A 57,671-nucleotide genomic window follows, 5' to 3' on the forward strand; every position below is an offset into this window, starting at 1 on the left:
GGTGAATGGTTAAAGTTATTGTAGAAAATAAGAGGCTGTCGAAAGTTTCTCGACAGCCTGAGACGTGGACACTCCTGTGTTCACGTCTTTTTTCTAATTAAGGGTTTTATCTTTAAGTGCTCCGCATTGTTTTTCAATTTCTTGCTCAAATGCTTCTTGCAGACTTCGTGTAACAGTGCCTGGTAAACCATCCGCAACTCTCTTACCATCCACTTCAATAATCGGCATCACCTCTGAAGTAGTACTTGATAGGAATACTTCATCAGCATTGGCCAATTCATCAAGTGTAAATGTTCGTTCCTTCACCACAATATTATTACTAGTACAAATCTGCAATATTACATCCTTTGTAATCCCTTTTAAAATTAAATTATCCGACGGATGCGTAATAACAACACCATTTTTGACAATATAGATATTCGACGAACTTCCTTCCGTAACATTGCCGTTGCGATGTTGGACCGCCTCAAAGCAACCTTCAACAGCCGCTTTTTGTTTTGCTAATAGATTACCAAGCAAATTCAAACTTTTTATGTCACAACGCAGCCAACGAATATCTTCTGTTACGATTGTTTTTACTCCCTTCTTCAAGCTTTCCAAAGGTCTGAGCGCTTCCTTTGTATAAGCTACAAGGCTGGGAGTTATATTTTCCGCTGGAAACGCATGATTACGGGGTGCGACTCCTCTCGTAATTTGCATATATATGGTCCCTAACTGAAGATTATTTTTTGCAACAAGTTCTTCTAGCAATTTCGTTAATTGCTCCATAGTATAAGGAAGTACAATCCCAATACTATCCAAGCTTTTCGCAAAACGATTCATGTGTTCAGTTCCTGTGAACATTTTTCCGTTGTAGACACGGATAACTTCGTATACACCATCACCAAATTGATAACCGCGATCTTCCACATCAACCTTTGCTTCTGAACGCTCAATAATTTCCCCATTCAAGATTGCAAATTTCATTCTCCTATATCCCCTTTTTATTTGTTATTCATTCATGGCCAATTCAAAATAAATCCTGTGTGTCCGTAATCAGGGACTGATTTCTTTTTTCAACTTCACTCATCCAATCAATCTTCGTCAGATGTAAATCCCCCTATCGTTGATGAATTCACTTCCACCATAACAATATCATTATTGTAAATATTTTATCAATTTTGCTTTAATAAACGTTGTTTTTTTATTATACAAAAAATAAATCAACCGATTTAACTAAAAATTCAAAAAAATAGTCATAATCCATACATTATCGCCCATAACCTATAGTAAGAGTATGGTAAGGGAGGCCGATAATCCGAACAATTTTTGTAAATTTTAGATGTTTATTTTGTAAATTTAAGTATATTGGTGGAAATTTTTTGATTTTGTGGTTACAATAAAGTTAGATGTAAGACATCTAAGTATCCACATTAATCATCCACGAAAAGGAGATGTCTGCGCGGAAAAGAAAACTACATATTCTTGAAGAGGAATCTTCAAATAGGCTGTCGGTAGCAGGGTATTGCCATGGGTTTGAAAAAAGGATAGGGAGTGGTTCTTTGAAACCTTCAACTAACCGGATGTTAAACCGCATCAAATGTATCTACATGTTTATCCGCAATAACGGCACTGTTTCTACGCAAGAACTTGTAGAGGAATTTGGTATCACTCCTCGCACCATACAACGAGATTTAAATGTCTTAGCCTATAATGACTTGGTAATTAGCCCAAGCCGTGGAAAATGGACGACAACACAAAAGAGAGTAAAAATATCTTCTTAATAAAAAAATAAATTAGCATAATTTCATAAAAAAGCACGCGAGCCCATCTCGCGTGCTTTTTGTTTGTCTAAAATCAATGGTGCTCATGTACTTGGTTCGTGATTTTTTGATATTCCTGTTCACTTAGGATCCCTAGTTTTCTAAAAACATAGGAATAAATGAAAATCCTCCGTTGCAATCGAGGGGTTACGAACATATTAATCATCTCCTGCCTTAATTAATTATATTCGCCATTCCAAACAATGTTTCCTTCAACCAAAAAAAATTCTTATGGATAATATTTTAACCCCATAGCAAGAACACGCTGGGAGGGAGCTGAGCCACTATACTTGTGTAGAAACAGTAATATGGGTTGATCTAAAATCTTCAACACTAATTGACAGTTTTCAATAGTATGGTAGTATATTAATATCAAAAAATACTTTAGTGCTTAAAAGCGTCTAAGCAAAAAAGATAAGTGGGTAGGAATAACATGAAAAATAATCATCAGAACTTACAAAAAGGATTATTACCGAGGCATGTCCAGTTTATAGCCTTAGCTGGTATGATTGGTACGGGGATTTTTAAAGGGAGCTCTGACACTTTGGCGATTGCAGGACCGAGTGTTGTAATTGCCTATTTAATTGGCGGCCTTTTACTATTTATCATAATGGCTGCCTTTGGGGAAATGGCGCTTGCTTTTCCAAATTTAAATGTACAGCATTTAGTAAACAAAGCATTTGGATTCCAAGTTTCGTATATCGTGGGATGGCTTTACTGGATCAACTGGATTCTTGTTACGGTTGTTGAACTATTAGCAGCGGGAAGTTTCCTACAATTTTGGTTTCCTACAATACCATTATGGGTGTTAAGTTTCCTTTGCGCAGTTATAATCGTAGGAATTAATTTAACTCAAGTAAAAAATTATGGGGAACTTGAATTTTGGTTTGCTGGAATTAAAATCATAGCGCTGATAGCGTTTATCATTTTAGGCTTTTCACTTCTATTAGGAATTATTCCAAGCTCGATACAGGATCCGCTCGCTAACTACACAGCACACGGCGGATTTTTCCCGCACGGAATGGGTGGAACTTTCAGCGCCTTTTTAGTGGTCATGTTTTCGTATGGTGGTGCGGAGTTAATTGGGGTCGCTGTTACCGAGACAAAGGATGCTGAGCGAGTATTGCCAAAGATTATTAAAGGAGCAGTTTGGCGTGTTATTATTTTTTATATATTACCAATTCTAATCATTTGTGGACTCATGCCTTGGGACAAGGTTACGGGTGCAGACAGTCCCTTCGTTCAAGTCTTCAGTACAACAGGGTTGCCTGGAGCAGCACATATTATGAATTTTGTCCTGCTGACAGCCGTACTGTCCGCTGCAAATTCAGGTATTTATGCGACATCCAGAACGCTGTTTTCTATGGCACAAAGTGGCGTTGCGCCTAGGGGGTTAGCAAAACTCTCTGCAAAGGGAATTCCATTAACAGGAATAATGGTTACAAGTATATGTATACTAGCAGGTGTTTACCTAGCCTATCTAACACCTAGTGAGGTAATCGGCTATCTCATGACCATTCCTGGGTTTACAGTCATGCTAATCTGGATTAGTATTTGTGCAGCACAGTTAAAATTAAGACCACTTTACAAAAGGCAACCGGCATTTAACGTAAAATGGTTTCCATATACGACCATCTTCGCCATTGTAACTTTAAGTATTATCTTTATTGGATTTGTGTTTAATCCAAATAATCTAATTGGTACAACCGTTAGCTTGGTAACCATTGGCTTGTTAATCATCCTCTCATTTCTTGTTAGAAAAAATGGATTGAATGAAATTACCGCTTAATAGATACAGAAAAGGCTCTCAATTTACTTGTTGGCCTTTTTTGCTTTTTCAAAGAGAAAGCTTTGAAAAGTACTCGATCACATACTGACGAAATTCTTGTCCCGCCTCAGATAAATAACGCCTCTTTGACCAGCCTAACCCAATGGTCCTTTGGCATTTTGGTTCAATGATTCTCAGTTTGTTTGGAAAGGGATTCGTATGATGGAGCCACGAAATTTCTGGAATAAAAGCAATCCCTAAACCTTGTTTAACTAAATCCCCTATCACCCCCGGCTCATCTCCTTCAAAAGCAATGTTTGGAACAAATCCTGCCTTACGACAAAATTCATCTGTTAAGTTTCTAAATCCGAAACCAGCATTCATACCGATAATAGGCTCGTCCTTTACTTCATTAAGAAAAATTTCTTTTCTCCTTGATAAACGATGTTCTGGGGGAACAATTAAGTAGATTTCTTCAGTCATTAGCGGTTCCCAGACGATATCCGTCCCCTCAATAGGCACGGATGAAATACCAAAATCAATCTCCGCCTTTTCCAGCCGGCTTTTCATTGAGGAAGTTGACTCTAGGACTTGTTGAAATTTAATTTCGGGAAAAAGCTTTAAAAAAGAACTCAATAACTCAGGAAGGACCCTTGGAATACTGACCGCTAAAGTAATTTGCGTTTGCCTTTGATGAGCTCTTTCAGCAATTTCTCTTTTCCCTTCATTTAATTCTATAAATATCCGATTCACTCGATCTAAAAACAGTTTTCCGTTGTCGTTTAACCGGAGCTGTCGATTTTTTCGATCAAATAATGGAACACCCAAATCTTCCTCTAATCGTGCTATGGTCTTACTTAAAGAGGGTTGGGCAATTTGAAGTTCTTCTGCGGCTTTGGTCATATGCTCAAGTCTGGCAACTGTTTGAAAATACTGTAATTGTAAAAACTCCATCAATTAAGCCCCCTTAGCAATAGCTTGAAAGCTACTAAATGATAACTAATTATATATTATACAATATACGTAAAAGTATTTATCATTGTGGTTATGTAAAAAACTTAAATGTAAAGGGGTCATTATGAAAGGAATTCACTTAGTATTTAGGGATTTAAAGATGATGTGGCATCATAAGCACGGAAGGATCGCCTTAGTGTTCCTATTAATCGTTCCGTTAATTTATTCTGGTTTCTTTCTTGCTGGTTACTGGAATCCCTATGGACGGTTAGATCAACTTCCTGTCGCTGTCGTCAATCTAGATCATGGATCGATGATGGATAACAAGTCGATTGATGCAGGTCAAGAATTCGTCAAAAATTTAAAAGAAAACAAGGATCTCAAATTCTATTTCCTCTCTGCAAAGAACGCAAACCAAGGATTGAAAGACGGGAAATATTATATGGTTTTGACGATTCCAAAAGATTTTTCACAAAAAGTTAGTACATTAATGGATGAACATCCCGAGCAGGCAAAACTAAATTTTAAAATAAATCCAGGAAAAAACTTTGTTGCCTCACAAATTAGTACGACCGCAACGGAAGAAATGAAGACAAAAATAGCAGCTAGCATCACGAAATCCTACGCAGATGGCGTATTTTCAAAGTTTGTTGAATTAGCAGACGGCTTACGTGATGCCGGCGATGGTGCGTCAAAAATTAATCAAGGAACAATCGATGCTAAGAATGGAATGATCCAGCTGTCAGATGGTGTCGACCGCTTAAATGATGGTGCAAAAAAGTTAGAGGATGGGAGTCAGCGGCTTTCAAACGGTCAACAAAAATTGGCTCATGGGCTTGCCGGTTTAAAAGAGGGCTCACTAGCACTTTCTAATGGCATGGAAAAGCTTTCTGAAGGTCATGCAAGTGTAGAAGTTGGGATGGAACAATTAACGGAAGGCATGCAATCTTTGGCTTTGAATAGTGAAAGGTTATCTCAAGGTCAAGCAGAGGTGAAACACACGACAGATGAATTATCGAAAGCAGTAGAACTATTTTTACAAAATCACCCTGATATGAAAAATGATCCTACCTTCCAACAAATTGCTGCCATGTCAACCGGCCTATCAAAAGCAGCTGATTCATTGAGAAGTGGTCAAGTCCAACTTGCTCAAGGGGCAAACAAATTAGTTCAAGGACAAACAAAAGTTCAAGATGGTATGACAAAGCTTGGCGATAAAATAGATGATGCTGCCACCGGGGCAAACAAATTATCTGAGGGAACCGTACAATTTTCCAATGGCTTCGTTCAATGGAAAAATGGTTTTTCCTCTTTAAATAATGGAATAGTTGATTTAGCAAACGGTGGAAGTAAATTAAATAACGGCACCAATCAGTTAGTAGATGGTTTGGATCAATTGAGCGTTGGTTCAGACGAGTTAGCCACAAAATTAAATGATGCTGCTATGCAAACGTCTAGTATCCATAATAATAACCAATTAACCTCGATGTTCTCAGAACCAGTCAAATTAGTAGAATCGGATTTATCCGAGGTTCCGAATTATGGGACTGGAATTACCCCCTATTTTCTATCTTTAGCATTTTATGTAGGTGGAATAATGGCAGCTAACATCCTTCCATTAGGACGCAGACAAGATCTTAAGGTTAATGGAACAGAGCATTTTATTAATAAACTCGGACTTAAGTACTTAATCGCATTAATACAAGTGTTATTTGTCGATTTGGTAGTCCTTTTCGGATTCAAAGTACATGTGGAAAGTGTTCCCTTGTTTATTGTATCCAGTGTCATTGTCTCCTTAACCTTCATGACGGTCATCCTTATGTTAGTGACATTGTTTGGTGTTGCAGGGAAATTTATGGCTGTCACACTATTGGTTTTACAATTAGCTACATGTGGTGGAACATTACCGGGTGAATTGAGTAATCCTATCCTAAGCAAGATCGGTAATGTTTTACCAATGGCCCATTCATTACGGAGCTTTCAAGATGTTATCTCCCTAGGGGATTGGGCCCAACTACAACAGCAAATACTAATCTTACTTTTCTACCTAGTAATTGCGGGGGGGATTGGATGGGTGACAAGTCATCTGCAACATTCCAAGACTGCCGTGGAGACCTCTCATTAAAAACAAAAAAAGTGATACCCAATATTTACATGGGTATCACTTTTTTAATCTTTTTTGTCATCTGACTTTTCAATTGCCGGATTCTGACGATTTATTTCCTTCACATCCGACTCAACAAATAGCCGAAGTGCTGAGAGCTTATTTTCCCAAAATAACTCAAAATATTGGAGCCAATCCTTTAGTTCGTTTAAAGGCTCCGGCTCAAGTTTGTACCTTGTTTCCCTGCCGGCTTTCCGTTCCTTAACCAGCCCGGCATCAGCTAATACACGTAAATGCTTGGACACAGCGGTTCGGCTTATAGGAAAGTGTTCACTTATCGCCGTGACAGGCATCTCTTCCTTGCTAAGAAGTTTTAACAGCTTTCGCCTTGTTGGATCAGCGATGGCTTGAAAAACATCATGCTTTGCCGATGAAGCCGCCATTTATGCCTCAACATATGCTTGCAATTTTTTCACAAGACCTGCCCAGCCCTGATTCATGTTATCGCGGATCGGAGTATGCGGAGCACCGAATTCTGTAACTTTGTTAGCGTCCCAGCCACCATGGATAAGAGTTAACTCTGTTTTATCATCCAGTTCTTTTAATTCAAAAGTTAGTGTCCAATCTTTTCCCCAATTAAATGAAAGTTTGTTAGGCGGATCGACATGTGTTACCTTACATGGCGACATACCAAATTGCGCTGCATTTAAGTGAAATTCATGACCTTCAACTGGTTGAAGGTCATTAGGCATGAACCACGCACCCAGACCTTCTGCTGTAGCTACTGCATCCCATACTTTAGCAATTGGAGCATTGTAAACGACTGTATATTTTATATCTTCTAATGTTGCCTGTGACTCATTTCCCATTATAATTGCCTCCCCGAATTGTGCTGCGATTATTACTTCATTACGAAACCATTTGATTTCACATTAAGACTATATAACACCATTTGGTTGCACGTCAAGCATTTCTTTTTTAAAAGAAAAACGGTGACTTCACATTAAGTAAAGTCACCGTAATTTTCATTCAATATACTTTCATCCCATAATTATTACAAATCAATATATAGGATAAGCAGTAAAAATATGCTACTTTTAATATTAATCAATCTGCTAACTTTCCATATTAAAATAAAAATTGGGGTAATAAATATGATAAATACTCAATATTTACGAAGAATTAATCTGAAAAGAGATGAAATTCCTTCTTTTAATAAATATCCCTTTAACCTGCCCAGTTTGCGAGGCTTAGACGAACTAGCTTTTCATCCGAATGTTACTTTCCTGATTGGGGAGAATGGCATGGGTAAATCCACCCTGCTTGAATCGATTGCGGTTGCTCTTGGTTTTAATCCAGAAGGCGGCTCTTTTAATTTCAATTTTTCAACCTATGATTCACATTCTCCTCTTGCAGACTATCTCAAAGTAATAAAGGGTATCGAAAAACCTAAGGATGGATTTTTTCTGCGGGCAGAAAGTTTTTATAATGTTGCTTCAAATATTGAGGATCTGGATAAAGGAGGCGGCGGGAGAAGGGTCATTGAATCATTCGGCGGTGTTTCCCTGCATGAACAGTCGCATGGTGAGGCCTTCTTTGCCACGTTTCTTCATCGGTTTGGCGGTAATGGGATATATATTTTAGATGAACCAGAAGCAGCCCTCTCCCCACTGCGGCAGATGTCGATGCTGACACGGATTCATGATTTGGTGAAAGAGAACTCCCAATTTATTATTGCTACCCATTCGCCAATCATCATGGCTTATCCTAATGCAAAAATCTTTGAATTTACAGAAGAAGGAATTATTGAAAATACACTTGAGAAAACGAATCATTATCGGATTATGAAACAATTTTTTGATGATAAAAATAGAATGCTGCATCATCTGTTAGATGATTAAAAATTTGACTTTGAAAGGCTGGTTTCTCAATCACCATTCGTTTCGGTCACGTAGACACCTTCTACGTGACCCTATTCTTGCTTCAACCACTGTTTCGGTCACGTGGACACTCCTACGTGACCCATTATGGACTCTGTTCCAGTAACATAGATCCTTAATTAATGACTTTTCCTTCAGCTCCATTACTATTGGATAATATTTTTCCCATAAAAGATTTCATCCATCTCAATCTTTAATCGCTCCGTGATTTCAATATGTTCATCAGGTGAAAGCTTATCTTTTGTATATCCAAACAAATAGTTATTTAAATCGAATTCACGCAGCTTGCATTTTGTGTGAAAAATATGTTCCTGATAGACATTAACGTCAATCATATCGAATAATTCGCCGACATCTTCAGGGATGTAATTCTGAATCGAATTTATTTCATGATCAATAAAGAGCTTATGCCCTATCTTATCCCTTGTAAAGCCGCGGACCCGATAATCAATTGTCATCACATCTGTTTCAAATGATCGAATTAAATAATGAAGGGCCTTAAGGGGCGAAATTTCCCCGCATGTCGAAACATCAATATCTGCCCGAAATGTGCTTATTCCTTCATCAGGGTGGAATTCCGGATATGTATGAACCGTGATATGACTCTTATCTAACTGAATCACCACCGATTCCGGCAGCGGTCCAGGAGATTCCTCAAAGGATTCAGACGGGGCATTCGCAACTGGACCCTCTGATACCAATAGAGTCACGCTCGCCCCGGCTGGTTCAAAGTCCTGACTCGCCACATTTAACACATGGGCACCGATTATATCTGATACATGGGTTAAAATTTTTTGCAGCCTGTCTGCACTGTATTGTTCATCTATATACTTCAGATAGGCTTCACGTTCTTCCCTCGTTTTTGTAAAACAAATATCATACATATTAAAGCTTAACGATTTCGTCAAGTTATTAAAGCCGTGTAACTCAATAGCCTGCTCGTGTGTAAGTCTCATGACAGTTCCCCCTTAAAATTAAGGTATCCTTTGCAAGTAAATATTATTAAGATACCCAGAGTTCTACCTAGTTACTAATTTTTTAAAAAAGTTCCTCTTTCTTAATTATAATTATTATCATTTAATATTTACTTTTAAATAATATGTGATATAATTAATTCAGATAAGAAATTAGGAGGAATGCTAAAATGACCGTTGAACAAGTAATCAACCAACAAATTGCAAACTGGAATATACTATATACTAAATTACATCGTTTTCACTGGTATGTGAAAGGTCCTCACTTCTTTACCCTACATGCCAAATTTGAAGAATTATATGAGGAAGCAGCAGCGACAATTGATGAGTTTGCTGAGCAATTATTAACTATTGGCGGCAGTCCCATTTCTACCCTTAAAGAATATCTTCAACTTGCAACCATTGAAGAAACCAGTGAAACATTAACTGCTGAAGAAATGGTTCAGACAATTGTCCATGACTTTTCCTTAATCATTGATGAATTAAAAGCTGGGATGGAAGTTGCTGAACAAAACAATGACGAGGTAACCAGTGATATGTTTTTAGGCTTACTAGGTACACTCAATAAACATAACTGGATGTTACAATCTTTCCTACAGGCTTAATTGAAAATAAACGTTATATCTAGGACAGGCTGATTGCTTGTCTTTTTTTTCATGCGATTGAGTTTAATTTTTCCAAAATGGAAGGTCTTTGCTATTATTAAATCAAGTATAGATTAAATAAAATATGGGAAGTGAAACCCCTAATGAAGTTGTTAACACCTATCTTGACAGTCATTTTCTCTTTTTCTACACTATTAACTGCTTGTGATTCGGAACAGATTCATCCAAGTAATAATGTACAGCAAAAGCAAAATGGCCTACAGCCTAAGGAAATAAACCAATCCTATTTAAAAAAGCTCGATAATATTAAGGATTTGGCTCAAAAAGGAATGGTGAAGGATTGTCCATTTAATGCGCTTGATCGCACAATCGAACAAGTTCACTCTGAATGGGGTGAACCCGACAAGGTTGATCAGGCAGGTTCTGGCACCTATGCCACCTATGACAATAAAAACATCGTTTTAGGCTATAACAAGGCAGGAGAAATTTTCGACGTTCGTTCCTATGATGCTGACCTCAAAGAAATTACAGACAAGATGGTGATCAGATCATTCGGGCAGCCTACGGAAATACGAGACAATAATAATGAAAATATTTATGTTTATGAATTGAATCAGGAAATTCAGCTTAAGTTGATTTTTCCGAAAAGTAGTAATGTGATTGATCATATTTCTGTTTTTAACCCAAAAAGATCTACCATCACAGCATCAAATAAAGAATACATCCTTGATGTAAAAGGAAACTCCAATCAGTTATCAGAATCAGCTTGGGCTTCGATGCAAAAATGGCGGAAAGATATCGTCCTCTTTGCTAAAAACCAAGAGGGTGTTTATATTAATGGTCCTGATAAAAAACAGGTGGCCCTAACGTTTGATGATGGACCTGATGAAGTAATCACACCGGCAATCATTGAGATTTTGGCAAACCACCATGTAAAAGGAAACTTCTTTTTTATTGGCAGTAAGGTTAATAAGCATCCTGATGTTGTAAGGGATGCCTTTAAAAATGGAAACCTAGTCTTAAGCCATAGCTTTAATCATGTGGAATTAACCAAATTAGGCAAAAGCGCTACTAGACTCGAAATTGATCAAGCTGGGAAAGCAATTAAATCAGTTATTGGCAAGGAGCCGGCTATTCTTCGTACACCATATGGAGATACAAATGTACAGGTGGCAGAGGTTGCAAAACAAGAGGGCTATTCCATTGTCCTCTGGTCCATTGATACCCTGGATTGGTCCCAAATGGATTCAAAAAATATCATTCGCAATGTGATCGATAATCTTCGAAACGGTGACATTATCTTAATGCACTCCGATTCCGATAAGAGTGAGACCAAAAAAGCCTTACCACTCCTGATAGAAGAATTGCAAAAAAGAAATGTTGAAATTGTCGATTTAGAAACAATGTTGAATGTGAAGGCCTATCAATAATCAACCAATAAATGAGAATATGGATTCGCTGATTGAACTTATTAAAGGCAAGAAAATTCCATATTCACGCTTTAATAACGTTATTTCATAGCGAAATTTTTATTAAAAGGAAAAAGCAGCTATTTTTTTAGCTGCTTTTTCCTTTTTAAGATTATTTCACTTGATATTCTCGCAATAATTCTACTTCTTCGTCTGTCAGTTCCCGATATTCACCTAACTCCAGTGTCTCATCCAACGGCAAGGGGCCCATTGAAATCCGTTGGAGATAAACCACTCTTTTACCAACAGCTTCAAACATTCTTTTCACTTGATGAAATTTACCTTCCGTAATGGTTAGCTCAATGTCAGAACGGATACCGGATTTTATTATTTTCAACTCACCTGGCTTTGTTTCGTAGCCATCATCTAAGGTAACTCCATTAGCAAACGCCACCACATCTTCTTCCGTCACTTCACCATCGATGACAGCAAAATACGTTTTCGGAACATGCTTTTTCGGTGAAAGTAATCGATGTGCCAACTGACCGTCATTGGTGATCAGTAGTAAACCTTCTGTGTCCTTATCCAATCTGCCAACAGGAAACGGTTCATAGACCTGATCCTCAAGTTCTAATAAATCGATAACCGTTTCAGTAGAGCTATCTTCTGTCGCTGATAAAACCCCTTGAGGCTTGTTCATCATTAGATAGATAAATTCTTTATATTCAATAACCTCACCATTTAAAGTAACGGTTTGTTTGGTCGTATCCACATGCTGTTTTGCATCCTTGACTACCACATCATCAACCTTGACCGCACTACTTTTTAATAGCTGCTTCACTTCTTTCCGGCTGCCATAGCCAAGATTAGCTAGCATTTTATCAATTCTCAACTGTCCCATCTCCTTTTTAAGAAGATTTTTAAAATCTTAACCTTAGTTTTTGCTTGATTCGATCGACCCTGTCACCAAATAAACGGTTTACTAGTCCTGATTTCAGGCCCAAGTAAAAATAGATGACGGCGCCCACTCCGGCACTTATCACGATAAGCAAGACGGATTGACCCTTTGATGCAGGAGAAAGGAATAGTAATAGTAATTTATAAACTATTTCTGTTCCTGCCCACATCAATCCTGCGAAGATGATAATTAATAAACTCCTCCGCCATACCAGCCGGAAACGATATCCGGAGAATGTCTTAATCACAATTAAATTAATGACAATCGCTGCCGTATAACCAAGCGCGGTGGCGAGAACGGCCCCTCTTGTTTCAAACATTTTAATTAATGGTATGTTTAGCGCAAATTTTATTAATAAACCCACAAGCAAGCTTAAGATGGTAAAGCGCTGTTCGTTTATTCCCTGCAATATGGCTGCTGTGACAGAATAGAGTGAAAAAAGAATCGCAACAGGTGCATAAGCGCCTAATACTTGTGTCCCAAGATTATCATGCTCATAAAAAGCTGTGTAAACCGGTTCGGCCAATAACGAAAGACCGATAGCAGCCGGTAATGTTAAATAGAGCAAAACTTGAAAGGTTTGGTTTAATTGCCGGTCCATGTTTTTCTGATCATTCTCTACAAATGCCTTTGTAATACTCGGTATGAGTGTTAAAGAAAAGGCCGTTGCAAGTGATACAGGAATGATGACAATTTTATGTGACTCGAAATTTAATATACCAAAGGCCGCATCAGCCACCTGCTTTGCATTGCCCATTGCGGACATCGCCCGGTTGAAGGTAATTTGATCGATAAATTGAAATAACGGATTGGCAATCCCGACAAAAACAAAGGGCGCTGCGTATAAAAGAATTTCTTTATAGATTTCCTTTAAAGAAATTTGGCTGGTCCCTTTATCATGTACAAGTAACTCGTCCAAATAGGGTTTTCTTTTATACCAATACCAAAATAAAACAACTAATCCTCCGATAGCACCGACAAATGCTGCAAAGGTGGCAACGCTAACTGCCGAAACAATAGTGCCATGTAAAAATTTCAGAACAACATAGGCTCCTGCAAGTGTAAAAATAATTCGTACGATTTGTTCAACAACCTGTGAAACAGCCGAAGGTCCCATTGATTGATGTCCCTGAAAGTAACCTCTGATTAAGCTCATAATTGGCACAACGATCAATGCAAAACTAACAGCCCGAATAACCGTAGTAACATTGGCCAGTTGTCCTTTACCAGGATGACTTAATTCAGCTAACATAGGTGCAGCGGAATACATCACTAAGAATGCCACAACCCCAGTCAACAACATAACCACTAGTCCCGATTTAAACAGCTTTCGGCCAACGGCATACTCTTCAAGTGCATTATATTTTGCAATGAATTTTGAAACAGCCAGCGGTACACCCGCCGTTGCAATACTAATAAAAATGGTATATGGGACATATGAAAATGAATAAAGCTGCGTCCCGTGTTTCCCAACAATTTGATAAAACGGAATAACATAAATTAATCCGATAACCTTAGATAGTATTGTTCCAAACGTTAAAATAAATGTTCCTCTTAAAAGCTTTGACTGCATAGAATCCCTTCCTACCCGAAGAAATACGTGCGCTTCTTCACAAATAATTCGACTTTTTTTGCACACTATTAGTAGTTTACAACTTCTTTCTCTCAGACGCTACTAACTTCCAAGTTAAATTTATGAAAAAAGGTCACATTCGTTTTATTTTGATGATAAATGTTTATAATGGAGTGACGGATTAAAGTAAAGTTGGTGGAAATATGGATTATGATGTAATTGTCATCGGCGGCGGACCTTCTGGGTTAATGGCGGCCATTGCAGCTGGTGAAAAAGGCGCAAAAGTACTATTAATTGATAAAGGAGACAAACTCGGCAGAAAGTTGGCTATTTCTGGAGGTGGTCGCTGTAATGTGACCAATCGCCTGCCAATCGAGGAAATCATCAAGCACCTGCCGGGGAACGGTAAGTTTTTATATAGTGCTTTTTCAATCTTTAGTAATGAAGATATTATTAAGTTCTTTGAAAAATTAGGTATCGAATTAAAGGAAGAGGACCACGGGCGGATGTTCCCCGTTTCCAATAAGGCTCAATCTGTCGTTGACGCCCTATTAAATCAGTTAGAAAAGCTTCGTGTCAGGATTTTCAAAAATAGCCCTGTAGAGGACCTTTTCTATGAAAATGGAACCGTTTCTGCCCTCTTGTTGAAAGATGGTCAAAAATTATCAGCTAAATCGATCGTGATTGCCGTTGGGGGAAAATCAGTTCCACATACCGGTTCAACTGGTGATGGGTATGCCTGGGCGAAGAAAGCCGGTCATACGATTACGGATTTATTTCCAACTGAAGTCCCAGTCACCTCGAGCGAACCTTTTATTAAAAATAAAGCCCTACAAGGTTTATCACTAAGAGACATTGACTTAAGTGTTTTGAATCCGAAAGGTAAGCCGATTATCTCGCACCGCATGGATATGATTTTTACCCATTTTGGAATCAGCGGACCTGCCGTGCTGCGCTGCAGTCAGTTCGTAGTCAAAGCTATGAAAAAGTGGAATTTAAAAGAAGTAACCATGAGCCTTGATGCCTTACCAGACAAAAAAGAGGAAGAAGTTTTTCAAGAAATTCTTGCACTTGTTAAAAGTGAGCCTAAGAAAAGCATTAAAAATACACTAAAAGGGCTAGTCCCTGAACGATATCTTCTTTTTCTATTAGAACATAATGGGATTGACCCATCTGAGCAAGGCGGCACGATTTCCAATGAAAAAATTCGTAGTTTTTCAAAGAGCTGCAAGCAATTCCTGATAAAAGTAAATGGCACCTTGCCTCTTGAAAAAGCTTTTGTCACTGGCGGCGGTGTGTCTGTTAAAGAAATCGAGCCACAAACGATGGGCTCAAAATTAATGAACGGTTTATATTTTTGCGGTGAAATCCTTGATGTACATGGTTATACAGGCGGGTATAATATTACCTCTGCCCTTGTAACTGGAAGATTAGCTGGTACCAATGCAGCCCTGTCTGCAAAAAACAAAAAGGTCTGACTATTTGTCAGGCCTTGTAAATTATCATCGCGGAAAAACAATAAATCTGCTCCTCTTCTTCTTCCTCCGGCATCGCTGCCACATTATATTTAATATCGAGCAGGCTTGTTTCATCTATCCCTCTTAAAAACCGATTCATTTCCTTTTCTAAATCCTTCTCATGCTCCCGATCAAACAATTTAACTTGTATCACTTTTCTCTCTCCCTCTCTTTTTTACTATCATTATTAACAACTTATCTGAATTTTAAAAATAAGCAGACTGAAAAATTAAGGTTATTTTAAGATTCAACTTGTAAACTCCTTTTTAGAAAGACAGTTTCACCTATAGAAAGGAGCATTAAAAATGGATAAAAAACAAAAAATCTCTTGGGGCGTTAGTTTTGGGAGTTTGGCATTAGTAGCTGGAATGGTATCCTATCTTGGTCTATCAAATGGCGATCAAGCGAGCAATCAAGTCTCACTTACTCAAGGGCAATACTCAAATAATAATTCTAATCAGCAATCACAGGATAGCTTTAATACACAACAACGTCCTGTCCATGGCAGCGGTTTTGATCAATCCTTTGATGACAGTAACTCATCGCAATACAATCAAAATGATGATTCTAGTGATCAGTACTCGAATAATAATGATCAATTCAACGGAAACAGTAATCAACAGGATCAATTTTCAAATGGCGGCGGACCTGAAATGGGACATCAAGGCGGCTATGACACGACTACAGGTGGAACCTGATGTTTACCTACCAGTTCCCCTCCATGAGTACTATTGTGAAAATCTCTATTAATCATGAGTTATTTGCCAACGATATGTTGCCCATCTACAAGCTATTTGAATTGATAGAGGATACGTGCAGCCGTTTCCGCTCCGATAGTGAACTATCAGGATTAAATCAACAAGTTGAAAAAGAAGTCATCGTTAGCAAAGAGATGTTTTCAATCTTATCAGACGCTCTTCGATTTTTTGAAGAAACGGAAGGTATTTTTAATCCTAGCATTCTATCGACGCTTGAAAACCACGGCTATTCAAAATCGATTGAAATGATAAAGGGGAAAGAGTTAGCAGTAACTCCCACTTCATCAATGGCTGCGATAAGTTCGCAACCTTTTATACTAAATGAAAGTAAACGGTCCGTAACCCTATTATCAAAAATCGATCTTGGGGGAATGGCCAAAGGCTGGGTGATTGATCGTGCCGCACTGCTTTTAGATAGGTTGAGCTATGGCTTTATCAACGTGGGTGGTGATATCCGCATTTTCGGCACGTTGCCACGACCATTAAATATCGGGATCGAGAGTCCATTTGCCGAACCAACGATGATTTCTTCGATTCAGGTTCAAAATGGGGCGCTTGCGACGTCCACAACCATGAAAAGAACATGGCGGATCAATGGAGAGTGGACGCATCATTTGATTGATACTCGAACAGGAAAACCTAGTAAAAGTAAGATTGTATCGGCAACAGTGACAGCCCCTACTGCTTTGGAAGCTGACGTTTGGGCAAAAACGGTTCTTTTACTTGGTAAACAGGCTGGTCAAGAGTGGATAAATAGAAAAGGTGTCCAGGCTGTGTTAATTACTAAAGACGGAGATATTTGGAGAGGAGGAGAGTAACTTGGAAATGTTTGAATGGTATATGATCCGCGCTACAGGTTTGGTAGCTTACCTTTTACTTTACTTGTCTGTCATCATTGGACTATACTCTCAAGTTCAGAAAAAGCGAAAACAAAAGGTCACTTCTTCCCTATTTTTGCATGAATCACTGTCTAATTGGGCCCTTTATCTTGTGGGTGGCCACGTTGGATTTTTACTAATCGATTCATATATCTCGTTACAATGGGTAGAGATACTCATTCCGTTTAATACGGACTATAAGCCCTTGCCAATGGCGCTTGGCACACTATCCCTTTATTTCTTAATTATGACGATCGTTACCTCCAAAGCACGAAAAAAAATAGGCTATCAAAAATGGCGGAAATTACATGCATTGAATCCGATTCTATATATATTCGTTACGATACATGGTTTATTAATTGGTACAGATATTCAAGGAGCCGTACTTGCTGCAGTCAATATCCTGCCGCTTATCCTTTTAGGAGGCATGTTGATGAGAGATAAACCTAAGGTTGAGGTCACTCACTAACAAAGAAAAGCACTTATTTTCATAAAAAAAAAACCGATTCCAACGTGGAATCGGTTATTCTGTATATTCTGTTTCCCCAGTCCATGCGAGCATGCCGCCAACCATATTTCTGACCTTATAGCCCTGTTCCTGTAGATAATAGCAAACATTCCCACTGCGGGCACTTGAGCGGCAAATAAAAATATATTCCTTATCCTTGTCAAAATAGTCGAGATTAGCAGGAATGTCGCCCATGCGAATATGCTTAGCCCCTGGTACCATCCCGAATACTACTTCTTCATTTTCCCTTACGTCTACAAGCTCAAGTTTTTCCCCTGCCTCAAGCTTCTTTTCTAATTCTTCTGGTGTAATCGTTTGAATTTCTTCCATCTAGTCCATCCCCTTCAGGAAAACAGCCCCAAGAAAGGGGCCGTTCTTTTAATTTGCTACAATATTAACAAGCTTTCCTGGAACTGTAATTACCTTGCGAATTGTTTTTCCTTCAATTTGTTCCTTTATATGCGCATCTTCCATCGCAATGCCTTCAAGTGACTCTTTGCTTGCATCTGTTGGTACCATAAGTTTTGTCTTTACTTTACCATTTACCTGGATGACAATTTCAACTTCTTCATCCACTAGTTTTGCCTCATCATATGCAGGCCATGCTTCGTAGGTTATCGTTTCACTGTGTCCCAACTTCTCCCAAAGCTCCTCAGCGATATGCGGGCAAACAGGTGCAAGCAATTTAACGAATCCTTCAATATACTCTTTTGGAAGTACAGTTGCCTTATAGGCTTCATTAATGAATACCATCATTTGTGAAATGGCCGTGTTAAACCTCAAACCTTCATAATCCTCAGTCACTTTTTTCACGGTTTGATGATACACTTTTTCCAAACTAGAGGTTTCTTCATTTGCTTGAATCTTTGGATTTAATTCTCCATTTTCCTCAACCAATAAACGCCAGATCCGATCTAAGAAGCGGCGGGAACCATCCAACCCATTGGTCGACCAAGCAATCGATGCATCAAGCGGTCCCATGAACATTTCATACAAGCGAAGGGTATCAGCACCGTGGCTGCCAACGATATCATCAGGGTTTACTACATTCCCTTTTGATTTACTCATTTTTTCATTTCCTTCGCCTAAAATCATTCCTTGGTTAAATAGCTTTTGGAATGGTTCTTTGGTAGGGACCACACCGATATCATACAAGAATTTGTGCCAGAAACGCGCATAAAGTAAATGTAATACCGCATGTTCGGCACCGCCAATGTAGATATCAACAGGAAGCCAATGATTTAACTTTTCCTGTGAAGCAAGTGCTTGATCATTTTTCGGATCAATATAACGTAAATAATACCAGCAGCTGCCTGCCCATTGTGGCATTGTGTTCGTTTCGCGGCGTCCCTTTTTACCTGTTTCCGGATCCACAACATTCACGAAATCAGAAATAACTGCAAGTGGTGATTCTCCTGTCCCTGAAGGACGAATTTCAGTGGTTTTTGGTAACATCAGTGGAAGCTGGTCTTCCGGAACTGCTGTCATTGAACCATCTTCCCAATGGATAATCGGAATTGGTTCACCCCAATAACGTTGTCGGCTGAACAACCAATCTCTTAGGCGGAAGGTTACTTTCTTCGTTCCTATCCCTTTTTCTTCTAACCAAGCAATCATTTTTTGAATGCCTTCCGTTTTATCCAAGCCATTTAAAAATTCAGAGTTAATATGTTCACCATCGCCTGTGTAGGCTTCTTTGTCAATATCACCACCAGCGACAACTGCTTTAATAGGAAGGTTAAATTCTTTTGCGAATTCATAGTCACGCTCGTCGTGTGCAGGAACCGCCATAATCGCACCAGTTCCATAGCTTACTAACACATAATCAGCAATCCAAATTGGCATTTTCTCCCCATTGGCAGGATTGATGGCATAGGCGCCAGTAAATACGCCTGTTTTCTCTTTGGCAAGATCCGTACGTTCTAAATCGCTCTTCGTTTTAACTTTGTCTAAATAGGCGTCAACCGCAGCACGCTGTTCAGCTGCTGTTATTTTTTCAACAAAGGAATGTTCAGGTGCAAGCACGGCATACGTAGCACCAAATAAAGTATCAGGGCGAGTAGTGAAGACAGTGAATGTCTCCTCATGTCCTTCGATTGAGAAGGTAACTTCCGCACCTTCTGAACGGCCGATCCAGTTGCGCTGCATTTCCTTCAAGCTTTCAGGCCAATCAAGTTCTTCAAGGTCTTCCAGTAAACGGTCACCGTATGCGGTGATTCTTAACATCCACTGCTTCATCGGACGACGTTCAACTGGGTGCCCGCCGCGTTCACTTTTGCCATCAATGACCTCTTCATTTGCTAGTACCGTTCCAAGTGCAGGGCACCAGTTTACCGCTACTTCATCAATGTAAGCTAGGCCTTTTTCAAATAGTTTTAAGAAAATCCATTGGGTCCATTTGTAGTATTCAGGGTCAGTCGTATTGACTTCACGATCCCAATCATACGAGAATCCTAATGATTTAATTTGCCGGCGGAATGTATTGATATTCTGTTTTGTAAATTCCGCTGGATCGTTACCCGTATCCAATGCGTATTGTTCCGCTGGTAGGCCGAACGCATCCCAGCCCATTGGATGAAGAACATTGTATCCCTGCATCCGCTTTAAGCGGGAAAGAATGTCGGTTGCTGTGTAGCCTTCAGGGTGTCCAACGTGCAGTCCTGCCCCTGACGGATATGGAAACATATCTAAAGCGTAAAATTTTCTTTTATCAAATTCTTCGCTTGTTTTAAATGTTTTTTCTTCTTCCCATTTCTTTTGCCACTTTTGTTCGATTTGATTATGGTCGAAACTCATAATGCTCTTCCTCCTAAAAAAAAATAAAAAACCCCTCATCCCAAAAAGGGACGAGAGGATTGTATGTATCTTCCCGCGGTACCACCCACATTAGTGCTGACTGCACTCGCTTCATTCATCCTTAACGCGGAAAACGGCAAGCCTTACTATTCCTTCACGCTTGCAACTCAAAGGCGAGTTCATGATGTACCCGGTTGACTTCCACCAGCCGTCAACTCTCTATTTGCGGGTATGAATCATTACTACTCCTGATCACTGTCTTTTCAATATTAATATAAAGTATTACGGTTATTGTATTAAATTTTCAGTAAGTATGCAACCCAAACAATCGCCTAGATACATGATAGACAAAATTTCTACCTTTTAAACAAAAAAACAGTGGGAGCATATGAACCCCCACCGTCCTCCCCACACGGACAAATCCTATATTTGTCCATGGATGGTGCCTGACACCATTTTCGTTTTTAAACTTCGATCATATAGTAATGTTGTTATGATTGCGATTAGGAATAACACAATCAAAACTATGAATAGTGCTGACATGTTATACTTGTCGACGATCATTCCTCCCATTAAGGGTCCAACCATTCTTCCACCTGTTGCTGTACTGTTGACGATTCCTTGGTAGAAGCCTTCACGGCCCTTTGGGGCTAAGTCGAAAGCAACTGTAGGCACAGCCGGCCAGATGAACATTTCACCGATTGTTAGGATGATCATCCCGACAAGAAATCCTGAGAACACCGTTGCCTTCCCTGCGACTAAAAATGAAACAATAAAAATACCAATGCCAATAATCATTTGTAGTTTGAGTGAGGCGGTTAGATGTTTCAACACACTATTTAAAAGCGGTTGACCAACGACAATGAGGGCTCCGTTTATCGACCATAATAAACTATATTGCGTTAAAGAGATATGGATTTCCTGTGTATAAGACGCAATCGTCGTTGGCCATTGTACATAGGCCACCCAGCACAGCAAATAACCTGTGCACAGTATCAATAAGGCATACAGATTTTTTCTGTTCGTAACGGTTGGAACATTTATATCGATCGTTCCTGGTTTTCCTGAATCCACTAAGATTCCCTTATAGCCAAATACCGCTATGAGTAAAAAGAGGACATACATGACTGTATTTGCAAGGAAAATTAGTTGAAAGGAATGAGCTGCAACAATCCCTCCAAGAGATGCACCCAAGGCTACTCCAAGGTTTTGGGCAACATAAATGGCGTTAAAGGCTTTACGCCCGCCTTCTTTCCAAACTGATCCTGCCATGGCATACATCGATGGAAAAATAATTCCCGTACCAAATCCAATTATGATTTGGAAGACAATATATGCTAGCCAGCCGTGCCAGAATGTTAAGCCAACAAGGGCTGCAAGCGTAATACTAATTCCTAAAATAATAGATTTGTAACCGCCAATTTTATCGAATAGGCTTCCGCCATAAAGGTTTCCGATCACACTAGCGGCGGAATTTAACATTAAAACAATTCCAGCTACGGATAAGGACTTCCCTAAATGGTCGTGAATATAGATTGTATTTAAAGGCCATAAAAATGAAGAGCCTGTTACATTAACGATCATTCCAATTATTAAGAGCCATAAGGCACGTGGCATAAAAAAACGCCCCTTCACATTTCACTTTTCAATTTCCAAAGATTTATTCTAATGCTTTTTCAAGTGGGGTGCAATTCTTTTTCTTTTCCATATAAAGGAGGCTATGATACGGCGTATAAGATAGAAAATTCGTGAAATCTGGAATAACTCTGTAGATTCTAAAGCTGATTCCGCCAAACAGGGACGGGATGCCGCCAACTTTTGAAATTATTCCGCCAAACTACGATTCGATTCCGCCAAGCTTGCCATTTATTCCACTAAATCCACGTTTATTCCGCCAAACCCTTTTTAAGTTACCTTTTTTATGACTATTATCGACTAGGACTCTATATGTTTTAGGATCAGCTCACTTCTTTGGGATTCCGCCAAACTGGGCCGGAATTCCGCCAAATCTCGAACTTATTCCGCCAAACTCCGTTTTGATTCCGCCATCCGTTCCATTTATTCCGCCAAATCCACGTTTATTCCGCCAAACCCTATAATTCAATTCCGACATTACTTGAATCGATAATTCCTCCCACACTTAAAATGCTTCTATTTTCAGCAAAGCTCTTAGCGGGAAATAGAAAGGCAAGGATTATACTGACAATCAATATGTATTTATTCATATAATTACTTCCTTTCACCACAAGGTAAAGAATGTGAACTCGTTCACATAAAATTCAAAAAAGTATGTACGCGAGCCATGCTTATTCCGTGATATCTAAAAAAAGGAATATTTTGAGATAAATTTTGTTAATCCATACCTTATTTAAACCATGATATGAATGGTCAAACTGTGACGGCACATCACAAATTATACAACACTTGTTACCAAATTATGAACGAGGTTTTCCTTCTATTTTCAAGGTGCTTTTGTTGAAAAATTAGTATTTCAAGTGATTTCAACACTTTTTAGTAATTTTCCGGTATATTTTTCACGAAAAAAAAGGAGCCCTCAATGAAAAAAAATGAGGGTTCCTTCTGTATTTTTAGGAGGACTGGTCTTTTTCTTGGTGAAATTTGGATTTCACGGGCTGCCCGCCTGTTTTTTCATAGTTCTTCTTTGCTTGTTTTACAAGATCGAAATCTTGTCCGAGTTCCAGATCTTGATTATTAATTCCATTCCGTGTTTTCTGTTCAGGGTTTTGTTGCTTGGAACGCTTTTTCAAAGGTTTTCCCCCTCTAGAATCATTGTGTTCTGAAGCTGCTGAAGCTGGAGTCTCATTCTATGGAGTTGGTCCCTTTGCTGCGAATTAGCACTTTGGGCCATTTTAGCAATGTCCAGATAAGTATCTTCAAGCTGTTGCAGTGCCTTTGTGTAATCATCATCATTATAATGCTCTTGAAGGCTGCTTTGTTTGTACTGTTCCTCGGCATAGCGAATAGCATCCTCAACCTGCTGCATTAAGTTGTCCATTGAGTCGCGAGTAGCCATCTTTAGAACCCCCTTCTGTAATAACTCAATCCCCTTGAATCTATAGAAGCATAATGCTTCATTTCTTATTGTGTTCTCCATTCTTTTTCCTATAACATAAACAGTTGGATAAATTTTACCAACCCTGTCCGTTAATAATTACATTTGGATAAGCTTGTCACATCGTGATAAAATTGATGTTATGTCTTTTACTTTTTATAAAGGAGGTTTTCTGATTGATTCAGACTAGACCTTTTCCATATGCTTCTGATGATAAACGTTACCATACATGGAATTACCACCTTCGTGGGCAATTTGGTCATAAGGTGTTTAAGGTTGCACTCGACGGGGGTTTTGACTGCCCGAACCGTGACGGCACGGTGGCACACGGGGGATGCACATTTTGTAGTGCTTCCGGATCAGGTGATTTTGCTGGTAATCGCGTGGAAACCTTGGAAACACAATTTAAAGAAATAAAAGAAAAAATGCACACGAAATGGAAAGATGGCAAATATATGGCCTACTTTCAGGCATTTACAAATACCCATGCACCTGTAGATGTTCTCCGCGAAAAATACGAATCAGTTCTAAATCAGGAAGGCGTAGTGGGTTTATCAATCGCCACTCGTCCTGATTGTCTGCCCGATGATGTGGTCGAGTATTTAGCGGAATTAAACCAACGCACCTATTTATGGGTTGAATTAGGGCTTCAAACGGTTCATGAGCGGACTGCCTCACTTATTAATCGTGCCCATGACTTTCAGTGCTATAAAGACGGCGTTACTAAGCTTAGGAAACATGGCATTCGCATCTGCTCTCACATCATTAATGGTCTGCCGCTTGAATCATATGACATGATGATGGAAACAGCGCATGAAGTTGCCAAGTTAGATGTGCAAGGAATAAAGATTCATTTGCTTCATTTGTTAAAAGGAACGCCCATGGTCAAGCAATATGAAAAAGGAATACTTGAGTTTCTGTCCCAAGAAGACTATGTAAACTTAGTATGTGACCAATTAGAAATTTTACCACCAGAAATGATTGTTCACCGAATCACAGGAGACGGACCAATTGACTTAATGGTTGGACCCATGTGGAGTGTAAACAAGTGGGAAGTCTTAAATGCGATTGATGCTAAAATGAAAGAAAGGAACAGTTGGCAGGGGAAATTTTATCAGGGGAACTTGGTGTAGTAACAATGAACATAGATAAGGTTCTTCCATTTGCGAAAAGTCTACTCAGTAAAGCGGTTAAACCTGGGGATGTCGTTATTGATGCGACAGTAGGAAATGGCTATGATACTGTTTTCTTAGCAGAGCTTGTTGGTGAATCAGGGCAAGTATTTGGATTTGATATTCAGAATGAAGCCATTGTTGCCAGCAAGGAACGTCTGAAACAGAAGTGCATGTTAGAGCGAGTCACGATTTTTCATTCAGGTCATGAACATCTATCCCAATTGATTCCCGACATCCATCACGGTAAGATTTCAGGTGCAATTTTTAACTTAGGTTATCTTCCTGGCAGTGATAAAGCAATTGTAACCCGTCCTAAAACAACGATTGCTGCCATTCAACAACTATTAGAGATCATGGCACCTGAAGGAATCATCGTGCTTGTTATTTATCATGGTCACAAAGGCGGTGCCGAGGAGCGTGATTCTTTGCTTGCCTATTGCCAGCAAATGGACCAGAAAACGGCACATGTGCTCCAATACCAATTTATTAATCAACAAAATCATCCAGCATTTATTATTGCGATTGAAAAAATATAACTAACCAGGCTCGCGCCTGGTTTATTTTGTCATTAACCTTGTTACAAATGCCGGTACTGATTTTTGCACAGAACGGTAGGCAAGACCATTGAAATAAAAGAAATAACTAATCCAGCCGCCCGACTTGATAATGCCTTTTGCCAGTTTACGGACGTTTTTCTGTTTGCGGACCTTGGCATCTGATAAATAAATTCCTAACAGACCACGATTAATCAGGCGATGGAAGTTCTTATGCGGAAGGTATTCCGTGTGCCGGTCAGCTTCAACCACAAAATGCTTCAACCGCTGAAAAAGTTTTTCCTCACTTTGATAATAGGAACAAAAATTCAAGTCCCCTCCCGCGATGTCCTCCTCTTGATCAATAAAATAATCCAATAAAATATGTAAGCCCTGAATATATGGAAAGTACCCCTTCCTGATATTTTCTGCATCACTCAGCTGAAAATCATCACGAAGCGCATAGGATATGAGGCAAAAAATTCCTAAGGTAGAACCGGAACATGCCGAGAATTCATACCATTCCATTTCAGGCAGCTGGTATTGGTTGGTTTGAAACCATTTTTCAAGACGAGGGACTCTCTCCTCTTGAGTTACATGCTTGTGAATTTGTAAATCACAATAGTATTGGCAAAGCTCAAGCAAGTAATCTTTGATTCCATCATAATTATTTACTTCTCTTAAGACAGAACGACAGGTTTCCGATAAATCATACAAATAATTATCATCATCCTGATCCGCGCGGAGCCGGTAATAGTTTTTTTTGCCAGCCTGTAGAACAAAGGCATCTGACATCGATTCATGGAGTGCTGCAAAATCCTCAGGATCAAGGGAGGTACTTCTGTCACAAAGATTATCTAGATAATCACTGATGGTTTGATAGGCAACGATAAATTTTATGGCTTTTTTATAGTCCTCTTTAGCAGTTAGTGCGAGGATGGCTCCACCTTCACAATGGAATGTTTTATGCTCAATGCTTGCGAGAGCTTGGGTTCTTAGCTCCGCATTCGGAATGTTTTCAGCACGGCTTTTCCAATAAGCCAATTCTTTGTGTACTGCTGGAAGTATTTTGCGATATACCCTAGACATAAGGGTGATTGGCATCATTGAAACCGACAACCTTTCTAAACAATATAACCTATTGCTTTTAATTGACTTAAAACAAAATCCTTTGCATACTCAAATACCTCTTCCCGCTCTGGTTCATTAAAGATTTCATGGTAACATTTCGGCCATTCCTTAAATCTTTTTTCAGATAATGGAACATGATTGAACCATTCTTTTACGGTGCCTTTATTTACAATTTTGTCATCTCCACCTTGCATGACAAGCATGGGAATATCCTGTATTTTTTCAAGGTCTTGAAATGCCTCTTTTATCGCCCCTACCAGTTCCCGATACCATCTGATCGATACCTTGGTAATATAGAGAGTATCATTTGAATCGGCTTCCCTTACTTCTTCGTTTCTTGTCGCCATTTGGACTGTCAATCCGGAATTCATCCGTAGTGAAGGGAAAACCACATTCAGACCATGCGATAGAATATCTAAAAATTTTGAAGGGGTATGAACCAACCCTAAACATGGGGAAGAAAGAATGACTCCAGCAACATTCAATCTTTCTTCCTGTAATAGACGGATTGAGATCAAGCCGCCCATACTGTGACCAAGTAAAAAGACTGGTAAATTATAACGATAAGCAGCCTGTATCCAATCTTTCACCTCGAAAATATATTCATCGAAGGAATTAATATGGCCGCGGTTTGCTCTTGTTGTCATCCCTTGCCCCGGAAGATCTGCCATAATGATATGGAATCCAGCCGAACGCCACATTTCAATCAGCCAGCCATAACGGCGATGATGTTCCATAGCGCCATGGACGATCACGATTACAGCCTTCGCTTCTCCTTCTGCTTCCCACTTCCACATAGTTTTCCCCCCTGGAATTAGTAATTACCTATTGTTGGAAAAATTTCAAACTATCTTTAGTCCTTTTTTAATAAAAAAGACAAATTTTTTGTGAATCACTTCATACTTCCGATAAAATAGAATCATCATGTAAAAGGAGCGAGAATAATGATTTATCCATTTAAAGGGAAGTATCCCCGCATAGCTGATACTGCTTATATTGCCGACTATGTGACGATTACCGGTGATGTTGAGATTGGCGATGAATCAAGTGTTTGGTTTAACACCGTTATCAGAGGGGACGTAGCCCCAACCATTATTGGTAAGAAAGTAAATATACAAGATAATTCTATCTTACACCAAAGCCCCAATAACCCGCTAATTTTAGAAGATGAAGTAACGATTGGTCATCAGGTTATTCTACACAGTTGTATCATTCGAAAAAAAGCGTTAATAGGAATGGGTTCCATCATTCTTGATAATGCCGAAATCGGCGAAGGTGCTTTTATTGGAGCTGGCAGTCTGGTTCCGCAAGGGAAAAAAATTCCCCCTAATACCTTAGCATTTGGCAGACCGGCAAAAGTTATTAGAGAATTAACACCAGAAGACATAAAAGATATGGTAAGAATCTCTACAGAATATGCAGAAAAGGGACAATATTATAAGTCACTTCAAAAATAAAAAAAGCAAAAGCACCCAAGAAATTTGGGTGCTTTTACGATTAATTTTTCGATGTTTGCAGGGCCTTTTCTAGTGCGTAATCACGTTGAAAGGAATAGACATCTTCAACATATACTTGATGCCATACCATGAACATCAGCACAGTCCAAATCTTCCTGCTATTATCGGCTTTACCTTGGCAATGGTCTTCAAGCAATTGAAGCACATATGATTTATTGATCAAATGATCCGTATTGCTTTCGCGGATGATCTTCTTCGCCCATTCGTTCATTTCATCCTTTAACCAATGACGGATTGGTACAGGGAACCCAAGTTTCTTCCGATCAAGTACATGGGCAGGTACAACACCTTCGGCTGCTTTACGTAAGATATACTTCGTCGTTCCATGCACTGTTTTCAGGCTGGTCGGAATTTTTGATGCCACTTCGAAGACCGCTTTATCAAGGAATGGCACACGAAGTTCTAAGGAATGAGCCATCGTCATTTTATCGGCCTTCAGCAAAATATCGCCGCGCATCCATGTATGGATATCAATATACTGCATCCGGTCAACAGGATCATAACCACTCGATTCAGCGTAAAGCGGCTTCGTTATATCAGTGTAATCTAATCCCTCACGATAGACATTTAGTAGTTCGCGCTTTTCTTCTTCGGTAAACATTTTCGCATTACCAATGTAACGTTCTTCCATAGGAGTTACACCGCGTTCTATAAAGCTTTTTCCTCTCATTCCCTCAGGCATCATACCCGCTATCCCTTTTAAAAGCACTTTTCCTGCTCTCGGAATTTTATTAAACACCTCTAAGGATTGCGGCTCGTGATAAATATTGTAGCCGCCAAATAATTCATCTGCACCTTCACCTGAAAGAACAACGGTTACGTGCTTTCTCGCTTCACGGGCAACAAAATAAAGCGGGACACAAGCAGGGTCTGCCAGCGGATCATCCATATGCCACATAATTTTTGGAATTTCATTCATATATTCCTGCGGTGAAATCACATAGCTGATATTTTCGACACCAAGCTTCTCAGCTGTCTCTTTTGCGACATCAATTTCACTGAATCCATTATGCTCAAAACCTACCGAAAAGGTTTTAATCGCAGGGTGATATTCTTTTGCAATCGATGCAATAATCGAAGAATCAATCCCGCCAGAAAGGAATGAGCCTACTGGAACATCACTGCGCATGTGCATTTTTACAGAATCGAACAGGACATCTTTAATTTCCTTGATAAAGTCAGGCTCTGATTTGTGAACTGGTTTAAAGTGTGCTTTCCAATATCTTTTGATTTCCATTGGTGAGCCAATCTTTTTGGTAAAAAAATGACCTGGCTCTAATTTCTTAATACCATCAGACATGGTGGTTGGTTCAGGAACAAATTGGTAGGTCAAATAATGCTGCAAGGAATCATAGTTAATAACATCATTTTCGAGCCCCAATAGAATACTCTTTTTCTCAGAGGCAAAAAATGTTCTTTCACCATCTTCAAAATAAAAAAACGGTTTAATCCCGAACGGATCACGCGCGCCATAAAGAGTTTGTTCTTGTTTATCCCAGATGACAAAGGAGAACATTCCGCGTAGTTTTTCGACGGCTTTTTCCTTCAAATGGCTGTAGAGTGCAATAATAACCTCGGTATCAGAGCTAGTTGAAAAGGTTAATCCTTCGCTCAATAGTTCCTCGCGCAGTTCTACATAGTTATAAACTTCACCATTAAAGATAATCCAATAGCGTTCATTTTCATACGTAAGCGGTTGATGACCACTCTCAATATCAATGATACTTAAACGGCGGAACCCAAATTGGATATGATCATCATAATAAAAACCATCATCATCCGGCCCGCGATGAGTTATAATATCGTTCATATTTTTAAATTGTTGTTTTTGCTCATCACTATAGTTTTGTGTTTTGTCGTGTACACAACCGATAAAACCACACATTATGTACTTCACCTCATTCTAAATATCCTTTAAAAGGACGTATTGCTCCAAAGCGCAAACGCCTTGCGTTAGTGCTAGACAGAAAAACATACTCTCTAATACTACCACTTTTTTTATTAAAATTGCACTGTGAACAATAGGCAAATTAATTATCATCATTTTTTACTTCTTTTGACCTGCCTAAACATTACATTTTATTCACTAATTGAATTACTATACAGGTAAATAGACGGAGAAATAAAAACGGGAGCTACATGTAGAATGTAACCCCCATAACGTTTTATAGATTTGCTTGTTGGCGTAATGTTTCTACTTTATCTGTGCGCTCCCAAGGAAGATCCACATCTGTACGGCCAAAATGACCATAAGCTGCTGTTTGTTGGTAAATTGGGCGACGAAGATCCAACATATTAATGATACCTGCAGGACGAAGGTCGAAGTTTTCACTTACTAAATCAACTAACACGTCTTGGCTCACTTTACCTGTCCCAAACGTATCAACTGCAATCGAAACGGGTCTAGCAACTCCAATTGCATAGGCAAGTTGAACTTCTACCTTATCAGCAAGGCCAGCGGCAACGATATTTTTGGCAACATAACGTGCGGCGTAGGCAGCTGAACGGTCCACTTTTGTAGGATCCTTACCAGAGAATGCACCACCGCCATGGCGAGCATATCCACCATACGTATCTACAATGATTTTACGGCCTGTTAAGCCAGCATCCCCTTGTGGTCCGCCAATAACGAAACGGCCGGTTGGATTAATAAAGTATTTTGTCTTTTCATCGATTAATTCTTTTGGAACTACCGGATTAATAACATATTCCTTCAAGTTACGTTGAATTTGCTCTAACTCAACTTCAGGATTGTGTTGAGTGGAAATAACAATCGTATCAATACGTACTGGTTTATCGTTCTCATCATATTCAACCGTTACTTGTGTTTTTCCGTCTGGACGTAAGTAATCAAGAACCTTATCTTTACGTACTTCTGTTAAACGGCGAGCAAGTTTGTGCGCTAGTGAAATAGGAAGAGGCATAAGCTCTTTTGTTTCATTACAAGCAAAACCAAACATTAAACCTTGGTCCCCTGCACCAATTGCTTCGATTTGTTCATCAGACATTTGACCTTCACGGGCTTCCAAAGCTTGGTCAACACCCATCGCGATATCTGGAGACTGTTCATCAATAGATGTTAAAACAGCACAGGTTTCTGAGTCAAAACCGAATTTCGCGCGATTGTAGCCGATGTTTTTAATCGTTTCACGAACAATTTTTGGAATATCCACGTAGGTAGATGTGGTGATTTCTCCTGCTACTAGCACTAGTCCTGTTGTTACTGAAGTTTCAGCCGCAACACGGGCATTAGCATCCCTTGCTAAAATAGCATCTAAAATGGAATCAGAAATTTGGTCACAGATCTTATCAGGATGACCCTCAGTAACTGATTCAGAAGTGAACAAACGACGTTTTGTTGACATCTGAATTCCTCCTATAATATGAGATAATCGAGGTTTTAGAAAGGTTACAGGAATACTTCCTTAAACATCGAGAATTTGATACGGTACTCATTCCCTTAGTATGTAATTAACAAAGGATTTTTATTAGAGACTCTTTTCATAAAGGACTTATACAAAACAAAAAACCTTACCAGAGAGGAAAGGTTGTTCCGGGCCTTTCGCTCTTATCGTTCAAGGTCAAAGCCTTGCGTCAGATTAGCACCTTCGCATCCTGAAAAGGACCTTTTAAGTGGTCAATCTTTTCATACTGCAGGTTGCTGGGTTTCATTGGGCCTGTCCCTCCACCAGCTCAGGATAAGAGAGTATCCGTTCAAATTAGAATAATATCACACTGCCCAACAATGTCAATGAATTTTTTAAGAAATGTTTTTCAACAAAATGGGAAATATACGAAATATGTTAGTATCTTTTATAAATTTTTTTTATATCTTCAATTAAAGTTTTATAATATATAAATCCAGTTAAATAGGATACATTAATTCAGCTAATGTGTTATACTTTTTATATTATTAACAATCTAAAAACTAAATAAAGGAAGGTCTCATTAAATGAATTCTGTTGATACTCCTAATGAATTAAATCAATTGTTAAATGAAAGTCATGTTCATGTGCAATTATCTGTTCCTCAATTAGTTGAGAAAGTCTTAACCCGTCATGAAGGAGCATTAACTTCTACGGGAGCAATTAGTGTCGCTACTGGAAAGTATACTGGCCGGTCTCCACAGGATAAATTCATTGTTTTAGAAGATTCAACTAAAGACAAAATTGAATGGGGCACGACCAATCAACCAATTTCAGAACCGGTTTTTACAAAGCTTTATCAAAAGGTCATTAATTATTTACAACAGAAAAATGAGATCTTTGTTTTTAAAGGATTTGCGGGTGCTGATAAAAAATCACGTTTATCCATCCAAGTGGTAAATGAATTAGCGTGGCAAAATTTATTTGTACACCAGTTATTTATTCGCCCGTCGGATGCTGAACTACTTACCCATGATGCTGGATTTACCGTTATTTCTGCACCTAATTTCAAAGCAGATCCGGCTATCGATGGTACCAACTCGGAAGCATTTATTATGATTTCTTTTGAAAAAAGAATTGTTTTAATAGGTGGTACAGAATACGCAGGGGAAATGAAAAAGTCGATTTTTTCTGTAATGAATTATTTACTGCCTGAAAACAATATTTTTTCGATGCACTGTTCTGCCAATGTTGGGATTGAAGGCGATGTTGCTTTATTCTTTGGCTTGTCTGGAACTGGCAAAACAACTTTATCAGCGGATTCCAATCGTCGATTAATTGGTGATGATGAGCACGGTTGGTCCTCTAATGGTGTCTTTAATATCGAGGGGGGCTGCTACGCAAAATGTATCAATCTTTCTCGTGAAAAGGAGCCGCAAATCTTTGATGCCATCCGCTTTGGAACTGTCCTAGAAAATGTAACATTGAATCAGGAATCAAGAATCCCTGATTATGATGATGGAACGTTGACCGAAAATACACGTGCCGCTTATCCGATTGACGCAATTGATAATATTGTTCAACCAAGTATCGCTGGCCACCCAAATACGATTGTCTTTTTAACCGCTGATGCATTCGGAGTCTTGCCTCCAATTTCAAAATTAACAAAGGAACAAGCAATGTATCACTTTTTAAGTGGCTACACCTCAAAACTAGCCGGAACAGAGCGTGGAATAACGTCACCACAAGCTACCTTCTCCACTTGCTTTGGTGCTCCATTCCTGCCGCTGCCTGCGACTCGTTACGCAGAAATGCTCGGTGAAAAAATACTTGAGCACAATGCCAATGTTTTTCTTGTCAATACTGGCTGGACCGGCGGCGAATATGGGGTCGGTAATCGAATGAAACTTTCCTACACGCGCGCTATGGTTGAAGCCGCTCTTGAGGGAGAATTAAACCATGTGGAGACTGTCAAGGACGCGATCTTTGGATTAAATATCCCGCTCCATATTGCAGGTGTACCAGACGAAGTCCTACAGCCGATTAAAACTTGGTCGGATTCGCAGGCATATGAAAAGAAAGCAAAGGAATTAGCCGCAAAGTTCCGCGAAAACTTTAAAAAGTTCACTAATGTTTCACGTGATATTGAAGAAAAAGGCGGACCAATAGCATAATATCGAAAGCCCATATCGATTCGATATGGGCTTTCTAATCTCATTAGTTAGTCGAATTTAATGAAATTAATTGATAGGTTATGGTCGTGCTGTTATTTTGCAACTCGACTTTTTTTATCAATGCGGTACCACTTGAATCACTATCGATTGTTTTTCTTACATCAATCGGAATCTCAATTGGATAAAGTCTGTACCCTTCTTTTTCTAGCAAAAAGACGTTTTCTTCCACTCGTTTTTCTCTACCTTTAGTTACAATCATCGTATTTAACTCAAGAGGCATACCCATAAACATCCGCTCCTCTACTTGTAATACCTATATATTATCATCTTTTACGGTGACTTTTCATCCACTTCGTTAAATCATTCACGACTTTTCTATTTACTGCTGGTGGGAAGTAATGTGTAAATTCGTTAAAATACCATGCTTCGACTGGTTTTTCTACTAACCTCAGCCTTCTTTCAAGACGATACGCATGCTCCACCGAAACATTTCCGTCTTTAGCACCATGGATAATCAGGACAGGGGCTTTGATCTTTTCTATTTGATAAAGAGGGGTCCTGTCTTGATACCGTTCCGGAAATTTCTGAGGGGTTCCGCCAATGACCCTCTTCATCATTCTGCGTAAATCTTTACGTTCCAAATAGGTGAGAGACATATCACTGACCCCGCCCCAGCTGACAACAGACGCGGTCTCAGGGAATTCAATTCCTGTCAAAAGCGCCATTACACCACCCCGCGAGAACCCAAATATATGTATTTCACGTACTCTGGGCATAGATTTTAACAGCAAAAAGGCGGAAAAGGCGTCTTCCCTGTCGTCCCCGGCAAAATCCTCATTGCCTTCCCCACCTTGATTTCCACGATAATAAGGTGCAAAAACAACAAAGCCCTCAGCTGCGAACTGGGCAATCCTTGCTGGTCGAACTTTACCAACATTTTTAATGCCGCCGCGTAAATAAAGGAATCCATCATACTCACCTTCCCCAATCGGTTCCGCAAGCATGCCTTTCACTCGTAATCCATTGGAAAGGTAAGTGATTACTTTTAATTCAATATTTGGATTTGGAGAAGGAAAGCGCGTGATATCAACAATCTTTCCGTCATTGTATTGGCTCATCAGCAAAACTTCCCTTTTTTATAAAATTTATTCTCTCTAGGCATTCACACATTTTTCTCCTCTTCATACGATATCTTAGGCAATTAGCCCAGATTTTTTATGATAAATAAGGAGGCTCGCTTCATGAAAAAATCGTTAAAGTTCAGTTTCTCCTTTCTGCTTATCACTATACTTATGTTTTCACTTGTCGCTTGTAATAGCTCCACAAAAAATGAAACAAAGAAACTTGAGAAAGTTCGAATCGCTGAAGTTACCCGGTCCATTTTCTATGCCCCGCAGTATGTTGCCCTAGCCAAAGGATTTTTCAAAGCTGAAGGTTTAGACGTCACGCTAACAACAACACCCGGCGGCGACAAAACCATGACCACTCTGATTTCTGGGGGGGCGGACGTTGCCCTAGTTGGTTCAGAAACATCGATTTATGTTTATGCCCAAGGCGCAAACGACCCCGTCATCAATTTTGCACAATTAACCCAGACCGATGGTACTTTCCTCGTTGCTAGAGAAAAGATTGATAATTTTTCATGGGACCTCTTAAAAGGAAAAACCTTCTTAGGGCAACGTAAAGGCGGCATGCCACAGATGGTTGGCGAATTTGTTTTAAAGAAGCATGGGATTGATCCTCAAAAGGATTTGAACTTAATCCAGAACATTGATTTCGCCAATATTGCCAATGCCTTTGCTTCTGGAACGGGCGAATTTGTGCAATTATTTGAGCCAACGGCTAGTATTTTTGAAAAAGAAGGAAAAGGTCATATTGTTGCTTCCTTCGGTAAAGAGTCTGGCCACGTACCATATACTACGTTTATGTCCAAGGAAAGCTATATGAAAGAAAATAAGGGAACGATTGAAAAGTTCACACGAGCAATTTACAAAGCTCAACAATGGGTAGAGTCGCACAGTGCTGAGGAAATTGCAAAAGCGGTGGAACCGTTTTTTCCAGATACAGATTTAGAAATTATGACCACTGTTGTTGAGCGTTATAAAAATCAAGGATCTTTTGCAACAGATCCAATCCTTGACCAAGAGGAGTGGAACAATCTACAAAACATCATGAACGAAGCAGGAGTACTGCCAAAAGAAGTAGATCATCAAACACTTGTAAATACAGAAATCGCTGACAAGATAATAAAAGAATAAAGGAAAGGGAGGCCGTTCTTATGAGCTTTTTGACCGTTCAAAATATTCATCACACCTATTTTACTAAAGCCTCTGCCACCACGGCCCTCTCCGATATTTCATTAACAGTGGAGGAGGGCGAGTTTGTCTCCCTCCTCGGCCCCAGCGGCTGTGGTAAGACGACTCTGCTTTCCATTATTTCTAGTTTGCTTAAACCAACGCAAGGTACTGTCTTGTTAGAAAAAAAACCGGTAACTACCGCAAAAAACCAAATCGGTTATATGCTCCAACAAGATTATTTGTTCCCTTGGAAAACGATTGAAGAGAATATCCTGATCGGTTTGAAGTTATCAAAGCAGTTGAACCAAAAAACAAGATTGGCTACCCTTGACCTGTTAAGCCAAATCGGATTAACAGGGGTGGAAAAACAGCTTCCTAGGCAGTTATCAGGGGGTATGAGGCAGCGGGTGGCTCTCGTCCGGACGCTTGCCACAGAACCAAAACTGCTTATGCTTGATGAGCCTTTTTCCGCTCTCGATTATCAAACTAAGCTTAAATTGGAGGATTTAGTATCACAAACATTAGATAAATTTGGAAAAACAGCTATTCTCGTTACTCACGATATTGGTGAGGCTATTGCCATGAGCGATCGCGTTTTTCTGCTTTCACCAAGTCCCGGGAGAATCTATAAAACATTTACGATGCCGGAGGAACTAAGAAATATATCCCCATTTGAAGCAAGAAATCATGAGGCATATACAAGTATCTTTCAAACCATATGGAGGGAGTTGGAGTCTCTTGAGCGAGAAAAAGAATAAACTGGAACTCCTCCATAAAAACTATATTCAATCATTGCAGGTTGAGAAAAGATGGGTCGGATTTTATCAGGCGATCATTTTTATCGTCTTTTTCTCTAGTTGGGAATTGTTTAGTCAAAAACAGTGGATTGACCCGCTTCTTTTCAGTTCTCCCTCAAAGATATGGAATTTACTCCTGGAAAAAATTCAGGATGGAACTTTAGTTAGCAATATTGGCGTAACCTTAACGGAAACCGTCCTAGGATTTATTCTAGGCACACTACTGGGTACGATATTAGCTGCTATCCTCTGGTGGTCACCAATGATTTCAAGGGTGCTTGATCCTTATCTTGTTATTTTAAATGCCATGCCGAAAGTCGCATTAGGGCCCATTTTGATTGTGGCGCTAGGCCCTGGGTATTCATCGATTATTGCCATGGGTGCGATTATCTCAATTATCATTACCACCATTGTGGTATATACCTCATTTAAAGAGGTGGATCCGAATTATCTTAAAGTACTCCAAACTTTCGGAGCAACTCGTTGGCAATGCTTTAAAGAAGCTATCCTCCCCGCGAGTTTTCCAACGATTATTTCTACTCTTAAGGTAAATGTCGGTCTGTCTTGGGTCGGTGTGATCGTAGGAGAATTCCTTGTATCCTCTAGAGGACTTGGATACATGATCATTTATGGCTTCCAAGTATTTAATTTTACACTTGTTTTCTTATCACTTTTGGTTATCGCGGTATTTGCTACCATTATGTACCAGCTTGTTGAATTATTAGAGAAAAAAATTATCAAAGAATAGTGGATTGTCATGTACTTTCTGCTATTCTTTTTCGTGCTTTTGAATGAGTTTAACGCATTGCTCGACGACTTGGTCTTTCATAATAAAGCTGTAATCATCCTCAAATCGCTGTTGCAATATATCTCCTTTAACAACAACAGGACCATTGGTTTCGTGGTAACTAGTCGTTTCTTCAACCCTAGCGACCTTTCCCCAAAAGACAGCCTTCACATAAGACCTCATTGGGTCGGTAAATTTATACTCAGCAATAAATTTTAGCTCACCTAGGATTGCACCTGTCTCTTCATAAGTTTCTCGGTGGGCTGCCTCCTCAAGAGTTTCCCCTGATTCCATTTTTCCACCCGGAAATTCAAGTCCTCTTTTTTTATGGTTCGTCAATAGCCACTCTTCCCCATACTGGCAAATGACTAACACATGTTTTGCTTCCTCTTCGAAAGCATTTGGTAAAAAAGACAATTCTACTGGATTCCCATTTTCATCTAAAAATCGCATCATCTAATTTCCGCCTCAACTATTTTATACTTAATTATAATAAAAAAAAGAAAAATCCTAAAGTTAGGATTTTTCTTACAGGTGAAAATTTTATTTTGGTAGTATATTCATACTTTCAATATGATTTTTTGCTTCCGCGTCACCAAGTTTATGCAACATCCCATATACTTGCTGAATCGTACTGTCATATGCATCGTTTTCACGGTCATAATGATACTCAACATAAGGCACATGGGCTCTAATGAAGTTTTTCCACTCGGTGGAATAGTTTTGGTCAAAAAGCTCGCGCAGCTGAGTTATTTCTTCATTATCTGCCTGTATTTTATAGCTCCAGGTTGAACTTGTTGCACTTTGAGATATTTCACCGCTTCCAACATCTATATAATAGGTCTTCTTTTGCTGATCCATTATGTCATCCCCTTTTACTCATTAGTAATTTGCAAATAGAAAAAATTTATTCTTTGTCAAATTTCGATTATTTTTTTAGAAATGAATACGCTATAATAAACATACAATCAAAGAAACAGATTTTTCTGTTAATTTACAAACGGTTAAGGTAGAATTATTTTATACTTATAAGGGAAAAGAATAACTAGGAGGTGTATCGAAATGAAATTAGTTGATGAGTTGTACGAAATGTACCGAAACAAGCTAACCGGTGATGAAGAGGATATCGACATGCTAGCATTTGCCTTTTTAGAAGAGATGTCACATGAGGATCTACTTGCTTTAATCCAAGAAATGGATAAGCAGGAATTATACAATTTAATGGGTATTTATTTAATTGAAAGTTTGAAAGGTAAATTTGCCCAAGAAGAGTACGGACAACATCGTACAAATACTTATCATCCTCGAAATATTCATTGATTGTACATAAAAACATAAGGAAGGAAGCTCAAACACGGGCTTCCCTTTTTCTTTTCTCAAAAAAGCATCCATTTATGCTACAATAAAGAAAAAAGGAGGCATTCACACGAATGTATGTAGTAGCTGTTATTTGTATTATTATTGTTATCATTGTCCTGCTTCTAGCCGTGGGCACCACTTCTAAAGCCTACACATATAAACATACTGTGGACCCAATAGAAAATAATCCATATCTTGACCAAGAGAAGGACCAAGAACATAATCAGGATCAAAATAAAGCTTAAAAAAATTCCTATTCAAGTAGAATAGGAATTTTTATTATTTGTCTAGCTTCAGCTTTTCTAATTAAGCAAATACCTGTTTAAGGTCTTCCTTACTTTGTTCAAGCCAGAAACGCATTAAACGTTTAGCGCCTTCCAAATCATGCAGTTTTGCTTGGCCGCATTGTCGTTCATTTGCAGCAGGAATTTCGACGATTTCAACTGCAGCCTTCATTGTATCCTCAAGAAGATCAATGATTTCCTCCACAGTCGGGTCGCCGCTGACAACAAGGTAATAGCCGGTTTGGCAGCCCATTGGTGAAATATCGATAATATCAAAGTGATCATACTTCTCGGAGTGCTCACGAAGATTAAAGGCAAGCAAGTGTTCTAGTGTATGAATGACATCAGGTTTCATCGCCTGTTTATTGGGCTGGCAAAAGCGAATATCATATTTATTAACAACACCATCACTTCCAACTTTGTGGACCCCGCAATGTCTCACATAAGGGGCTTTAACAGCGTTATGATCTAAATCAAAGCTTTCAACTGAAGGCATCGATATCACTCCTTTTTTTATCTACCATTTATCATACAATAAATTCCGAGTTTTTTCATCCACTTACATACAATTAACAATTTAGACGATATTATTTATTTATGGTATCTTGTAGTTAATTGTAGTTAAGGAGAGATTGACATGTTAAAAAAAGCCTTCCTAGCGATTATACGTTTTTATCAAATTGTTATCTCACCTATAAAACCGCCGACCTGCCGTTTTTATCCTACTTGTTCCCATTATGGTCTGGAAGCGATTGGGCGGTTTGGTGCTTTAAAAGGCGGCTGGCTCACCATCAAAAGGATATCAAAATGTCATCCCTTTCATCCTGGTGGCTTGGATCCTGTTCCTGAAAAAGAAAAGCTTTAATTCTTATTGCCATCAACAATTAAATCAAGCTTTCCTGTCTTTGGGTCGATGACCAATCCATGAACAGGAACACCTTTTGGCATTAATGGATGATTTTTTATGATACCTACACTGTGCTCAACACTCTCGGTCACATTATCAAATCCATGAAGCCATTTTTTAATGTTTATTCCAGAATATGTAAGCGTGTCAATCGTTTCTTCTGATACTCCACGTTCCATCATATTCTCGATCACTGGTTCTGCTTTTAGACCGCTCATGCCGCAATCATAATGGGCAATGACTAAAACCTCTTGAGCCTTCAATTGATATACAGCAATCAGTATACTTCTCATCACACTTCCAAAAGGGTGTGACACTAGACCCCCTGCGTCTTTTATGATCTTTGCATCACCATTTCCCAAATTCAATGCTTTCGGCAATAATTCCAATAATCTGGTATCCATACATGTAAGAATCACCATGCGTTTATTAGGGAATTTAGTTGTTTCATACTTTTCATATTCGTGGTTCTCCACAAATTTTTTATTATAGTCTAACAGCTCATTCAATAATGTAGGGTTACTCATGATAACCATCCTTTCTATTGTTTCTTTCTAAGCATACCTAATTTTTAATGATGAAACCAAATTTTTATACTTGCTTTTGCGGAATTTTTTTTGTAAGATACAAATGGAAATCGGAATCGTTCCGTATTATACATTCGTAATCATTCAGAATTCAAAAAAAATTTCGATAATAAATCGTAATTAATCCGATTTAATTATATATTAAAGGAGTCTTTATGAAAAAAATCATCCTTTTCCTTTCTTTTCTGTTACCATTAAGTCTTCTTTTGTCCGCGTGTTCAAATGGTAAAGACCATGTACAAAAAAGGAAGGACCAGTTAACTATTTATACAACAGTATTCCCACTTCAATATTTTACTGCACAAATTGGTGGAAAATATGTAAATGTAAAAACGATCTATCCACCTGGGGCAGATGAACACACATTTGAACCATCCCAAAAGGATATGATGAATTTAGCCGATTCCGACTTATTTTTCTACATTGGACTTGGACTTGAAGGATTTGTGGAAAAAGCAAAGGGAACATTGAAAAATGAACATGTCACATTAGTCCCAACGGCTGAGGAACTAAAACTCCCAAAAAGCGACGATTCACATGAAGAAGAACATGACCATAGCAATTCGGATGTCAACCCACATGTATGGCTTGACCCCATTTATTCAAAGGAAATGGCTGCTGTCATCCGTGATTCATTAATTAAACAAATGCCGCAGCACAAAGAACTATTCAATGAGAATTTTAAACAACTTGCCCAAAAGTTAGATGAACTAAATACTAAATATAAGCAGACAATTACACATGCGAAGCATAAAAAGATTATCGTTACACATGCGGCGTTCAGTTATTGGGAAAAACGTTATGGGATTGAACAAATCAGTATATCTGGTCTTTCGACTGCTAATGAGCCAACCCAAAAGGAATTAGAAAAAATTATTTCTGTAGCTGAACATGATGGTATACACTATATGCTTTTCGAACAAAATGTCCAATCAAAACTCGGAAAAATTGTTCAAAAAGAAATTGGGGCAAAGGCATTACACATTCATAATCTTGCTGTTTTGTCTACCGACAACATCAAAAACAAAGAAACCTATTTTTCATTAATGAATAAAAATCTTGAATCATTAGAGATAGCGTTAAATAACTAAATTTGAAGATGAAATGAACCAGGCCGCTTTTGACCTGGTTCATTTTTATATATTCTCTTTTAAATTTGGATGTTGATTTCCGCTTCAGACGCTTCGCTCCAATCAACATTGTTCCAAAATTAACTATGAGCTTTATAAAAACATTTTTATAAAACAATTGTTTCTTTCCACAGTAAGGTTTCTTGTAATCTTTTTTCGTTTATTTCAAATCCAATCCCAGGACCGGATGGGACTTTGACAAAACCGTTTTTAACGTTTACTTCTGGGGTAATAATATCTTCCTCCCAAAAACGATTAGAAGCAGAGATATCTCCTGGGATCGAAAATCCTGGTAATGAGGCGAGTGCAATATTATGGGCCCTAGAAACCCCAAACTCGATCATACCCCCACACCAAACCGGTATGCCCTTTTCGAAGCAATAGTCATGAATTCGTTTCGCTTCATACAAGCCCCCTACCCTGCCCACTTTAATATTTATTACCTGACAACTTCCGAACTCGATGGCTTTTCGAGCATCATCATAGCTGACAATGCTTTCGTCCAAACAAATAGGTGTTTTAATTTCTTTTTGAAGCAAGGCATGTTCAAGAATATCATCATATCCCAGCGGCTGCTCGATCATCAGCAACTTAAAGTCATCAAGAGCTTTTATTCGTTCTATATCCTTAATCGTATAGGCAGAATTCGCATCTGCCATGATTGGCAGTTCAGGATAAAAACGGCGAATTTCAGAAAGAAAAGCATAATCCTGCTGTGGATTTATTTTAACTTTAATCCTTTGATAACCGTCCTCTAGATATTGCTCAATTTGCTGGAGTGCATTTTTAGTGGAATCTGTGGCCACTACAACCCCTGACGCAATCAAAGATCGTGTTCCCCCAAGCAGTTTTGATAGTGGCAGCGAATGACTCTTCGCAAATAAATCCCATACAGCTGTTTCTAAGGCAGCCTTAGCCATATTGTTCCTTCTTACCGAGCTAAACAGCTGAGAGACCTCCTCAGGATGGTTTAAAGGTGCTTTTTGAAGGAGTGGAATCAAAACATCAGTTAACATATGTAAACTTGTTTTAACCGTTTCTTCTGTGTACCAAGGAGTAGAAAAGGCAACGCCCTCTCCAAACCCTGATACACCATCGGAATTGGTTATCTTAATGATTATTCCCTCACGGTTCTTCACGGCTCCTAAATGGGTCAGAAACGGGTCATTTAAGGGCATTTGAATGACATTTAACTCTACTGCTGCTATCTTCATTACCGGATCTCCTCTTTCACCCACTCTCGGAGCTCTCGGCGGAGTATTTTTTTCGATGCGTTTCTAGGTAGTTCCTTAGTAAAATAAAATGCTTTAGGGACTTTATATTTGGCTAAACGCTCTTTACAAAATTGCTCAAGTGCTCCAACCGAAGGATTTGTTCCTTCTCTTTTTACAATATAAGCAATCGGCACTTGTCCCCACTCAGTATCCTCTAAACTTGTCACACCAGCCTCTGAAACATCCGGATGGGCTAACAAAACTGCCTCAATTTCTGCAGGGTAAATATTCTCTCCCCCTGAAATAATTAAGTCAGAACGCCGATCGAGTACATATAAGAAGCCATCTTCATCTAAGTAGCCCACATCTCCCGTGTGGAACCAGCCATTAATAAACTTTTCTTCTGTTACTTCAGGTAGGAATAAATACCCTGGGGTAACATTGGGTCCTTTTATGACAATTTCACCTGGCATACCTGAGGGAGCCAGACCACCATCTTCTGCAACTATTTGAAGCTGCGAGGTGAACAACGGCTTTCCTGCCGAGCCTAGCTTCGTCAGACTATATTCTGGAGCGAGCGTCACGATTTGCGAGGAGGATTCGGTCATTCCATAGGTTTGGAATACAGGAATTTCTTTTTCTATACACGCTTGGAGTAATGGTAATGGTGCAGGTCCTCCTCCAAGAAGCATACAGCGAAAATGATTAGGCAGGCGCCTCTCTCGAAGAGCATCAACTATTCGTCTCAGGGAAGTACCAACCACTGACATGATGGTCACTTTTTTATCATGAATATCATAAATAGTTTCTTCAACATCAAAATGGTCGTGGAGAACGATCGGCATTCCATATATGACACTGCGCATTAAAATTGAAAAGCCGCTAATATGAAAAAGCGGAACGTTACAAAGCCAGGAATCCCCTTCAATAAATCCTAAATTTAAGGCTGAACCAACGGAACTCCACCAGTGATTTCCATAGGTTTGGATTACTCCCTTGGGATTTCCTGTGGTTCCGGACGTATACATGATCGTACAAATTTCTGATAAGCTGATTTCTTCCTGAATATTGGGCGCGTTCTGACTGCCGAAAACTATCTCGGCCTTTGTCAGCGTACAAATTGATGGAATTTGATTATTTATGAAGGTTTTTGTTTCAGAAAAAGTATCTTCAATAATTAAAGAGACGGCCTTTGCATCAATTAGCTGCCATACTAGTTCCGACGGAGAAAGGCGGTTGTTCAAAATTACAGCCCTAACTCCTAACAGTTGAAGGGCAAATAATATTACAACTGTATCTAGGTTGCTATTTAATAACACACCAACATATTGGTTTTTATGCATTCCTAACCCTTGTAACTGTCCTGCCACTTGATAAGAACGTTGGTAGAGTTCGCCGAAGGTTATGGTTTGTTCCTGAAAATAAACAGCTATTCGTTCAGGGGTTAGAAACGCTCTTTTCTTCAAAAAATTAGGCATCATTTCGCTTTGCATAATTGTCACCTTCCTAATCTGTCTTGCTTTTTCCCCGCTTTTCTATTAAAAACAGCCTGATGGAAACCATCAAGCTGCTGGTAAAACTATCAAGGAAAACGAGGGAATTTACCAAAATCAGGCTTACGCTTTTCTTTAAATGAATCACGGCCTTCTTTGGCTTCATCGGTTGTATAGTAAAGCAGGGTTGCGTCGCCAGCAAATTGTTGAAGACCAGCTAATCCGTCTGTATCAGCATTCATGGCTGCTTTCAAGAAACGAAGGGCAGTTGGACTTTTCTCAAGTATTTCACTACACCATTGAATCGTTTCTTCTTCTACTCTTTCAAGCGGAACAACCGTATTCACTAAGCCCATATCAAGTGCCTCCTGGGCATTGTATTGACGACATAGGAACCAGATTTCCCGAGCTTTTTTATGTCCAACAATTCTAGCTAGGTAGCCTGAGCCGTATCCAGCATCAAAGCTTCCAACATTCGGTCCAGTTTGTCCGAAAATAGCATTATCAGCTGCAATCGTTAAGTCACACACAATGTGCAGCACATGACCACCACCGATGGCATATCCTTTTACCATTGCGATAACAGGTTTTGGAATAACACGAATGAGGCGCTGTAGGTCAAGAACATTTAGACGAGGAATTTGATCCTCTCCAACATATCCCCCATGACCACGAACTTTTTGGTCACCACCTGAACAAAATGCCTTATCTCCTGCTCCAGTTAAAATAATAACTCCTACACTAGAATCATCTCGTGCGAAGGCAAAAGCATCAATTAATTCCGAAACAGTTCTCGGTGTAAATGCATTATGTACATGTGGACGATTAATGGTAATTTTCGCAATACCATTATATGTTTCATATAGAATTTCCTCATATTTGCGTCCTGCAATCCATTCTACTGTCAAAATGATATCCTCCCTTATTTATTCTTTTGACAAAAAGTCACTTACTATTGTACCAAACTTTTCTGGTTCTTCCACATGAATTGCATGCCCACTACCTTCAATAACCACCCAAAAGCCATTTTTTAGCTCTTTCATCATTTTATCCGCTATATCACAAAACTTTTTATCTTCTTCACCCGTTAAGAGCAGAACCTCGCAAGTTAGTTCGTTTAATTTCCCCCACCAGTTAGGCTGAGATCCGGTTCCCATCCCACGCAGGCTGTTCGCGAGCCCAGTAGGCGAATTGTTTAAACGCTGTTCCTTTATGACCTGCTTTTGTGCTGAAGGCAGTTGTTTCATCGTTTGAAAAAGGGGGATCCCTTCCCAATAATCTACAAACGCGCTTATCCCCTGTTCTTTAATAAATTTAGCAAGTTCCGCATCTTTCATACGGCGAAGTTGACTTTCATTTTCTGTTTCCAGACCTGGTGAGGCACTTTCAAGTATTAATTTACGGACCCGCTCAGGAAAAAGCAGGGCAAAAGTAAGGGCAAGTCTTCCACCCATTGAGTAACCAAGTAGATCTACTTGCTTAACATCTAAATGTTCAAGGATCGTATTTAAATCCTTCGCAACTGACTCTATTTGATATCGACTAAGTACATCGGGTGATTCTGTTTTTCCATGTCCAATGATGTCAGGATTAATTAGTTTCATTTGCTTCCCCCAAGCATCATAGAAAGGAGTCCATGTCGTGCTGTCCCCGGTAAATCCATGTAAAAGAACAAGCGGGATAGATCCTTCCCCGTAATCTTCGACATGATATTGAATCCCATCGCTAACAATCTTCATTTACTGTTCACCTTTGACAAAGTTCGATATTTCCCGGGAAACAAAGCTCCAAAATCCGCGGTGCTCGTCACGGTTAACGTCTCTGTTTGTTCTAAGCTCATATACTTTTAACCCTGTTTGATCCGTAGCCTTCATCATTTCTGACCCTAAATGGTCCCAATCTTCAATCCTCGTAAATTTACCCTTAAACATTTTAACCGCATGCTCAAATTCAAGATCTAGTGGAGTACCAAACAGCAGTTCGAAATTCTTAGGATGCTCCGATTGAGGAAGGAAGGAAAAAATTCCGCCTCCATTATTGTTAACCAGAAGAATATTAATATCTATATTGTACAACTTTGCTGCAATCAGACCATTTAAGTCGTGGAAAAATGTTAAATCGCCAAGGACAAGGTATAAGGATTTTGAGTATAAAGCTGCACCTAGAGCGGTCGAAACCGTACCATCGATCCCATTGGCTCCCCTGTTCGCCATTATTTTGATTGCTTTATTATTGTTAATAAAAAAACTATCCAAGTCGCGAATTGGCATACTATTGCCAACAAAAAGGGTAGCACCCTCTGGCACCATATCGGCTAATTGATAAAATAGTTTGCCTTCACTTAATTCTGTTATATCACTTAGAGCATTCATATTTTCTTTGGTTAGCCCGTTTACCCTTTTCCATTTCGTTAAAAATTGGGATGAGGGATTCTCATTCGTATATGACAATAGCTTCTTGCAGAATACCGATTCATCACAAAAGATCATACTGGTTGACAAGGATGAAGGATCACGCCAGCCTCCGCCGCCATCAATCACAAATTGTTCTGCATCTCCATTTTCTTTTAAGAAGATCGTTAATGCTTTTGATATTGGCATCGCACCTAATCGAATAACAACTTCTGGTTTAAGGAAGGTTTTTGCATCTTCATTCCTTAGGAAGGTATCATAAGTTTCAATGATATTTTTAAGGCTATGCTGCCCACTTCTTAATTGTGATAAGGGGTCTGCAATGATTGGAAAATTTAATTTCTCAGCTAATTGCGTAACCGCTCTAGGAAATTCAGAACCTCCCATGTTTCCACAAATAATAACACCTTTATTTGTCTTATTAAGCCTTTCAGCTATTTCCTGAAAATGTTCATCTGAAAGGGTTAAGTCCCCGTTTTGAACTTTTATATACCCATTTGGTCGTTCATTAAGCTGGAAGAGGTCATCATCCATCTTTGGAATTAGCGGCTCTCTGAAAGGAAAATTCAAATGTACAGGACCAGAAGGGGCACTTGTGGCAATCGCAACTGCCCGGGCACAAACGGTCCTGGCATAGCGAATGATTTCATCACTTTTTTCAGGCAATGCCATTTCGGAGAACCATTTCACATGCTTCCCATATAAATGAATTTGGTCGATTGCCTGTGGGGCACCAACCTCTCGCAGTTCATGCGGTCGATCCGCTGTAAGTACTATCAATGGTACCCGAGCATAACGCGCTTCAACAATCGCAGGAAAATAGTTTGCTGCGGCTGTACCTGAAGTACAAAGTATGGCAACTGGCTTATTTAACGACTTTGCAATTCCCAACGCAAAGAAAGCCGCTGACCGTTCATCTACATGGATATGGACTTTCAGGTCAGGATGTTCTGCCATGATCATCGCCATTGGAGTTGACCTTGAACCAGGGCTAACAACTACATTCGTAACTCCCGAAAAAATAAGTTCAGAAACTACGGCGGCTATATAGGCTGTTAATGATTCTTGTTGATTCATATTAATTTCCTCCAAGGGCTCGGAGCATTGGTTTAAATTTCAAGCTCGTCTCCAAATATTCAATTTCTGAGTCAGAATCTGCTACTACTCCACAACCTGCAAACAACGATACTTCATCCCCCTGGATCAATCCAGATCGAATCGAAACAGCAAATTCGCCATTTTTTCTGTAGTCCACCCACCCTAAAGGGGCAGCATAGAATCCACGGTCCAGTTCCTCTACTTGTCTAATCTTTACAACTGCTTCATCCTTTGGCAGTCCGCCGAGTGCTGGTGTTGGGTGAAGTCTTTCGACTAATAACAACAAGGAAGCATCATTATGGCATTTTCCGATAACAGGGGTATATAGGTGCTGAATATCCCGTATCTTCATCAACTGCGGCTTGTCGGGCAGGATAATTTCTTCACATGATTCTTCAAGTGCTTCCTTAATCATTTCTACCACGAAACCATGCTCAATCAGATTTTTTTGATCATTTAATAACATTTGACCTAATTTAAGGTCTTCTTGTTCGGTTTTCCCCCGTGAAATAGAACCGGCAAGGCAGGTAGAATAAACCTCATTGCCATGTTTTTTCACTAGTCTTTCTGGAGATGCCCCAATAAAACAATCACCATTCGATTCAAATGCAAAAATAAAGCTTTCATGCTGCTGCATATATAAATTATTCAATACATCCTCTGCCTCTACCTGATCGTCAAATATAAGCCGTAATTCTCGGGCAAGAACGACCTTTTTAAGCGGGCCTTCTGTTAATTCCTTCACAACTCCATCAACAGTTTTTTTCCACTTCTCTGGTTCAATCTCTCGCGTTTCTAGAAGTGACGCTGTACTCATCCGTTCATTCTGATGGAGCGAATTTAATAGCTGATTTCTCTCATTGCTTACTTTCTTAAATATATAAGGATCCTCATGGGGAGTACAAACTGTATTCGTGGTTAAATACGTTTGACCTCGAATGATACTTAATAAAAATTTGGGTATGTGGAACAATGAATCAGCGTACTTGGACCAGAGGTCTGTTTTATCCTTGTAGGGGTCAAAAGAGAAGCCACCGAACATGACTGGCCCTACACCAACTTCTGTATATGGATTAAAAATGAGGCAGTCCTCTAAAAATTTTTCCCATTCCTTTTCAACATGAAAAAAGCGGTCAGAAGCCTGATCCGTCTGAATTTGTTTCGAAATCCCAAGTCCAATTAGCACCGTCTCGTCCGTTGGGTCCTTCCAGAAAAATCGTTCCCCGCGATAATGTTCTTTTCCTATATTAAAAAATGATAGTGGGTTAATCGTGTCCATTTTATAAACTTCACTAATTAAAATGGGCCGGCCAAGTTCTTTTGCTCGATTAACAGCCAAAAGACCTCGTTCCATTATTTCCAATTCTTGAATGGTAACCAAACAAATCCCTCCAAAACAGCCGAAATGACTGTTATCCATTCATATTAATGCAAATTTTAACATACTACTCTCATTGTAAAGAAGTCAGTAATACTTGTCACTAGCAAACCTGCATCATTCCGTATTATATCTTAAGTTTTCATCTTACTGATAAAAAAAGCCTTCTCATTTGATTAGTTTCATTTTCCCACCAACCATCCAATAATAATCAAACAGGTATAATCTTCTAGATTTGATAAGAAAAATTAATTGACACTATTCCTTGAATTTCATACACTTAGTTTTGGGCAAAGCCCATTAAATAATCGATTCTAAACCTTTAAATAGAGAGAAAAAAACTAAAAAGGGAGAGATACTATGCAACCAAATATACAGCAAAGCTCGAATCCTGTAGTTGAATCAAACCGCGGCTTTCAAGTTTGGTGGCAAATGACCCGCCCTCATACATTAACCGCTGCATTCGTGCCAGTTCTGCTTGGTACGGCATTAGCCCTTAAGTATGGGAACATCCATTTTGGTCTATTTTTTGCCATGCTTTTAGCGAGTTTATTGATTCAAGCTGCAACCAATATGTTTAATGAATATTTCGATTTCAAACGCGGTCTGGATACTGCCCAATCCGTTGGGATTGGCGGTACGATTGTTCGTGACGGAATCAAACCCAAAACAGTCCTAAATCTTGCTTTTGGCTTTTATGGAATTGCTCTATTATTAGGGGTCTATATTTGCGCAAATAGCAGCTGGTGGTTAGCTGTTGTAGGCCTAATTTGTATGGCTGTGGGATATTTTTATACTGGAGGTCCTTTCCCGATCGCCTATACACCATTTGGTGAAATTCTTTCAGGTTTCTTTATGGGGATGCTGATTATTTTAATCGCCTTCTTTATTCAAACGGGAACAGTCAGCAGCACAAGTATTCTCGTTTCAGTTCCAAGTATGATATTGGTTGGTATGATTATGTTATCGAATAACATCCGTGATTTGGATGGCGACAAAGAAAACGGCCGTAAAACAGTTGCCATTCTATTAGGTAAGAAAGGTGCTATTTACTTATTAACAGGGATGTTCACTTTTTCATTTCTTTGGGTTTTGGGACTCATCATTATTGGTGTTTTACCAATTTGGACAGCACTTGTAATTCTTAGCGCTCCAAAGGCTATTAAAGCAACCAAAGGATTTATTGAAAATACCTTGCCGATTCAAATGGCACCAGCGATGAAAGCAACAGCACAAACCAATACGATATTTGGGTTTTTATTAGCAATCGGAATTTTCGCTGGTCATTACTTATAAAAAAAACTTCTGCCATAGACTGGCAGAAGTTTTTTTATTGTAGAGGCTTTATTCCCCATATGTCGTCTGCGTATTCCTGAATAGTACGATCACTTGAAAAATAACCAGCCTGGGCGATATTATTTAGACTCATTTTCTGCCAACGTAATCGGTCAATAAACGCTTCTCCAATGGAACGTTGTGTTTCTGCATAGGAAGCAAAATCCTTTAAGACAAAATATTGATCATTTTCCTGAAGGAGTGAATCGAATATTGGTTCAAATTCATTATAAACACCAGGGAAAAAGCCATTCACAAGCTGGTCAACGGCTTGACGAATTCGATAATCGTGGTGGTAATATTCATCGGATTGATATCCGCCATGTTGATAGTAGTGAAGAACTTCATCTGCAGTTAGTCCAAACGTGAATATATTGGAATTACCGACTAATTCACGAATTTCTATATTGGCACCATCCAAGGTTCCTACCGTCAATGCCCCATTGATCATAAACTTCATATTACCTGTTCCAGAAGCTTCCTTACTAGCCGTGGAGATTTGTTCACTGACATCTGCTGCAGGAAAGATCTTCTCCGCAAGAGAAACGCGATAATTTTCAAGAAAAATCACTTTAATTTTGTCGTTGATAAATGGGTCATTGTTGACTTTTTCAGCAACTGTATTTATTAACTTAATGATTTTCTTCGCATAATAATATCCTGGCGATGCTTTCGCTCCAAAAATAAACACCCTTGGAACAACCTTGAAGCTTGAATCTTCTTTGATCCGATTATAGAGATGCATAATATGTAAGACATTTAAAAGCTGCCGTTTGTAAGCGTGGAGCCGCTTCACTTGTACATCAAAGATTGAACCAGTATCAACGGCAGTTCCCGTCTTATCGAAAATAATCTTGGCAAGTGTTTGTTTGTTTTCATTCTTAATTTTTAATAATTGTTCTAAAAATGAAGTGTCGTTTTGAAATCTAAGTAACTGGGACAGCTCGGTAGCTTTATAGGTCCAATCAGACCCAATCGTATCTGTAATCAATGAAGATAGTTTTGGGTTCGATTTTAACAGCCAGCGGCGGTAGGCAATTCCGTTCGTTTTATTGTTAAATTTATCAGGAAACAATTGATAAAATTGATTCATCTCGCGTTTCTTTAATATTTCAGTATGCAGTTTCGCCACACCATTCACACTAAAGCTTCCGACGATGGCCAAATGAGCCATTTTTACATAATTATCGGCAAGGATGGCTAGTCCCTTAATCCGCTCCCAATCACCTGGTGTTTGCTCCCAAAGTTCATGACAAAATCGTTCATTGATTTCTTCTACAATCATAAATATTCTTGGAAGCAACGGTTGAAAAATATGTATTGGCCATTTCTCTAACGCTTCTGACAAGGTGGTATGATTAGTGTAAGAAATAGTATGTTTTGTAATGTGCCATGCCTGCTCCCAATCAAATCCTTCGTCATCAATTAGGATTCTCATTAACTCGGGAATGGCCAGGACAGGGTGTGTATCATTAATGTGAATACAGATATGTTCATGGAGTTGTTTCAAGCTGTTGTGTTGTTTCCGATAGGTCTTTAAAATAGATTGTATACTGGCGGATACCAAAAAGTATTGCTGTTTCAATCTTAAAACCTTTCCTTCATCATGGGTATCATCAGGATATAAAAACTCAGAAATCATTTCCGTTTCCCGTTTATATTTTAAAATATCCTCGTGTAAGGGAAATTGTGAAGGCTCTGCATTCCAAAGTCTTAGTGTATTGATGGTTTTTGACTGATAGCCGATGACCGGCATGTCGTGAGGTACTGCGGTGACCGTTTCAGCATGTAGGTGATGAAACACAAGTCGGCCATTTTCCATCTTCGTTTCCACCTTACCCCAAAATGGGATTTTGATGGAACTATCGGTTTTACGGATTTCCCAAACATTTCCGTTCTTAAGCCATTGTTCCGGCAATTCTACTTGATAGCCATCAACAATTTTTTGTTCAAATAAGCCATGTTTGTAACGAATGCCATGACCATGACCCGGCAGATTAAGTGAAGCAAGTGAGTCTAGAAAACAGGCAGCTAATCTTCCTAAGCCGCCGTTTCCTAAGCCTGCATCTGCCTCATATTCCTCTAATTCTCCTAGATCGATTCCTAATTCCTCTAGGCCTGCTTGCACCGTCTCTTCCACACCAAGGTTAATTAGATTTTGTCTTAGTAATTTCCCCAAAAGATATTCAATAGAGAGGTAATAAACCTGCTTTCCTTTTGTCGCCAAATGACGCTCGTTTGTAGTAATCCAAGCATTACTAACAAATTCACTAATCATTGTTCCAAGGGTTTGATAGTGATCCCTGGCTGAGCTTTCAGGAAAACTCTTCCCACATACCATCTCAATCCTTTTTAGAAAAGTTCCCTTAAACTCGACCGTATTAGAAAACATGTGTTTCACTCCTTGCAACGATCTCTGCATATAACTGGTTATAGCTATATGCTGACTGTGCCCAGCTATAATCCATTTCCATTGCTTGTTTTACAATCGATTTCCACGATTTTGAATCGTGATAAACGCCTAGTGCTCTTTTAATTGTATAGAGCATATCATGGGCATTAAAATTTGCAAAAGAAAATCCATTTCCTTTTCCGGTAAATTCGTTCCAAGATTTTATTGTATCATTTAAGCCGCCAGTTTCCCTAACGATCGGGATCGCACCATATTTCATTGCAATCAACTGTCCAAGCCCGCATGGTTCGAATTGGGATGGCATTAAAAATAAGTCTGCAGCGGCATAAAGTTTATGGGCAAGCCCTTCATTAAAACCGGTATGAACCCTTAATTTTTCAGGATAAATACGTGCGGCCTGTCTTAAATGTTCTTCGTATTCATAATCACCTGTTCCAAGGATAATGACCTGCAGATCCTCCTGCAATATTTCACGAAGGACACATTTAACTAAATCAAGTCCTTTTTGCTTTGTCAGCCTTGTAATCATGACTAATAAAGGTGTACGCGCAGATTGTGGTAATCCAAAATGTTTTTGAATCTCACTTTTGTTGATTGATTTTTTTTGATGTTTATCAGCAGTATATGTTTGATATATTAATGGGTCGGAAACAGGATTATAGAAATCTTCATCAATCCCATTTAAAATCCCAATTAAGTCTTCATTTCTTTCTCTTAAGAGACCGTCTAACTTTTCACCAAATACAGGTGTTTGAATTTCTTCTTTATAGGTTGGGCTAACTGTCGTAATTTTGTCTGCAGATACAAGAGCGCCCTTCATATAATTGATATTTCCGAAAAACTCTAAGTGACCAGTGTGAAAAGAATTGTAATCCATTCCTAACAAGTCTCCCAAGACCTCTTTTGGAAAGATCCCTTGGAATTGAAGATTATGAATCGTAAAAACAGTACGCATTAAGCCGTAACCTTTTCTTTTATAATATTCAGTTCGTAACAGAAAAGGAATCATCGCCGTGTGCCAGTCATGGCAATGTAACACATCTGGAAAAAAGTTTAGCTGGGCAAGTGTGTCTAAGACAGCCCTATTAAAATAAGCAAATCTTTCCCCATCATCAAAATAGCCATATAAATTTTCTCGTTTAAAGTAGTATTCATTATCTACGAAATAAAATGTAACTCCCTGGTGTGTGAGCTCTTCAATTCCGCAATACTGATTTCTCCAGCCAACAGAAACAGTAAATTCTTTAACCTTTTTCATCTCACTCTTAAATTCTTCTGAAATTGTTCCGTATTTAGGTAGAATAACTCTGACATCAGTTCCCAAACTCTTTAATTCTTTTGGAAGGGAACCAGCAACATCGGCAAGTCCTCCCGATTTTGCAAATGGTCCACATTCCGAAACGGCAAATAGTACTTTCACGAGTTCATCAACGCTCCTTGTTTTGTCCCTTTACGAACCACAAATGGTGACCCCGCTGTTCCAGTTAAGTGAGTTCCTGCTTCAACTTTCACATCTTTATCTAAAATAACGGAATCTAGATAACAATTATCTTCGATCTGGCACTTTTGCATAATGATACAGTTCTTAATAACTGCACCTTTTCCAATCTTTACACCTCGGGATATAATACTATTTTCTACTGAACCGCTAATTAAACATCCATTGGCAATCATTGCATTTTTCACAACAGACCCTTTAATATATTTCGTTGGCGGCTCATCCTTTACCTTAGTGAAAATCGGCTGTTCTTTAATAAAAAGTTTTTTCCAAACATCCGACTGTAGCAAATTCATACTAGTAGAAAAATAGTTTTCGATCGAATCTATCATCACGGAATATCCGTCATATTCATAGTTACAAATCGAGTAAAGATTTTCAATATCATTTACAACATCCTTCATACAGGTATACCCTGTTTCATTACGCGTTTCAATCAGCTTAATAAGTAGGGATGTTTTGATTAAGTACATCTCCATCGAAGCTCCATCCTTCTGATGGATTTCGGTAATGTCACATCTTGAATTGCTATGCCAATCTAAGATTGACCTAAAGTTCATATTAAAAACCGTATAGCAATTGGAAATAATCGAATACTCTTGCGTGCTGCGATAAAAGAAGTCTAAATTTGCTGCAAAATTCTCAAACGAACCAATTGTATTTCCATCGTAATCAACTATTGGAGATGGGAAAAAGAAAAGGCCATCCCGTTTTCGATCTAAATCCCAGTTTTTCCCTGAACCTAGATGATCCATCAGTGAACGGTACTGCATTTTTGGAAATATTGCCACACTTCGAATACCTGAATTCACCATATTCGATAGCACAAAATCAATAATACGATATCTTCCTGCAAAAGGCAGGGCAGCAAGTGCGCGATGTGTTAATAAATCTTCCAAATCTTCATGGTATGTGGTGGCATCAATGACTCCTAGTAGCTTTTTTTTCAATCCAAGTCCCTCCTGTATTATATTAAAAAGCAGGGTATAACCCGCTTAACATTTCATTAGTAACTAGAATAATCTCTTCATCGAACGAGCGGATAACTGTCCCGTCAGGCACATTCACTTCAGAAGGTACAATGGCTCTTTCAATCAAACAATTATTACCAATGATCGCATCCGGCATAATGACCGACTCTAAAATAGTGGATCCTTTTCCAACAGTAACCCCTTGAAAAAGAACAGATTTCACTACTTCCCCTTCTATTGTACATCCCTCATTAATAAGTGACTCTTTAACCACCGCACTCGGCGAAATATATTGTGGCGGCTGATTCGGGTTAACTGAATAAATCCTCCAATCGTGGTCAAACAAATCTAAGTCACATTCTTCTCTTAGCAGATCCATATTAGCTTCCCAGAGGCTTTGGACCGTACCGACGTCTTTCCAATAGCCTTTAAATGGATAAGCAAACAATTTTTTATTTTCCTCTAAAAGCATCGGAATCACATCTTTACCAAAATCATGACTCGATTCAGGAACACGGTCATCCATTTCTAAATATTCTTTAAGTATATTCCAGTTAAAAATATAAATGCCCATCGAAGCAAGATTATTTTTTGGATTCGCTGGTTTTTCGTCAAAATCGACAATCCTTAGTTCTTCGTCTGTATCCATAATCCCAAAACGACTGGCTTCATTCCAAGGAACTTCTATTAAAGAAATAGTTACGTCAGCCCTTTTTTCAATATGATATTCAAGCATGCTCTCATAGTTCATTTTGTAAATATGGTCCCCTGAAAGGATTAGCACATATTCAGGCTGGTATTGTTTAAGGTAATTAAGGTTTTGATAAATCGCACTTGCAGTGCCTGTATACCATTTTACTTCGGAAGATTCAGCATACGGTGGTAATACAGTTACCCCGCCATCCTTTCGGTCAAGATCCCATGCACTTCCAATCCCAATATAGGAATTTAATAACAATGGTTGGTATTGTGTTAATACCCCAACCGTATCGATGCCAGAATTGGCGCAATTGCTCAATGCAAAATCAATAATTCGATATTTACCTCCAAAAGGAACAGCTGGTTTCGCTAAATCCTTTGTCAGCGAATTAAGCCTACTTCCTTTCCCTCCTGCTAATAACATGGCTACGCACTTCTTCTTTGCCATTTCCTTTTCGCTCCTTCCTCTTTTTAACTGGTCTGATGATTTGAAATCCAAATGGGGGAATTGCTAGATTTAATGAAAATGGCTGGCCATGGAATGGTTCTTCTTCTGCAATAATAGTCTTTTTATTAACCAAACCAGCTCCACCGTATTCTATATGATCACTATTGAAAATTTCTCGATACTCACCGGATTTAGGAACACCAATTTTATACATTGGGTAATTGACACCAGTAAAATTGCAAATAACCACTAATGTTTCTTCAGACTTTTTTCCTTTTCTCATAAAAGAGAAAACAGATTGGTGGCTATTATTGGCATCAATCCATTCGAATCCGTCCTGTAAATGATCGAGTTCATATAGTGCCTTTGAACGTTTATAGAATTTAGTTAAAAACTTTACGTAGGCATTTAATTTTTGATGCATCTCATAGTCCATTAAGTTCCAATCGAGCTGTTCTTTATCTTTCCATTCAGAAAACTGGCCCAGTTCAAAACCCATAAATAAAAGTTTTTTTCCAGGATGAGCAAACATATACCCTAGCAAAAGTCTAAGTTGTGCAAATTTCTCCCAATAATCGCCTGGCATCTTATCGAGCAGTGATTTTTTTCCATGTACCACTTCATCGTGAGAAAATGGCAGCATAAAATTTTCTAAAAAGGCATATAAAAATGAAAACGTTACATTAGAATGAACATGTGAGCGCGAGTAAGGTGGAGTTTCCATATATTCAAGCATGTCATTCATCCAGCCCATATTCCATTTATAATCAAAGCCAAGCCCACCGTATGCAACTGGTGTTGTGACATTAGGAAATTCTGTTGAATCCTCACCAATCATTAAAAAGTGTGGTTCATACTCATGAACATGTTGGTTTAGTTTTTTCAAAAAGTTAATTCCAAATGGGTTTTCACGCTTTTCATTTGAGCCATTCGGCCAGTAAATGATATTAGCTACTGCGTCCATTCGGAAACCATCAATATGGAAATAGTCAATCCAAAACTGGGCATTTGAGATTAGAAAACTTTGTACCTCTCCTTTTCCAAGGTCAAAGT

Annotated in this window: 57 protein-coding genes, 1 riboswitch and 1 other annotated feature (1 of these 59 running past the window's edge); of the genes, 22 read left to right on the top strand and 35 right to left on the bottom strand. The window is 39.0% G+C overall.

Features of this window, described 5'->3' with window-relative positions:
- Nucleotides 1-93: 93 nt before the first annotated feature.
- Nucleotides 94-966 carry a D-amino-acid transaminase gene (gene dat, locus ACSU6B_RS23490; RefSeq protein WP_410888691.1) on the bottom strand — a complete coding sequence of 291 codons (873 nt, stop codon included), beginning with the start codon at nt 964-966 and terminating at the stop codon, nt 94-96.
- Nucleotides 967-1,541: 575 nt separating this feature from the next.
- On the opposite strand from dat, the gene ACSU6B_RS23495 reads away from it, so the two are divergent.
- Both ACSU6B_RS23495 and ACSU6B_RS23500 read left to right on the top strand, forming a co-directional pair.
- A complete protein-coding gene (locus ACSU6B_RS23495) occupies nt 1,542-1,763 on the top strand; it encodes a DeoR family transcriptional regulator (protein ID WP_369447052.1) in 222 nt (73 codons plus the stop codon).
- Between the two features lie 472 nt (nt 1,764-2,235).
- Nucleotides 2,236-3,591: an amino acid permease gene (locus ACSU6B_RS23500; protein ID WP_410888692.1), complete on the top strand. Its 1,356-nt coding sequence runs from the start codon at nt 2,236-2,238 to the stop codon at nt 3,589-3,591.
- 48 nt (nt 3,592-3,639) lie between these two features.
- On the opposite strand, the gene ACSU6B_RS23505 is transcribed toward ACSU6B_RS23500, so the two are convergent.
- The gene (locus ACSU6B_RS23505; protein WP_410888694.1) at nt 3,640-4,524 is read right to left on the bottom strand and encodes a LysR family transcriptional regulator; all 885 of its coding nucleotides are present in this window, start codon (nt 4,522-4,524) and stop codon (nt 3,640-3,642) included.
- 124 nt (nt 4,525-4,648) lie between these two features.
- Between ACSU6B_RS23505 and ACSU6B_RS23510 the strand changes: the two genes are divergently transcribed.
- Entirely contained in the window at nt 4,649-6,649 is a 2,001-nt protein-coding gene (locus ACSU6B_RS23510; RefSeq protein ID WP_410888695.1) for a YhgE/Pip family protein, read from the top strand.
- Between the two features lie 44 nt (nt 6,650-6,693).
- Here ACSU6B_RS23510 and ACSU6B_RS23515 read toward each other — a convergent pair whose 3' ends face one another.
- A complete protein-coding gene (locus ACSU6B_RS23515) occupies nt 6,694-7,071 on the bottom strand; it encodes an ArsR/SmtB family transcription factor (protein WP_410888696.1) in 378 nt (125 codons plus the stop codon).
- Nucleotides 7,072-7,497 carry an SRPBCC family protein gene (locus tag ACSU6B_RS23520; RefSeq protein WP_168245371.1) on the bottom strand — a complete coding sequence of 142 codons (426 nt, stop codon included), beginning with the start codon at nt 7,495-7,497 and terminating at the stop codon, nt 7,072-7,074.
- Nucleotides 7,498-7,782: 285 nt separating this feature from the next.
- Between ACSU6B_RS23520 and ACSU6B_RS23525 the strand changes: the two genes are divergently transcribed.
- A complete protein-coding gene (locus ACSU6B_RS23525) occupies nt 7,783-8,529 on the top strand; it encodes an AAA family ATPase (protein ID WP_410888698.1) in 747 nt (248 codons plus the stop codon).
- Nucleotides 8,530-8,714: 185 nt separating this feature from the next.
- Here ACSU6B_RS23525 and speD read toward each other — a convergent pair whose 3' ends face one another.
- On the bottom strand, nt 8,715-9,524 hold the full coding sequence (speD, locus tag ACSU6B_RS23530; protein WP_215001141.1) for an adenosylmethionine decarboxylase: 810 nt from the start codon (nt 9,522-9,524) through the stop codon (nt 8,715-8,717).
- 188 nt (nt 9,525-9,712) lie between these two features.
- Between speD and ACSU6B_RS23535 the strand changes: the two genes are divergently transcribed.
- Both ACSU6B_RS23535 and ACSU6B_RS23540 read left to right on the top strand, forming a co-directional pair.
- Nucleotides 9,713-10,147: a Dps family protein gene (locus tag ACSU6B_RS23535; RefSeq protein WP_410888700.1), complete on the top strand. Its 435-nt coding sequence runs from the start codon at nt 9,713-9,715 to the stop codon at nt 10,145-10,147.
- 143 nt (nt 10,148-10,290) lie between these two features.
- Nucleotides 10,291-11,577, top strand: coding sequence for a DUF4309 domain-containing protein (locus tag ACSU6B_RS23540; protein WP_410888702.1), 1,287 nt, complete (start codon nt 10,291-10,293; stop codon nt 11,575-11,577).
- Nucleotides 11,578-11,728: 151 nt separating this feature from the next.
- Here ACSU6B_RS23540 and ACSU6B_RS23545 read toward each other — a convergent pair whose 3' ends face one another.
- Together ACSU6B_RS23545 and ACSU6B_RS23550 are read right to left on the bottom strand one after the other, a co-directional pair.
- Nucleotides 11,729-12,457, bottom strand: a complete 729-nt coding sequence (locus ACSU6B_RS23545; RefSeq protein WP_410888703.1) for a 16S rRNA pseudouridine(516) synthase — start codon at nt 12,455-12,457, stop codon at nt 11,729-11,731.
- Nucleotides 12,458-12,476: 19 nt separating this feature from the next.
- The gene (locus ACSU6B_RS23550) at nt 12,477-14,087 is read right to left on the bottom strand and encodes a putative polysaccharide biosynthesis protein (protein ID WP_410888705.1); all 1,611 of its coding nucleotides are present in this window, start codon (nt 14,085-14,087) and stop codon (nt 12,477-12,479) included.
- A gap of 203 nt (nt 14,088-14,290) precedes the next feature.
- On the opposite strand from ACSU6B_RS23550, the gene ACSU6B_RS23555 reads away from it, so the two are divergent.
- Nucleotides 14,291-15,565, top strand: coding sequence for an NAD(P)/FAD-dependent oxidoreductase (locus tag ACSU6B_RS23555; RefSeq protein ID WP_410888706.1), 1,275 nt, complete (start codon nt 14,291-14,293; stop codon nt 15,563-15,565).
- A gap of 7 nt (nt 15,566-15,572) precedes the next feature.
- On the opposite strand, the gene ACSU6B_RS23560 is transcribed toward ACSU6B_RS23555, so the two are convergent.
- Entirely contained in the window at nt 15,573-15,758 is a 186-nt protein-coding gene (locus ACSU6B_RS23560; protein WP_168245378.1) for a sporulation protein Cse60, read from the bottom strand.
- 151 nt (nt 15,759-15,909) lie between these two features.
- On the opposite strand from ACSU6B_RS23560, the gene ACSU6B_RS23565 reads away from it, so the two are divergent.
- Genes ACSU6B_RS23565 through ACSU6B_RS23575 form a run of 3 tightly spaced genes read left to right on the top strand, consistent with a single transcriptional unit; the run spans nt 15,910 to nt 17,709 of the window.
- Nucleotides 15,910-16,302, top strand: a complete 393-nt coding sequence (locus ACSU6B_RS23565; RefSeq protein ID WP_410888709.1) for a hypothetical protein — start codon at nt 15,910-15,912, stop codon at nt 16,300-16,302.
- Nucleotides 16,302-17,180: an FAD:protein FMN transferase gene (locus ACSU6B_RS23570; protein WP_410888711.1), complete on the top strand. Its 879-nt coding sequence runs from the start codon at nt 16,302-16,304 to the stop codon at nt 17,178-17,180. Before ACSU6B_RS23565 ends, ACSU6B_RS23570 begins: the two co-directional genes overlap by 1 nt.
- 7 nt (nt 17,181-17,187) lie before the next feature.
- Nucleotides 17,188-17,709 (top strand): ferric reductase-like transmembrane domain-containing protein, encoded by a 522-nt coding sequence (locus ACSU6B_RS23575; RefSeq protein ID WP_251032930.1) that lies wholly within the window; start codon nt 17,188-17,190, stop codon nt 17,707-17,709.
- A 54-nt stretch (nt 17,710-17,763) separates the two neighbouring features.
- On the opposite strand, the gene ACSU6B_RS23580 is transcribed toward ACSU6B_RS23575, so the two are convergent.
- From ACSU6B_RS23580 to ACSU6B_RS23605, 6 genes are all read right to left on the bottom strand, one after another.
- On the bottom strand, nt 17,764-18,078 hold the full coding sequence (locus ACSU6B_RS23580) for a rhodanese-like domain-containing protein (RefSeq protein ID WP_215001165.1): 315 nt from the start codon (nt 18,076-18,078) through the stop codon (nt 17,764-17,766).
- Between the two features lie 48 nt (nt 18,079-18,126).
- Nucleotides 18,127-20,544 carry a leucine--tRNA ligase gene (leuS, locus tag ACSU6B_RS23585; RefSeq protein ID WP_410888712.1) on the bottom strand — a complete coding sequence of 806 codons (2,418 nt, stop codon included), beginning with the start codon at nt 20,542-20,544 and terminating at the stop codon, nt 18,127-18,129.
- Between the two features lie 43 nt (nt 20,545-20,587).
- Nucleotides 20,588-20,809: a binding site (T-box leader), on the bottom strand.
- Between the two features lie 158 nt (nt 20,810-20,967).
- Nucleotides 20,968-22,161: an MDR family MFS transporter gene (locus ACSU6B_RS23590; protein WP_410888714.1), complete on the bottom strand. Its 1,194-nt coding sequence runs from the start codon at nt 22,159-22,161 to the stop codon at nt 20,968-20,970.
- Nucleotides 22,162-22,507: 346 nt separating this feature from the next.
- Nucleotides 22,508-22,684, bottom strand: coding sequence for a hypothetical protein (locus tag ACSU6B_RS23595; protein ID WP_410888716.1), 177 nt, complete (start codon nt 22,682-22,684; stop codon nt 22,508-22,510).
- Between the two features lie 448 nt (nt 22,685-23,132).
- Entirely contained in the window at nt 23,133-23,312 is a 180-nt protein-coding gene (locus ACSU6B_RS23600; protein WP_088089318.1) for a glycogen biosynthesis protein GlgD, read from the bottom strand.
- Nucleotides 23,309-23,578, bottom strand: coding sequence for a YtzC family protein (locus ACSU6B_RS23605; protein ID WP_088089319.1), 270 nt, complete (start codon nt 23,576-23,578; stop codon nt 23,309-23,311). Before ACSU6B_RS23605 ends, ACSU6B_RS23600 begins: the two co-directional genes overlap by 4 nt.
- A gap of 215 nt (nt 23,579-23,793) precedes the next feature.
- Between ACSU6B_RS23605 and ACSU6B_RS23610 the strand changes: the two genes are divergently transcribed.
- Together ACSU6B_RS23610 and ACSU6B_RS23615 are read left to right on the top strand one after the other, a co-directional pair.
- Nucleotides 23,794-24,750, top strand: a complete 957-nt coding sequence (locus ACSU6B_RS23610) for a TIGR01212 family radical SAM protein (protein WP_410888718.1) — start codon at nt 23,794-23,796, stop codon at nt 24,748-24,750.
- A 5-nt stretch (nt 24,751-24,755) separates the two neighbouring features.
- A complete protein-coding gene (locus tag ACSU6B_RS23615) occupies nt 24,756-25,328 on the top strand; it encodes a tRNA (mnm(5)s(2)U34)-methyltransferase (RefSeq protein ID WP_410888720.1) in 573 nt (190 codons plus the stop codon).
- Between the two features lie 21 nt (nt 25,329-25,349).
- Here the strand turns inward: ACSU6B_RS23615 and ACSU6B_RS23620 are convergent, their stop codons facing one another.
- Entirely contained in the window at nt 25,350-26,432 is a 1,083-nt protein-coding gene (locus tag ACSU6B_RS23620) for a tetraprenyl-beta-curcumene synthase family protein (protein ID WP_410888721.1), read from the bottom strand.
- A 17-nt stretch (nt 26,433-26,449) separates the two neighbouring features.
- Nucleotides 26,450-27,253 (bottom strand): alpha/beta hydrolase, encoded by an 804-nt coding sequence (locus ACSU6B_RS23625; protein ID WP_410888723.1) that lies wholly within the window; start codon nt 27,251-27,253, stop codon nt 26,450-26,452.
- Nucleotides 27,254-27,400: 147 nt separating this feature from the next.
- Here ACSU6B_RS23625 and ACSU6B_RS23630 point away from each other — a divergent pair, with 147 nt between their 5' ends.
- Entirely contained in the window at nt 27,401-27,913 is a 513-nt protein-coding gene (locus ACSU6B_RS23630) for a gamma carbonic anhydrase (protein ID WP_215001180.1), read from the top strand.
- 40 nt (nt 27,914-27,953) lie between these two features.
- Here the strand turns inward: ACSU6B_RS23630 and asnB are convergent, their stop codons facing one another.
- Nucleotides 27,954-29,858 carry an asparagine synthase (glutamine-hydrolyzing) gene (asnB, locus tag ACSU6B_RS23635; protein WP_410888725.1) on the bottom strand — a complete coding sequence of 635 codons (1,905 nt, stop codon included), beginning with the start codon at nt 29,856-29,858 and terminating at the stop codon, nt 27,954-27,956.
- A 280-nt stretch (nt 29,859-30,138) separates the two neighbouring features.
- Nucleotides 30,139-31,338 (bottom strand): methionine adenosyltransferase, encoded by a 1,200-nt coding sequence (gene metK, locus ACSU6B_RS23640; RefSeq protein ID WP_410888727.1) that lies wholly within the window; start codon nt 31,336-31,338, stop codon nt 30,139-30,141.
- Between the two features lie 200 nt (nt 31,339-31,538).
- Nucleotides 31,539-31,678: riboswitch (SAM riboswitch) on the bottom strand.
- A 247-nt stretch (nt 31,679-31,925) separates the two neighbouring features.
- On the opposite strand from metK, the gene pckA reads away from it, so the two are divergent.
- A complete protein-coding gene (gene pckA / locus ACSU6B_RS23645) occupies nt 31,926-33,512 on the top strand; it encodes a phosphoenolpyruvate carboxykinase (ATP) (protein WP_410888729.1) in 1,587 nt (528 codons plus the stop codon).
- A 43-nt stretch (nt 33,513-33,555) separates the two neighbouring features.
- Here pckA and ACSU6B_RS23650 read toward each other — a convergent pair whose 3' ends face one another.
- Both ACSU6B_RS23650 and ACSU6B_RS23655 read right to left on the bottom strand, forming a co-directional pair.
- Nucleotides 33,556-33,798, bottom strand: coding sequence for a DUF2584 domain-containing protein (locus ACSU6B_RS23650; RefSeq protein ID WP_168245394.1), 243 nt, complete (start codon nt 33,796-33,798; stop codon nt 33,556-33,558).
- 37 nt (nt 33,799-33,835) lie between these two features.
- Nucleotides 33,836-34,630, bottom strand: a complete 795-nt coding sequence (locus ACSU6B_RS23655; protein ID WP_410888731.1) for an alpha/beta hydrolase family protein — start codon at nt 34,628-34,630, stop codon at nt 33,836-33,838.
- Nucleotides 34,631-34,804: 174 nt separating this feature from the next.
- On the opposite strand from ACSU6B_RS23655, the gene ACSU6B_RS23660 reads away from it, so the two are divergent.
- Genes ACSU6B_RS23660 through ACSU6B_RS23670 form a run of 3 tightly spaced genes read left to right on the top strand, consistent with a single transcriptional unit; the run spans nt 34,805 to nt 37,354 of the window.
- Nucleotides 34,805-35,770, top strand: coding sequence for an ABC transporter substrate-binding protein (locus tag ACSU6B_RS23660; RefSeq protein WP_410888757.1), 966 nt, complete (start codon nt 34,805-34,807; stop codon nt 35,768-35,770).
- A gap of 20 nt (nt 35,771-35,790) precedes the next feature.
- Nucleotides 35,791-36,567, top strand: coding sequence for an ABC transporter ATP-binding protein (locus ACSU6B_RS23665; RefSeq protein WP_410888732.1), 777 nt, complete (start codon nt 35,791-35,793; stop codon nt 36,565-36,567).
- On the top strand, nt 36,548-37,354 hold the full coding sequence (locus ACSU6B_RS23670; protein ID WP_410888733.1) for an ABC transporter permease: 807 nt from the start codon (nt 36,548-36,550) through the stop codon (nt 37,352-37,354). Before ACSU6B_RS23665 ends, ACSU6B_RS23670 begins: the two co-directional genes overlap by 20 nt.
- Before the next feature lie 21 nt (nt 37,355-37,375).
- On the opposite strand, the gene ytkD is transcribed toward ACSU6B_RS23670, so the two are convergent.
- Together ytkD and ACSU6B_RS23680 are read right to left on the bottom strand one after the other, a co-directional pair.
- Nucleotides 37,376-37,849, bottom strand: coding sequence for an RNA deprotection pyrophosphohydrolase (gene ytkD, locus ACSU6B_RS23675; RefSeq protein WP_410888735.1), 474 nt, complete (start codon nt 37,847-37,849; stop codon nt 37,376-37,378).
- An 87-nt stretch (nt 37,850-37,936) separates the two neighbouring features.
- A complete protein-coding gene (locus tag ACSU6B_RS23680; RefSeq protein WP_098933275.1) occupies nt 37,937-38,254 on the bottom strand; it encodes a hydrolase in 318 nt (105 codons plus the stop codon).
- A gap of 201 nt (nt 38,255-38,455) precedes the next feature.
- On the opposite strand from ACSU6B_RS23680, the gene ACSU6B_RS23685 reads away from it, so the two are divergent.
- Both ACSU6B_RS23685 and ytzI read left to right on the top strand, forming a co-directional pair.
- Nucleotides 38,456-38,713: a DUF6154 family protein gene (locus tag ACSU6B_RS23685; protein ID WP_066258317.1), complete on the top strand. Its 258-nt coding sequence runs from the start codon at nt 38,456-38,458 to the stop codon at nt 38,711-38,713.
- Between the two features lie 110 nt (nt 38,714-38,823).
- A complete protein-coding gene (gene ytzI, locus ACSU6B_RS23690; RefSeq protein WP_214733186.1) occupies nt 38,824-38,997 on the top strand; it encodes a YtzI protein in 174 nt (57 codons plus the stop codon).
- Between the two features lie 61 nt (nt 38,998-39,058).
- On the opposite strand, the gene ACSU6B_RS23695 is transcribed toward ytzI, so the two are convergent.
- A complete protein-coding gene (locus tag ACSU6B_RS23695) occupies nt 39,059-39,532 on the bottom strand; it encodes an S-ribosylhomocysteine lyase (protein ID WP_410888738.1) in 474 nt (157 codons plus the stop codon).
- Nucleotides 39,533-39,673: 141 nt separating this feature from the next.
- Here ACSU6B_RS23695 and yidD point away from each other — a divergent pair, with 141 nt between their 5' ends.
- The gene (yidD, locus tag ACSU6B_RS23700) at nt 39,674-39,901 is read left to right on the top strand and encodes a membrane protein insertion efficiency factor YidD (protein ID WP_214717689.1); all 228 of its coding nucleotides are present in this window, start codon (nt 39,674-39,676) and stop codon (nt 39,899-39,901) included.
- Here yidD and ACSU6B_RS23705 read toward each other — a convergent pair.
- Entirely contained in the window at nt 39,898-40,470 is a 573-nt protein-coding gene (locus ACSU6B_RS23705; protein ID WP_168245404.1) for a beta-class carbonic anhydrase, read from the bottom strand. The two genes, yidD and ACSU6B_RS23705, sit on opposite strands and share 4 nt — an antisense overlap.
- A 215-nt stretch (nt 40,471-40,685) precedes the next feature.
- Here ACSU6B_RS23705 and ACSU6B_RS23710 point away from each other — a divergent pair, with 215 nt between their 5' ends.
- The gene (locus ACSU6B_RS23710; protein WP_410888739.1) at nt 40,686-41,621 is read left to right on the top strand and encodes a metal ABC transporter solute-binding protein, Zn/Mn family; all 936 of its coding nucleotides are present in this window, start codon (nt 40,686-40,688) and stop codon (nt 41,619-41,621) included.
- A gap of 146 nt (nt 41,622-41,767) precedes the next feature.
- Here ACSU6B_RS23710 and menC read toward each other — a convergent pair whose 3' ends face one another.
- From menC to ACSU6B_RS23740, 6 genes are all read right to left on the bottom strand, one after another.
- Nucleotides 41,768-42,874 (bottom strand): o-succinylbenzoate synthase, encoded by a 1,107-nt coding sequence (menC, locus tag ACSU6B_RS23715; protein ID WP_410888740.1) that lies wholly within the window; start codon nt 42,872-42,874, stop codon nt 41,768-41,770.
- Nucleotides 42,874-44,367 carry an o-succinylbenzoate--CoA ligase gene (locus tag ACSU6B_RS23720; RefSeq protein ID WP_410888742.1) on the bottom strand — a complete coding sequence of 498 codons (1,494 nt, stop codon included), beginning with the start codon at nt 44,365-44,367 and terminating at the stop codon, nt 42,874-42,876. The genes menC and ACSU6B_RS23720 overlap by 1 nt, the downstream gene beginning before the upstream one ends.
- Before the next feature lie 89 nt (nt 44,368-44,456).
- A complete protein-coding gene (menB, locus tag ACSU6B_RS23725) occupies nt 44,457-45,275 on the bottom strand; it encodes a 1,4-dihydroxy-2-naphthoyl-CoA synthase (protein ID WP_088089340.1) in 819 nt (272 codons plus the stop codon).
- An 18-nt stretch (nt 45,276-45,293) separates the two neighbouring features.
- On the bottom strand, nt 45,294-46,106 hold the full coding sequence (menH, locus tag ACSU6B_RS23730; protein ID WP_410888744.1) for a 2-succinyl-6-hydroxy-2,4-cyclohexadiene-1-carboxylate synthase: 813 nt from the start codon (nt 46,104-46,106) through the stop codon (nt 45,294-45,296).
- Nucleotides 46,107-47,855 (bottom strand): 2-succinyl-5-enolpyruvyl-6-hydroxy-3-cyclohexene-1-carboxylic-acid synthase, encoded by a 1,749-nt coding sequence (gene menD / locus ACSU6B_RS23735; protein WP_410888746.1) that lies wholly within the window; start codon nt 47,853-47,855, stop codon nt 46,107-46,109. It lies immediately after the preceding gene.
- Nucleotide 47,856: 1 nt separating this feature from the next.
- Entirely contained in the window at nt 47,857-49,257 is a 1,401-nt protein-coding gene (locus tag ACSU6B_RS23740; RefSeq protein ID WP_410888747.1) for an isochorismate synthase, read from the bottom strand.
- Nucleotides 49,258-49,614: 357 nt separating this feature from the next.
- On the opposite strand from ACSU6B_RS23740, the gene ACSU6B_RS23745 reads away from it, so the two are divergent.
- Complete coding sequence (locus ACSU6B_RS23745; protein WP_215007643.1) at nt 49,615-50,550, top strand: 1,4-dihydroxy-2-naphthoate polyprenyltransferase; 936 nt, start codon at nt 49,615-49,617, stop codon at nt 50,548-50,550.
- A gap of 34 nt (nt 50,551-50,584) precedes the next feature.
- On the opposite strand, the gene ACSU6B_RS23750 is transcribed toward ACSU6B_RS23745, so the two are convergent.
- The 5 genes in view from ACSU6B_RS23750 to glgB are tightly spaced (at most 22 nt apart) and all read right to left on the bottom strand, a layout consistent with a single transcriptional unit that may run on beyond the window.
- Entirely contained in the window at nt 50,585-52,981 is a 2,397-nt protein-coding gene (locus tag ACSU6B_RS23750; RefSeq protein ID WP_410888749.1) for a glycogen/starch/alpha-glucan phosphorylase, read from the bottom strand.
- Nucleotides 52,971-54,422: a glycogen synthase GlgA gene (gene glgA, locus ACSU6B_RS23755; RefSeq protein ID WP_410888751.1), complete on the bottom strand. Its 1,452-nt coding sequence runs from the start codon at nt 54,420-54,422 to the stop codon at nt 52,971-52,973. Before glgA ends, ACSU6B_RS23750 begins: the two co-directional genes overlap by 11 nt.
- Entirely contained in the window at nt 54,419-55,450 is a 1,032-nt protein-coding gene (locus ACSU6B_RS23760; protein WP_410888752.1) for a sugar phosphate nucleotidyltransferase, read from the bottom strand. Before ACSU6B_RS23760 ends, glgA begins: the two co-directional genes overlap by 4 nt.
- Nucleotides 55,451-55,472: 22 nt before the next feature.
- Nucleotides 55,473-56,618 (bottom strand): glucose-1-phosphate adenylyltransferase, encoded by a 1,146-nt coding sequence (locus tag ACSU6B_RS23765; protein WP_168245415.1) that lies wholly within the window; start codon nt 56,616-56,618, stop codon nt 55,473-55,475.
- Nucleotides 56,566-57,671: the 3' portion of a 1,4-alpha-glucan branching protein GlgB gene (glgB, locus tag ACSU6B_RS23770; protein ID WP_410888754.1), read on the bottom strand. 838 nt of this gene lie beyond the right edge of the window; the window shows 1,106 of its 1,944 coding nt (coding positions 839-1,944); its start codon lies beyond the right edge, outside the window; the stop codon is at nt 56,566-56,568. Before glgB ends, ACSU6B_RS23765 begins: the two co-directional genes overlap by 53 nt.

This window comes from Neobacillus sp. C211 (assembly GCF_051842875.1).
GTDB lineage: Bacteria > Bacillota > Bacilli > Bacillales > Cytobacillaceae > Neobacillus.

Coding starts and splice junctions, on each gene's coding strand:
- dat (WP_410888691.1), bottom strand. CDS start 966: ATGAAATTTGCAATCTTGAATGGGGAAATTATTGAGCGTTCAGAAGCA.
- ACSU6B_RS23500 (WP_410888692.1), top strand. CDS start 2,236: ATGAAAAATAATCATCAGAACTTACAAAAAGGATTATTACCGAGGCAT.
- ACSU6B_RS23505 (WP_410888694.1), bottom strand. CDS start 4,524: ATGGAGTTTTTACAATTACAGTATTTTCAAACAGTTGCCAGACTTGAG.
- ACSU6B_RS23510 (WP_410888695.1), top strand. CDS start 4,649: ATGAAAGGAATTCACTTAGTATTTAGGGATTTAAAGATGATGTGGCAT.
- ACSU6B_RS23515 (WP_410888696.1), bottom strand. CDS start 7,071: ATGGCGGCTTCATCGGCAAAGCATGATGTTTTTCAAGCCATCGCTGAT.
- ACSU6B_RS23520 (WP_168245371.1), bottom strand. CDS start 7,497: ATGGGAAATGAGTCACAGGCAACATTAGAAGATATAAAATATACAGTC.
- ACSU6B_RS23525 (WP_410888698.1), top strand. CDS start 7,783: ATGATAAATACTCAATATTTACGAAGAATTAATCTGAAAAGAGATGAA.
- speD (WP_215001141.1), bottom strand. CDS start 9,524: ATGAGACTTACACACGAGCAGGCTATTGAGTTACACGGCTTTAATAAC.
- ACSU6B_RS23535 (WP_410888700.1), top strand. CDS start 9,713: ATGACCGTTGAACAAGTAATCAACCAACAAATTGCAAACTGGAATATA.
- ACSU6B_RS23540 (WP_410888702.1), top strand. CDS start 10,291: ATGAAGTTGTTAACACCTATCTTGACAGTCATTTTCTCTTTTTCTACA.
- ACSU6B_RS23545 (WP_410888703.1), bottom strand. CDS start 12,457: ATGGGACAGTTGAGAATTGATAAAATGCTAGCTAATCTTGGCTATGGC.
- ACSU6B_RS23550 (WP_410888705.1), bottom strand. CDS start 14,087: ATGCAGTCAAAGCTTTTAAGAGGAACATTTATTTTAACGTTTGGAACA.
- ACSU6B_RS23555 (WP_410888706.1), top strand. CDS start 14,291: ATGGATTATGATGTAATTGTCATCGGCGGCGGACCTTCTGGGTTAATG.
- ACSU6B_RS23565 (WP_410888709.1), top strand. CDS start 15,910: ATGGATAAAAAACAAAAAATCTCTTGGGGCGTTAGTTTTGGGAGTTTG.
- ACSU6B_RS23570 (WP_410888711.1), top strand. CDS start 16,302: ATGTTTACCTACCAGTTCCCCTCCATGAGTACTATTGTGAAAATCTCT.
- ACSU6B_RS23575 (WP_251032930.1), top strand. CDS start 17,188: ATGTTTGAATGGTATATGATCCGCGCTACAGGTTTGGTAGCTTACCTT.
- ACSU6B_RS23580 (WP_215001165.1), bottom strand. CDS start 18,078: ATGGAAGAAATTCAAACGATTACACCAGAAGAATTAGAAAAGAAGCTT.
- leuS (WP_410888712.1), bottom strand. CDS start 20,544: ATGAGTTTCGACCATAATCAAATCGAACAAAAGTGGCAAAAGAAATGG.
- ACSU6B_RS23590 (WP_410888714.1), bottom strand. CDS start 22,161: ATGCCACGTGCCTTATGGCTCTTAATAATTGGAATGATCGTTAATGTA.
- ACSU6B_RS23605 (WP_088089319.1), bottom strand. CDS start 23,578: ATGGCTACTCGCGACTCAATGGACAACTTAATGCAGCAGGTTGAGGAT.
- ACSU6B_RS23615 (WP_410888720.1), top strand. CDS start 24,756: ATGAACATAGATAAGGTTCTTCCATTTGCGAAAAGTCTACTCAGTAAA.
- ACSU6B_RS23620 (WP_410888721.1), bottom strand. CDS start 26,432: ATGATGCCAATCACCCTTATGTCTAGGGTATATCGCAAAATACTTCCA.
- ACSU6B_RS23625 (WP_410888723.1), bottom strand. CDS start 27,253: ATGTGGAAGTGGGAAGCAGAAGGAGAAGCGAAGGCTGTAATCGTGATC.
- ACSU6B_RS23630 (WP_215001180.1), top strand. CDS start 27,401: ATGATTTATCCATTTAAAGGGAAGTATCCCCGCATAGCTGATACTGCT.
- asnB (WP_410888725.1), bottom strand. CDS start 29,858: ATGTGTGGTTTTATCGGTTGTGTACACGACAAAACACAAAACTATAGT.
- metK (WP_410888727.1), bottom strand. CDS start 31,338: ATGTCAACAAAACGTCGTTTGTTCACTTCTGAATCAGTTACTGAGGGT.
- pckA (WP_410888729.1), top strand. CDS start 31,926: ATGAATTCTGTTGATACTCCTAATGAATTAAATCAATTGTTAAATGAA.
- ACSU6B_RS23650 (WP_168245394.1), bottom strand. CDS start 33,798: ATGGGTATGCCTCTTGAGTTAAATACGATGATTGTAACTAAAGGTAGA.
- ACSU6B_RS23655 (WP_410888731.1), bottom strand. CDS start 34,630: ATGAGCCAATACAATGACGGAAAGATTGTTGATATCACGCGCTTTCCT.
- ACSU6B_RS23660 (WP_410888757.1), top strand. CDS start 34,805: ATGTTTTCACTTGTCGCTTGTAATAGCTCCACAAAAAATGAAACAAAG.
- ACSU6B_RS23665 (WP_410888732.1), top strand. CDS start 35,791: ATGAGCTTTTTGACCGTTCAAAATATTCATCACACCTATTTTACTAAA.
- ytkD (WP_410888735.1), bottom strand. CDS start 37,849: ATGATGCGATTTTTAGATGAAAATGGGAATCCAGTAGAATTGTCTTTT.
- ACSU6B_RS23680 (WP_098933275.1), bottom strand. CDS start 38,254: ATGGATCAGCAAAAGAAGACCTATTATATAGATGTTGGAAGCGGTGAA.
- ACSU6B_RS23685 (WP_066258317.1), top strand. CDS start 38,456: ATGAAATTAGTTGATGAGTTGTACGAAATGTACCGAAACAAGCTAACC.
- ytzI (WP_214733186.1), top strand. CDS start 38,824: ATGTATGTAGTAGCTGTTATTTGTATTATTATTGTTATCATTGTCCTG.
- ACSU6B_RS23695 (WP_410888738.1), bottom strand. CDS start 39,532: ATGCCTTCAGTTGAAAGCTTTGATTTAGATCATAACGCTGTTAAAGCC.
- yidD (WP_214717689.1), top strand. CDS start 39,674: ATGTTAAAAAAAGCCTTCCTAGCGATTATACGTTTTTATCAAATTGTT.
- ACSU6B_RS23705 (WP_168245404.1), bottom strand. CDS start 40,470: ATGAGTAACCCTACATTATTGAATGAGCTGTTAGACTATAATAAAAAA.
- ACSU6B_RS23710 (WP_410888739.1), top strand. CDS start 40,686: ATGAAAAAAATCATCCTTTTCCTTTCTTTTCTGTTACCATTAAGTCTT.
- menC (WP_410888740.1), bottom strand. CDS start 42,874: ATGAAGATAGCAGCAGTAGAGTTAAATGTCATTCAAATGCCCTTAAAT.
- ACSU6B_RS23720 (WP_410888742.1), bottom strand. CDS start 44,367: ATGCAAAGCGAAATGATGCCTAATTTTTTGAAGAAAAGAGCGTTTCTA.
- menH (WP_410888744.1), bottom strand. CDS start 46,106: ATGAAGATTGTTAGCGATGGGATTCAATATCATGTCGAAGATTACGGG.
- menD (WP_410888746.1), bottom strand. CDS start 47,855: ATGAATCAACAAGAATCATTAACAGCCTATATAGCCGCCGTAGTTTCT.
- ACSU6B_RS23745 (WP_215007643.1), top strand. CDS start 49,615: ATGCAACCAAATATACAGCAAAGCTCGAATCCTGTAGTTGAATCAAAC.
- ACSU6B_RS23750 (WP_410888749.1), bottom strand. CDS start 52,981: ATGTTTTCTAATACGGTCGAGTTTAAGGGAACTTTTCTAAAAAGGATT.
- ACSU6B_RS23765 (WP_168245415.1), bottom strand. CDS start 56,618: ATGGCAAAGAAGAAGTGCGTAGCCATGTTATTAGCAGGAGGGAAAGGA.